This window comes from Bacillus sp. SD088 (assembly GCF_017355205.1).
Classification (GTDB): Bacteria; Bacillota; Bacilli; order Bacillales; family Bacillaceae_C; genus Lederbergia.
The window spans coordinates 1-57,662 of the sequence record NZ_JADIJK010000030.1; the positions used below are offsets into that span (position 1 = coordinate 1).

A 57,662-nucleotide genomic window follows, 5' to 3' on the forward strand; every position below is an offset into this window, starting at 1 on the left:
CAGCACGAGGAGGATCATTAGCCGCCCGCGGAAAGCGAGCATATTCCATTTGCGGTATTCATAAACTATATCTCGTTCCACACTATTTTCCGATTACCGATTTAATTTCACAGAAACCCAAGTTAAGAATACATTTTAAATTTCAGGGCAAGACTGACTTCAGTTTTTCCTTTGTTTAGTCGTTGAGCTATTTCCTCAATAGATAATCCCTCTGCCTGAAGAGATTCAACTTGATCTGCAAATAGACGGGTGTCGGACAGAATATCCAACTCCCCTTCACTCTCTTTCATTCCTGATTGCTCAACAGCATTTACATGATATGCTTTTTCTGCTTGCATTCTCGTATAGTTCTTTGCCTTCACACTAGGTTGATGTTCCTCAAGTTGATGTTCGCTCTTGACATGCCCCTCATTATTCATTTCATGCAAGTCTTCAGCCTTGGTTTGTTGTGATGTGTGGAAATCAGCTACCTTCGACATAAAAAGTTGGTTTTCTTCCTTCATTTCTACTAAAAAGCTCGTCAGAAATTCTTCGGTTTCTGCTTGCATTTTTTTCTGGGCCTTTTCTATTTCCATTAACCGATTTTGTCGCATGTATAATAATACAACAGCAAAAATTAAAATTGCGTTTAAAATGAACAATAGGAAAATTAATGCACTTGTCAATTATATCCCTACCCACTATAATCTATTCTTTTTCCTTTATACGGATGTTGCTCATTTACTAACTTGTTCTCCGCTGTTTTCTCTTTTTTATTTTGATTAGAGTGACGCTCTTTTTGATCCTTAGCAGAAGGATCTTCTTTTTTCAAGCGAACCTCATCATTCTCATCCAATTGATTGACTCGCTGTCGCTCTTGTTCAATCCTGTCCTTTGTTTCTTCCTTAGCTTGTTCAGTCATAGCTTGCCCTCTTTGTTGCAATTGTTCTGCTATTTTCCCTGCTTCCGTTGTTCTCGGGAGTGCCACCTGCAATTCAATTAATTTTAAACTCATGGATTTCCCCCATATCGTTTTTTTAACAGAATTACTTTCAACTTCGCCAAGGTTTTTGAATGAATTTGCGATATTCTCGAGGTTGACAGTTGCATTACCTCGCCAATCTCCGTAAATGTAAGTTCTTCCTTATAAAACAAGCTTAACACTAGCTGTTCTTTTTCCGTTAAATCCTTAATCGCTTCTCCCAGTTCACTAAGCCACTCTTTTTTTATAAGTTGCTCTTCAGGTCCTACTGATTCCTGATCTTTAATTGAATGAACCGATTGATCCCCGTCCTCATTCGTAGCTATTTTTTCATCTATAGAAAGTACACTGGAAAAAACATGCTCATTTAAGACACGGCATACCTCGTCTTCCGTATAGCCACAGTTTTTAGCAATCTCACTTATAGATGGTTTGCGCATCAGATGCTGTTCCAACTCATTTGTAGTCACTTCAATCTTTTTTACTTTTTCCCGTGTGCTTCTTGGAAGCCAATCCTCTTTTCTTAATCCATCAATCACAGCACCTCTGATTCTAAAGGATGCATATGTATCGAATTTTAAATCTCGTGAAATATCAAACTTATGCAGGGCATCTAATAATCCCGTCATCCCTAGACTTCTTAATTCTTCTCTACTCACATTTTTGGGAAGTCCAACGGAAATACGCTGAACATGATATGAAACTAAGGGCATATATTTCTCAATCAACTGATTTCCTGCATCTGCATCCCGAGAATGAATCCATAAATCCCAACATATTTGCTCATCAAGCAGTGGTGAGTGCGACATCCTATCTTCTCCTCACATGTATAAGCTTTTTTTATACTGATATCTATATCTCGAGGGCTTCATGATAAGCCTTTCTAATATATAAAATTGATGATTCTGGAACAAATTCAATCGTTCTTCCACTATTCCCACCTGTATCTTCTCCGACAACAGGGATATTCAAATCTTTCAACTCCCGCTTTACTGCTTCCACATTTCTCGGCCCAATTCTCATCTGCTCCGTTTGTTTTGCGAAATTAAACATTTGAGCGCCACCAGCAATTTTAGCTTTTAATTGATGACGGATTGCTCCTATTGCCAATAAATCCATCACCAATTTTTTAATAGAAGTATCAGCAAACTTGGCCTCATTTAATGGTTGACGTCCTTTAGCAAGTGATGATTCTGGCAGCATAATATGGGCGAGCCCAGCTATTTGTGATTGCTGATCATAGATCACAACACCCACACAAGAACCAAGCCCCGCCGTTCTAATTGTATGTGGTGCCTTCACTATATTCATATCAGCTATTCCGACACGAACTACTGTCTCAATCATCAATTCTAACCCCAAGCTTTTGAAAGATTGTTGCAAAAGAGCTTGGATCTGGCAGTAGAAAAAAATGTCCCTTTACACTCTTTGAATCATCACTTGTCTCCTCGTCATTTAAAGCTGTATCAATTACAATTACATAGTCCTGTGATTGAGATAGCTCGATCAAACCATAACTGATAACAGCACCCGCCATATCGATGCTAATAGAAGGAACAGAGGCGTGTAATCGTAATCCTGTAAAATCAGATAGGGACGTTAAATAGGAGCCTGTGAGAATATTCCCTAACTCTTGCATTGCCGATAAGGCCATTTCTGAATAGGGCGGCTGTGATAAAGAAAAAGTATTGTTTTGTGTTACCTTCTGTACCAACTTTGTTGCTTGTTCGAGAGGTAAAATAAAAAACATACTCCCCGAAGCATCTCCCTCAACTCTTAGAAATACCGCTGTGACAACAGTATCATGGCCGCCAGCTAACTCTAGCATTTGACCAAATGTGATGATTCGTGCTGTCGGTACTTTCATTTCAATATTTTTCCCTGTTAAAACCGATAACGCAGTAGCGGCATTTCCTGCACCAATATTCCCAATTTCTTTCAAAATATCAAGGTGAAATGGCGTGATTTCTGTTTCAAACTCCATTGTTCATTTTCCTTAATTCAGGCGGTTTAATCGTCAATTCTAAATCAAGAAGAATGAATAGACGATGACCTATATTGGCCACTCCGGAAATATATTCTTCCGCAATCGAACCAGCCACATTAGGACATGGTTCAATTGCTTCGATAGGAATATCTAAGACATCATTTGCTTCATCTACGATCATGCCTACCGTAATCTCATCCCATGTGACAATGATAATTCGTGTACTATCTAGATGATCGGAATCCCCTATCCCAAACCGTTGTTTTAAATCAATAATTGGAATAATGATTCCTCGTAAATTTATGACACCTTTTATAAATGCAGGCATATTGGGGACTCTTGTAATATGGAGCATTTTTTCTATTGCTGTTACATATTCTGCCGAAAGACAATATTCTTTCTGATTTAGTTTGAAGACGATCACTTTTTGCTTAGAATCAATCACTGCTTCACTCATCATCGTTCACTCCCTTTTTTCACTTTATCCCGAATTAACTGGCAGTAAGACCACCATCAAGAATTCGAAGAAAACACAAATTATAAGTGGGGATCAACTGCCAGTAAATCCCCAATTCGTTCAGGCTAACAGGATGTCACAAAGGCGTTGCGACGTACAGGATGTACTGGTGCAGACGAAGCGACAGGACGGCGCGGTTTGGGTCTGTCGCCAGAACGGCGTGGCCTTAGCCTTTATTCAGTGAAAAGAAGTTTCACTTTATTAAGGCATTACAATCTATGATTAAGGCTACCTGCCCGTCACCTAAAATCGTTGCACCTGAAACCGCGAAAACTTCTGCTAAATAATTCCCTAAAGATTTCAGAACAATTTCTTGCTGGCCAATGAAAGATTCAACAGCTAAAGCAGCCATTTTTTCACCTTTCCGTACAATGACAATCGATACAAATTCAGATTCACTAGCAGTGCTATTCTCTATATGGAAAACATCCTGTAAGGAAAGTAATGGCACAACACTTCCACGGAAATCAATAACAGGCTGATTATGGGCAGTCATAATCTCAGATTTTTTGATAATTGCTGTTTCAATAATCGATGAAAGTGGAACAGCATATTTTTCTGCTCCTACCTCTACAAGTAAAGCTGAAATAATCGATAATGTTAAAGGTAATTGAATGGAAAATTTTGAGCCCTTCCCTTCGGAAGATTCAATCGAAATAGAACCTCCCAATGACTGGATAGTCGACTTGACGACATCTAAACCAACTCCTCGACCTGATACATCTGAAATCGTCTCAGCTGTAGAAAAGCCTGGAGCCATAATTAATTCAAAAGCCGACTCATCTGATAACAAATCTGCCTCATTTTGCGAAACAATGCCTTTCGATATCGCTTTATCAATCACCTTATGTCTATTAATTCCTGCTCCATCATCAGTAATTTCAATGAAAACATGATTACCACTATGATAGGCTTTTAGATTAATTGTTCCATTTTCTGACTTTCCACTTGCTCTCCGATCATCAGGACTCTCAATACCATGGTCAATAGCATTTCTTAATAAATGGACAATCGGATCGCCGATTTCGTCAATAACAGTACGGTCCAATTCAGTTTCAGCACCAACAATATGTAACTCCAGCTGTTTATTTAAATCTTTTGCCAGTTGTCTAACCATTTTAGGAAAACGATTAAAGACGGTTTCAACAGGTACCATGCGCATGTTCAGAATAATATTCTGTAAATCACTAGAAATTCTTGACATTCTCTCAACCGTTTCATGAAGATCCGGATGGTTAATATCTTGAGAAATTTGTTCTAGTCTACCTTTATCAATCACAAGCTCTTCAAAAAGATTCATCAAAATATCGAGGCGATCAATATTGACTCTAATTGTCTTAGATGGTTTCTTTCCTGTTCTCTCTTTTTCATTCTTTGCTACTGACTTATCGTTTTCACCTGAGTCTACCGTTTTATGCTTTACGTTTGTTGATGGATTCTTTTCCTGCTGAACCTGAGTTAAATCAACAGCCTGGACTTGAACAGATTCAATCTCAGATATTTTCATAATCTTATTGACCAGTTCATCTTCTGACTCTTTCGTGATGATCGTTGTGATGAATTGGGATTCAAATTGTTCTTCCTCTAGTTGCTCAACAGACGGCAATGATTTAATGACATCCCCCGATTTTTCTAAAACCTCAAACACCATGAAAACACGAGCCATTTTTAATAAGCAATCCGGCATTAAATTCACTTTGATTTCGAAACACTCATGCCCTTGTTCGCGTGACTGCTCAATCACCGTTTTTTCGTATTGATCATATTCGAGCTGATAATCAGGAGAAGTTTTCTCATCAGTAACCGTAGTAGCTATCTCTTGAATGGCTTTATCTTGCTCTGGGTTTAAACCATTTTCTAATAATTGTAATTTGGCCATTACTTCCGTGACATCTTTCTTCCCGTCACCGCCAGACTCAATTGAATCGACCATCGTTTCTAAATCATCGACTGCAAGAAAAACAACATCTAATAAAACAGAAGTGACGTCAATTTGTTCATTGCGAATACTATCAAGAACATTTTCCATTATATGAGTAAGATTAGCCAAATCGCTATAGCCCATTGTGGCTGACATTCCCTTTAATGTATGAGCAGATCGGAATATCTCATTTACAACTTCTAAATCTTTCGGATTTTTCTCTAATGTTAAAAGATTTTGGTTTAACACCTGTAAATGTTCTTTACTTTCATCGATAAAAACTTCCAAATAATGATTCACATCCATACGCCCACATCCTTATTCTATTAGTTTCATAATATTCATAGCAATATCATCCAATTTGGTAACGGAATCGACTAATCCCGTTTCAATTGCTGCTCGCGGCATTCCGTATACGATACAACTTTCCGAGGATTCGGCCATTACGATCGTTTGGCCATTCGCCTTTAAATGTATAATCCCTTTTTTTCCATCTGAGCCCATCCCAGTCATAATGACAGCAATCTTTTTGTAAGTTTTTAATTGACTTACCGATTGAAATAGCACATCAACCGATGGGCGATGTCCATTAACAGGCTCAGTCTCAACAATCTTTATTCTTACTTCTCGCCCTTGTGATATAAGCAACATATGTTTCCCGCCTGGCGCAATATAAGCCGTCCCTTTTTGCAAAATCTCTCCATCTTCAGCTTCCTTTACCTCAATTTCAGAAAGGTTATTTAAGCGATTAGCTAAAGACTTTGTAAAATTGGGTGGCATATGTTGAACAATTAAAACAGGAACTTGCAAAGTTCTCGGCATTGCTGATAGAACAGCCTGTAATGCTCTTGGTCCTCCAGTGGATGTTCCTATACAGACGATCGTGTGATATTGGTCTTCTGAAAGCATTCCCTTTGTCTCCTCAATAATTTTGCGCAACATCCTCTTCTAATCTTTTTGAGAAAATAATTTGCGTAATTTCCCAATAAAGGAACTTGGCATATACGGTTGGGTTATCGGCTTGTTTTGGTCGTTCAAGTAACGATCAAGGATTAGATCTAATTTAATGGATATAGACGACCTTGGAAATTTAGTAGAAAAAGCTACCTGACTGATGACTGCTTTTCGAACATGTGAATCTTCTGGTAAGACACCTAGTAGGTTCACTTCTTTATGAAGGAATTTACGAGAAGTTTTCTGTAATCGCTCTAGTGTTTCTCTTCCCTGTCTTTCATTGTCTGCACGGTTACAAATTAAAAAAAATTCACTTTCTGATCCTTCCATGCAAATAAACTTCATCATCGAATAGGCATCTGTCATGGCTGTTGGTTCAGGTGTTGAAATTACAAAGATATCCTCAGCTGCAAGTAGAATTTTCAATGTTGCTGTAGTTGCTCCCGCTGCCATATCAAAAATAATATAGTCATACAGCTGTTGTAAGTCCTTTAATCCTGTCAATAGTTTGTTTATCATAGCTGCAGTTAATTCAATCGTTTCATTTAACCCATTCCCCGCAGAAATATAAGAAATCCCTGCTGGCATTCGATAAATAATATTTTCGATAGCCAAATCTTTATGCAAAAAGTCAAATAAGGTATAAGTGGGAGCATGACCAAGGATGATATTGACGTTTCCCATTCCAAGATCTAGATCAAATAAAAGAACTTTATAGCCCCGCTCATTTAACTGAGTCGCTGCATTAATGGAAATATTTGATTTACCAACACCACCTTTTCCACTCACCACGGCTAGTGTCTTTGCTTGATTCTCCATATTGGTTTCAATCATTCTTCTCAATTCTTGGGCTTGATCATTCATTGTTTTCATTCCCAACCAAGTAATGAGCAATGCTTTCTGGCGTTGCTTTTATGATATCGTCGGGGACATCTTGTCCAGTCGTAATATATGAAACACCAGTCTGATAATGACTGATCATATTGTATATAACTCCATATGAATTGGTTTCATCTGCTTTTGTAAAAATAAATTGGTTAAATTCCATTTCAAGAAAATTATCTGCTATCTTTTGCATATCTTTTTCCTTCATAGAAATGGATAATAAAAGATAAGTAAAGATATTTCTTTCATTCCCAAACATCTTGTTTAATTCTTCTATATAGCGTTTTTCGCGATAATTTCGTCCAGCTGTATCAATAAAAATAAGATCATAATCTGAATACTTATTAATCGCCGCTATAAGATTCTTTTCCTCATAAATTACTTCTAAGGGAACTTGAAGAAGCTCAGCATATGTTTTTAGTTGTTCAATAGCCGCTATCCGGTATGTATCCATTGTCATAAAAGCGACCTTCTTTTTTTCCTTTAGAACCGCATTTGCCGCTAGTTTCGCAATTGTCGTTGTTTTCCCTACTCCTGTTGGACCAACAAAATTAATGATTTTCGCGTGCTCTGGAATCCCCTCAAATGAAATATCCTGCAAGTCCTGCAAAATTGCTTGAACGCACCAACCTTCAATATCAGATTCAGTTGGTTTTTCACGATGAATTCTCCATCTTTCTAGCAACTGATCCCCAAGTTTTTTTATAAGTCTGTGCTCTAAGTCAACAGCCAATAATTTCAATAAACATGACTGGATTTCTTCTGGATAATGATTCAGCGATATAGAATTAGTCCGTTTTAAATGTGAAAGTTCTTTTTTTACATCAGCAAGTTGCTTACTAACATTTTGTTGCTCATTGTTTTGTTTTGGCTGAATAGGGGACGATAGCGACTCTTTCGTTCTTCTCTCTCTATTTATTTTAGTAGAAGCGACCGTGAGCGGCTTATCATCAATAGCAGCCACAACTTCGATCATTTTCTTGCGGAACAGCCCCATAAAGCCACCCTTATAGACAATTTTGGAATTTAAAATCACCGCATGATCGCCTAATTCTAGCTTTACCTTTTTCATAACCTCTGGCATTGTCGCAGCTCTTATTTTTTTCATATTCATCCGATGCTCACCACCCCACTACTTTGCACTTCGACATCTGCCTCTAACTCGTTATAGGATAAGACAGGGACATTGGGAAAATATCGCTCTGTTAATTGTCTGAAATACATTCTAACTGCTGGTGAACAGAGAAGTATCGGTGTTTGCTGTCTTAATGATTGCTGTTCAATTTGATTCGCTGTTGATTCAAGAATAGCTTGAGAATCGTTTGGATCTACGGACAAATAATTGCCATGCTCTGTTTGTTGGACACTGTCTGCAATTATCTTTTCAATCTTCGCTGAAACGGTAATAACATGCAAAGTTTCATTTTCATTAACATATTGCTTTGTAATTTGTCTAGCTAATGCTTGTCGGACGTATTCAGCTAAAAGATCTGGATCAGACGTCATCTTAGCGTAATCAGCTAAAGCCTCAAAGATAATCGTCATATTACGAATCGAAACATTTTCTTTTAAAAGTTTCGCTAATACCTTCTGCACCTCACCAATTGTTAAAGGATTCGGTGTCACTTCTTCAACAAGAATCGGATATGTTTCTTGTAAATGATCAATTAACTGTTTTGTTTCTTGTCTACCTAATAATTCATAAGCATTTGCTTTTAATACTTCGGTAATATGTGTGGATACGACAGATGGTGGATCAACCACAGTATAGCCCAATATTTCAGCTTGCTCCTTTACTTCCTCTGTTATCCATTTCGCTGGCAATCCAAAAGACGGTTCAATCGTATCAATTCCTTCAAGAGTATCCTCACCACCTGGACTCATAGCCAAGTAATGATCTAGCAGTAATTCTCCTTTTGCCATTTCATTCCCTTTGATCTTAATCCTGTAGGCATTTGGTTCTAATTGAATATTATCGCGAATCCGTACAACAGGAATGACAATCCCTAACTCCAAAGCAAGCTGCCTACGAATCATTACTACTCGATCAAGCAGGTCTCCCCCTTGATTCACATCAGCTAGTGGGATTAATCCATAACCAAATTCAAATTCAATGGCATCAACATGAAGTAAATTCACTACACTCTCAGGACTTTTTAAATCCTCTGCTTCTGCCTCTTCAGTCTGCTGATCGAGTAAATCCGATTCAGAAATGGCTGGTGCACGAGAGATCATCATACCGCCAATGGCTAATGTAGCAGCTATAGGGATCGTTAAGAGATTATTAATGGTTGTAAATAATCCTAATAAGAAAATCGTTACAGCGGCTATATATAGCATTTTGGAATCTGAGAAAAGCTGCTTCATAATGTCACTGCCTAAATTTCCTTCAGATGCAGCCCTTGTCACAACAATTCCCGTTGCAGTGGAAATAAGTAACGCTGGAATTTGGCTAACAATCCCGTCACCTACAGTAAGCATGGAATACTTTAGAGCTGCTTCTCCAATAGGTAAGCCTTGTTGAACCATTCCAATGATAATACCAAACAATAAATTAATAAGGACGATGATAATGCCAGCAATGGCATCCCCTTTAACAAATTTACTTGCCCCATCCATTGCCCCATAAAAGTCCGATTCTCTCGAGACTTTCTCTCTGCGATCTCGTGCCTCGTGTTCTGAAATCACTCCAGCATTCAAGTCAGCATCAATACTCATTTGCTTTCCTGGCATCGCATCTAGGGTAAATCTCGCAGCAACTTCCGAAACTCGTTCTGCGCCTTTTGTAATGACAATAAATTGAATAACAATTAAAATGGCGAAAACAACGAGACCAACAAGAATATTGCCTCCAGTTACAAATGTTCCAAATGTCTCAACAACCCCGCCGGCATCCCCTTTTGACAATATCGACCTCGTTGTCGAGACATTAAGACCTAAACGAAACAAAGTAAGTAACAATAATAGCGACGGAAATATAGAAAATTGCAAAGCTTCATTCATATTCATCGAAGTAAGTAATACTAGGAGTGCAAGAGAAATATTGGTGATAATCAATAAACTTAATAACCATGGCGGAAATGGAATAACCAACATGGCCACAATTAAAATCACACTAGATAATACAGCTATATCTTTAAACTTCATAACATTTCTCTCCCTATATTGAAAAGCGCATGCGCCCGTTTAGCGACGTACAGACGAGATAAAGGAAACACGATGAACCAAAGGGTGAATCGATGTTGACTTACGCAAACAGGCACCGAAAGTTTGCTGGGCGCTGGAGCTAGATCCAGCATTAACCGAAATATATACTTATTCTATATTGAAAAGCGCAAGTGCATGATCCACCTCACGTAAACTAAACCTTGTTCTGAATTCGATATACATAAGCTAGAACTTCCGCAACTGCTTTAAAAAATTCATCAGGTATTTTATCCCCAATATCAAGTTGATCATATAATGAGCGAGCTAACGGTCGATTCTCGACCATGATGATCTTGTTTTCTTTAGCGATTAATTTAATTTTTTGCGCTAAAAAATCGGCGCCCTTCGCAATAACTACTGGAGCATCTGCTTCCTTTTCATCATATTTTAATGCAATGGCATAATGGGTTGGGTTTGTAATAATCACATCTGCCTTCGGTACTTCTTGCATCATGCGCGACATCGCCATTTCCCGTTGTTTTTGCTTTATTTTTGATTTAATTAATGGGTCACCTTCAGAATTCTTAAATTCGTCTTTTATGTCCTGTTTAGACATCCGAATATTTTTCTCAAAATCATATTTTTGATATAACCAATCAAAAATAGAAAGAAACAATAAAGAGATCGATGCGGCTATTCCCATTTGAATCGTTAACTTCCCCACTGTTTTTAAAGCAGCCCCAACCGACTGTTGAGAGAGTTGTAAAACATCCTCAATATGAAGATACAAAATAAAAAAAGTTACTCCACCAACAAAACCGATTTTTAAAATTGATTTTAATAACTCAACGATCGCCCTAATGGAAAAAATTCGTTTAAATCCTTTAATAGGATCTAATTTTTCTAGTTTTGGTTGAATGGATTCAGTTGAAAACATAAAACCAACCTGAAGTAAATTAGAAGCGACACCTGCGACTATAGCAAGTAGAAAAACAGGGCCTAATAATAAAGCTACTTCTTTTAATACAGCCAACATAATCGCATGGATATTTTCTTCCGTTAAATCCATCAGCATGAATTCATTAAAGGAGTGGCGGAAGGTCTGGAGTGCAATTTCTCCCATATTCGATGAATAAAATTGCAAAAACATAAAGACAGCTAACAATCCGATCGCTGTATTGACATCCTGGCTTTTAGCTGATTGACCTTTTTTTCGCGTATCTAGCCGTTTTTTCGGTGTTGCTTTTTCCGTTTTTTCACCGGCAAAAAATTGAAGATCCAATTTAAGTTGCATCAGCCAGTGCCTCCCATATAGCTCATCACATCTCTTAATACAACGAGCATTTCCTCAAACAGATTTTGTACAGCGGCGAATAATAAGGCCATCACGATAAAGATCACAATAAAACTTACAGCTATTTTGATCGGAAACCCGACAACAAATATATTTAACTGCGGCACTGTTCTTGCCACAATGCCAAGGGCAACATCAACTAAAAATAATGATGCAACGATAGGAATCGCCACTTGAAAAGCAATCATAAACATCATTCCAAAAGATTTTATAACATATAAAATAAAGCCTTCTTCTCCAAACGCCACCACAAATTGGTCGATAGGAATAAAATGATAGCTATTAAAAATACCATCTATAATTAAATGATGTCCATTTACCGCTAAGAGAAAAAGCAGAGAGAAAGTATATAAATATTGACCCATTAAAGGACTTTGCGCCCCTGTTTGGGGGTCAATCACATTCGCAATTGCAAACCCCATCTGAAAATCGATAAATCCCCCAGCAATTTGAATAGCGGATAGCATCATATAAGCAATAAATCCTAATAGTAGCCCGATAATAGCTTCTTTTAAAATTAATAGTAAGTATGTGCCATCGATTGGAATTGGTGACACATCTAAGGTATAGTAGATCATTACAGCTAAAACAAATGAAAAGCCTATTTTGAAGATTGTTGGAATCGTTCTATATGAAAACAATGGAACAGACACAAAAAAAGCAGATATTCTCATAAAAATAAGCAATACGATTGAAAATTGTGGAATTATTGTATCCATTGTATCATCCTATAAATCTTGTTAAGTTCTGAAATATATCTGCTGTATAAGATAATAATTTACTTATCATCCACGGTCCCAAAACAACTACTCCTACTAAAACAGCAATGATTTTCGGAATAAAAGCTAAAGTTTGTTCTTGAATTTGCGTGGTTGCTTGAAATATACTGACCGCTAGCCCTACAGCTAGTGCAATCAATAACAGCGGGCCTGCTACTATCAAGATCGTATACACGCCATTTTTGGCTAAGGCAATGACGGCTTCTGCACTCACTATGATCACTCCAAATACTTTAAATTTGTTATTTTGTTATAAGGGCATATTCAAAAAGGACCAAGTTGGTGACTACACTGACGCCCTGTCAACCGGACTTTTTGAACACCCTCTAAAAATGGTTTAGCCAAAACTTTGTAATAAAGACTGAACGACTAAATACCATCCATCCACTAACACAAACAATAAAATTTTAAAAGGCAGTGAAATCATAACAGGTGGAAGCATCATCATCCCCATCGACATTAAAATACTCGCTACAACCATATCAATCACTAAAAATGGGATAAAAATCATAAAGCCAATTTGAAAAGCAGTTTTCATTTCGCTAAGTGCAAATGCTGGTACCATAGCAGTCAAAGGAATATCTTCAATTGTTTCCGGCGGCTCTGCTTGAGAGTAGTTTAAAAACAGTTGCAAATCTTTCTGTCTTGTGTGTTTACTCATAAATTCCTTAAATGGTACAGCTGCCCGCTCATAAGCCTCTTCTAAGTTAATTTCATCATTAAATAAAGGTGTTAAGGCTTGGTCATTTACCTCATGTAAAGTAGGAGCCATCACAAAAAATGTCAAAAATAAGGCTAGTCCTACTAAAACTTGGTTGGGCGGCATTTGCTGTGTTGCAAGCGATGTTCTGACAAATGACAAAACGATAATGATTCTCGTAAAAGAGGTCATCAAGATCAGAATCGCAGGCGCTATAGATAACACGGTAAGTAACAAAAATAGCTTAACGGAAGTTGAAACAGCATCAGATGAACTACTATTAAAAAACTCCATGAATTCATTCATCTTGCGAATCCTTCCTTTCAAACTGTTCCATTGCTTTTTGCCGCTGTTTCTTAACCGAATTCAACTCATCTTTGAGTTGTTGCTGGAAAGAAGAGGGTGTTCGCCCATCTCCCTCAGGCTTCTGTTTAACTGGCTTTTTGACGAATAACTTCGAGATTAGATCCGTCGGTTCTAACTTTTGCTCAAGTTGTTTATTATGTTGATGCAGAAACTCATTCATTTCCTTCTCATCTGTAATTTCCTGCAATAATTGGATATCTTCCCCCACACCGAGAATGAGAATTCGCCTTCCCACTTTCACAAGCTGAACAGATCGATTTCCTCCTAGTGTAGTTCCCCCGATACTTTGGATAAGTTTATTTTGTTGATAAGATTGGCTCTTCTTTTGAATAAATTTCAATAGAAAGTATAGGATAGCTAAAACCAAAACAAGAGATGCCAACATTTTTAATACATCCAGAAAATTTATTCCTACTTTTTCTGTTGGTTGATTTTCATCAGTTTTTCTATCAGTTTGATTTGTTGTATTTTCTTCTTGACATTCATCTTTATTTTCGCCAAAACAATCTGCAACACTCCCATCAAACGATGCGGCGTCTGCATGACTATTGACATATATATTTCCTATCAAAATAATCCCAAAAAAGATCAATAGCCATTTTTTATTTCGTTTCATTTTCATTTATCCCAACGTTTTTTGAATGGCTTCAATCACACGATCTGCTTGGAACGGTTTAACAATAAAATCCTTCGCTCCCGCTTGAATCGCGTCAATCACCATGGCCTGTTGCCCCATTGCTGAACACATAATAATTTTCGCTGCAGGATCTGCTGCTTTTATCTGTTTAAGAGCTGTTACTCCATCAACTTCTGGCATCGTAATATCCATGGTCACAAGATCAGGCTTTAGTTCATTGTACTTCTCAATCGCTTGCTGCCCATCAGAAGCCTCTCCCACTACTTCAAATCCATTTTTCACTAGAATATCTTTAATCATCATCCGCATAAAAGCAGCATCATCTACAATTAAAATTCTTTTTCCCATATTATTCCCCTCCAAATGACTAATTCAGTTTCTTTAATCGATCTGATTGACTGACAATATCTGTTACCCGCACACCAAAGTTTTCATCAATGACAACCACTTCTCCTTTGGCAATAAGGCGACTATTTACTAAAATATCAACAGGTTCCCCAGCAAGCTTGTCCAATTCAATCACAGAACCAGCACCTAACTCTAGAATGTCTTTCACCGAGCGATTGGTTCTACCCAGCTCTACAGTAACTTGTAGTGGAATATCTAAGAGCATATCTAAATTTTTCGTTTCATAACTAGGTGTTTCCATTTCATTGAAGTCTGCAAATGTCGCCGGTTGGACATTGGGCTGTGCGTGAGAATGACTTGCATATAAAGTTTCTTTTGTGTCTAGAGCCTGGTTACTATGATCTGACTCCGTATCCGTATGTTTTGAATTATTTTCAACAACCTCTGATTTATTTGTGGTCAATTGTTGCGGGTCGTCATTTTGCAGTTTTTGATCTACTTCTTCGCCTCCTGCTAAAAGATCCCTGACAAGATTACGAGCAAATTCAATCGGTAAAACTTGCATGATTTCCGAATCAATTAATGTCCCTATTTTTAATTGAAAAGCTACCTTTACGAGTAGATTATTCTGCGGAATATTGGACGTTCCTTCTCCTTCAGAAATATTCATTAAATCAACTGTTGGAGGAGAAATATCTACACGCTTATTAAAAACCGATGACATAGAAGTAGCTGCTGAACCCATCATTTGGTTCATCGCTTCCTGAATGGCACTCAAATGAATCTCATCCATTTCTTCAGATGGATTTGTGCCATCTCCCCCAAGCATCAAATCAGCAATAATCGTTGCATCACTTTGCTTTATGACCAAAATGTTGACTCCGGAAAATCCTTCTGTATATTTGACTCGAATAGCAGCACAGGGATGTGGAAATTCCTCTTCTAATTTAGCATGATCAATGATCGATACGGATGGCGTTGTAATCTCTACTTTTTGATTAAGTAATGTAGATAATGCCGTAGCTGAACTCCCAAAAGATATATTTCCTAATTCACCAATGGCATCCCTCTGTACTTCATCTAAATAATCTTCTACAGAATGTACGACATCTTCTGTTTTTGTTGGTTCTTCAGGAGTTGACTGACCACCATTCAATAAGGCATCAATCTCCTCCTGAGAAAGCATATCACCACTCATATTCTTGATCTCCCTCCTTCATTGTATCTAAGATTTGGATGGCAACTTTTTTATTTCTTTTTCCAGGCTGACCGATGAATTTCGGTTTCCCTCCCGTTTTTATTAGAAGAGGGGTATCTATTCTATTATTTAGCTCAATGACATCTCCACGGTCTAATGAAAGAAAATCTTCAATCATAATGGTTGCTGATCCAAGTTCTGCAGAAACGGATATAATTGAATCTTTCACCTTTCTTTCAAGTAATAACGCCTCTTCCGGTTTCGTTACTTTCTTTTCACTCGCCATCCAATAATGAGCTGAGAGCTTCGGAATAATGGGTTCAAGCATGACATGGGGGATACAAATATTAATCATCCCACTTGTTTCACCAACGTTTGCATTCATAGAAATCACCACAACTGTTTCATTCGGTGAAACAACTTGTAAAAATTGTGGATTTACTTCTACGTCTGATAATACAGGGTCTATTTCCACCATACCTGACCAAGCCTCTTGTAATTGATCTAATGAGCGTTCAAATAAATTAGTCATCAGCTTCATTTCAATCTCGGTAAGATTATCAATCTTATTAAAGCCATTCCCTTTTCCGCCCAACACACGATCAATCATGGAATAAGCAATCACCGGGTGAATTTCCATAATCATTCTACCGTCTAATGGAGGAATCTCAATTACATTCATCACCGTCATATTAGGGACTGATCGAATGTATTCTTCGTAAGGTATTTGATCAGCCGATGCAACTGAAATATCAACGAACGTTCGTAGTTGAGCTGAAAAATATGTTGTGAGTAAACGAGCAAAATTTTCATAGATTCTCGTCACGCTTCTAACCTGATCTTTTGAAAAGCGCAATGCCCGTTTAAAATCATAGTTCTTTACCCTTTGTTTCTCTTCTTCTTTTTTAAAATCATCCGCAGTCATTTCTCCAGTGGAAATGGCCGATAATAGGGCATCTATTTCACCTTGGGATAATATTTCATCAGACATAACGACACCTCCGTTTCTGATATAGAAATTGACTTATGTCCAGTTTAGCTCAGTGCCACAAATTGGTTGTTTACGTTTTTCATATGTATCCATAATGACCAATTTGTATAAGGGTCTACAGGAATACGAGTCAGTAGCCATTCACCTGTGACCAATGGCCTTTGCTTTACTTATTAAGAGATGATGTAGGAGGTGATGTACACTTTTACTACTTTCCCTTGCTGCATTAAATCATTAATTTGTTTTCTAAAAGCTTCACTAAATTCTTGCTTTTCTTCCTTACCCTCTAGGTCTGATTCATCCATTTCAGAAAGTTCATCAATTAATAAATTCTGTACTTGGAAATCCCTTTTAACAAATTCTTCTTTCGCTTTCTTACTATCCGTTTGGACCTTCAGTGATAACTTAATATATTTACCGCTAGCTAGATTGGTTGTGATTTCTGGTACATCGACCGAAACCTTTAATATTTCATCAATGGTTGGCTCTTTATTGGAATCTTTATGGTCCATTTTCATGATGATAATGAGAGCCAAAGCAGCAAGCAGTAGAATGGCCATTAATAGTACAATCATTGTTGATGCCAATTTTTTATTCATTTTTTTCATCCTTCCATCCTGGTTGGCCCATTAAATGGATAGATTGATAAAAATCAATCATTTTTTCTTTTACTTGGTCCTCCGATTCGGCAACAATATACTTTTGACCATTTGTTAAAGTAATTGTTGTATCTGGAAATGCCTCAAGCTTCTCAATATAAAGGGCATTTAAGTGAAACTTTTTTCCATTTAGTTTGGTAATCTCAATCACTTGTTGGTTGGGCTAATCATCAAGCCCCTATCCTCCTTGTATTAACGTTTTAGATTGACAAGTTCTTGTAAGATTTCATCAGAGGTTGTGATAATTCTTGTGTTTGCTTGAAAGCCACGCTGTGCGACAATCATTTCCGTAAATTCTTCAGAAAGATCCACATTAGACATTTCTAAAGACCCGGAGACCAATTTTCCAGCACCAACATCAGCAGGAGCCAAATAGGTCGCTTCTCCTGTATTAGCTGAGCTAACGTATAAATTTTCTCCAACTTTTTCCAAGCCACCTGGATTTGCAAAGCGAGCAAGGGCAATAGAAGCGTGAGTTGTGTATAATTCTCCCTCTTTTTCAAGCCCTAATTTGTCTGCTTGAATGTAATCAATTGCATCCATTGTGGCTGTCACACCATCAGATGTAATGCCGGTGAGTGATGACATATTGTTACCGTTTGTCAACGCTGTTTTAGCTGCATTGACAATCGCATCTTCATTTGCCTGACTAGGATCTCCTTTATACGTTTGGTAAGCATTGTATACTTCTTCAGCAGCCTGGCGTAAATCCGCAAAATCATTGATCGCATTTTGAGCACTCTCAACTGCGGCCGCAGCCTTTTGCACAGCGTCATTAGCTGCTGCAATGGCCTTTGGATCTCCAGATTCAATTGCGTCTGTTTGTAAAGATGCTGCTTCAATTTCTAAGAGACTAGCCTCTTTTTCAGCTTGAATCGTTAACTCTTCCAATTCATTGGTCAGCTTATCTAATAGGTCTACATATTTTTGTGATGAAGGATTTTCCACTAAATTTTTAGCTGCAGCGGCCACTTTTCCAGCGATTTCTTGTGCCTTTTCTGCTGTGGTCATACCTGTCTTTTTAATAAAACTAATCCTTCCATCTTCGGAAATACTTAGACTTTCAACCTCATCTACATTGCCGCCGTTCATATGAAGAGGCTCTAAGTTCCCATTTTCTGCATTTAAGGCCATGACATAATGCCCTGCTCCTGTAATGAGATAACCATCTGTATTTAAATATAAGTTACCAGCTCTTGTATAATAAGTGGATGTCGGGAAGAATGTATCACCAGCAGGTGTCCCTTCTGCTACAACAAAATAGCCATCCCCTTGAATACCGAGATCAAGCACTCTCCCGGTCGATTGCATGGAGCCCTGAGTATCGATTGTATCAATCGCAGCAAGCTGGGACCCTAATCCAACCTGTACAGGGTTTTTCCCACCTTTATCCTGGGCTGGTCCACTTGCTCCTGACACAGTTTGGTTCACCATGTCCTTAAAGGTGACACGACCTTTTTTAAACCCATATGTATTCACATTTGCTATATTATTTCCAATCACGTCTAATTTTGTTTGAAAATTCTTCATCCCGCTAATACCTGAATACATTGAACGGATCATAATTCATTTTCCCCTTTCGTATTATGCCACTTCAATCATCAAGCGGCATGTGGCTTTTTTTAAAAGCACTCGGAATTTTATTAATTTTGGATTTTAATTAGTTGATTTAGTTTAACTTGCTGATCGTCTTTCATCTGAAGAAATAGTTGTCCTTCTTTTTGGATAATCGATTGGACTATCTCCTCAAATTCAATCCCCTCTTCTTCCCATGTAATCGTCTTTCCAATCAAGCTACTTGCTTGAACTAATGGGGATTCTTCGGATGGTTGATTGACTTGAGAAATATTTGCTGGAAATAACTCCGTTCCATCCTCCAAAATGAATTTAACAGTTTCTCCCACAAACTGCACCGATGCGACAATTCCTTTCCCTTCTGTTACAGTCGCTTCATCTTCATCTGTCACATTATGCCAACTTACCTCTTTCCCAACAAAATGACTATATTCAATTAAACTTGATTGGATTTCTAATTGCACAAGCTTTTCGATGGAGTTACTCATATTCGTCATTTGTTCTAGAGAAGAAAATGTTGCCATCTGTGATATAAATTCATTATCTTCCATCGGATTCATCGGATCTTGATTCTGTAATTGAGCCATTAACAGCTTTAAAAAATCATCTTTTCCCAATCGATCATTCTCTGTTTTTACTTCTGTATTCTGTGTCGGTGAATAAAATAAAGTAGGATCTAATGAGGTTGTCAATTTCTCATTACACCTCCTTTTCGAATAGAATATGATTCATTGTTTCCTGAAAATTCGACTCACCATCCGCTTGTTTAGTATCCTCTTGAAATGCTTGTCGATTTTCTCGTCCTTGCTCATTTTGACCATGTTGATGATTCGTGTATTTCAATTGACTAGAATCCCCATACGAGACTTCTATGCGTTCAACCTGGATATTCTGTTGTGAAAAGGCCTGCCTTAAACTATGCATCTGAACATCCAACATTTCCTTTGCTGTCGAAGATGAAGCTAGGAACCTCGCCGTCATAATTCCATCCTTTTGAAGCAATTCTACTCTTAATGATCCCAATTCTTCTGGATAAAGCCTGATCGTCAGTCTAGCTGTATGTGCCGTTTGATTAAAGTTTGAACGTCCCATTATATTGCCTAACTCTCTTACAAAATTTCGAAAAGCAGGCTGTTGCTCAAGCGGCTTTTGCAAATTCAATTGATCTGTCACCATGCGTACGAAACGATCCTGACTTCCTGCTAGGTCTTGTGGTAAAGATGAATCCAAATCCTGTTCAACTGTATTTGCCATATTGATTTGATTCTTTGTAAAATGACTGCCTTGTCTAGTTAAAAACGGTGATTGCTCAGTTGGTTCATTCGCTTTAGTAAAAGCTTTAGGGATTGCCTCTTTAAAAAACTCTAACTTTGACAATTGCTCGATTTTTTCTTTTACCGTTTGTGATAAATCATCTAACTCGATCAGCTGTCCCATTTCTTCTGCTGGGACAGGGAATTGTTTTGCTAATGATTGAAGACTTTTTTCCATTTTGAGCAAAGTGAAAATTGGTTCTTGGGGAAACCCGCTCCAATCTGTTGGCTTCAAATCATGTAGAGCTTGAAAAATTTGTTTACTCATTTCCACTATCGTATTTTGCTGATCTTCGGAAAGCTGAAAATCGATATTCTCTTCTAACCAACCTGCTATTTGCGAAAAAGAAGTCTCCCATTCGGGAAATTGCTCCATTATAATAAAGTCTAAATCAAGATCATCGGTTTTTTCATCATCACTCGACACTTTCAAAAGAGTAACTTCTTCCGTCATCCATTCAAGTAGTTTTTCAAGTGGGGATTTTGCTTCTTCCGATTGCTTTAAAGAGTTTTCTTTCAATGCGATTTGATTTTCTTTCAGCAAACTCCCCAACAGTATTGTAAAATCTGTCTCTGATTCAGTTTCTACTAGTGAAGCACCTAACATTGTAGGACTCATTTCAACCATATTAATTTTCATGATTCTCACCTAACTTTCCATTTAAGAGATTTTCAAAAAGTCTCGTAAAAATGTCACTGCAGGATAAAGGATCTTTGACTAAGTGCCAACATGTTCTGTGTCGGATGTTAGCGATTGACTCAGCACCTTTAACCGACTTGGTCCTTTTTATCCTTCTTTTTGAACACATGTCTAGTTAGCATTGATAGATATTTGCTCTGTATATTTGGCCGCTTTATCAGCTGGCATATTTTCTAAAATCTTCGCTAAAGATTCTGTTGGTAAATTTGTAAGGATTTTCACTGCCTCATCATTATTCATTTCTAGCACAATTGGAGCAGCTTTCTTTGGAGACATGGATGCATAGGTTGAAACGACATCCTTGAAGGCTCGTTTATTTTGCTCTTGTTGTTTTTTTAATTCATCTATCGTTTCTTCTAATCTCTTTTGCTCAATTTTATAACGCTCTTGCTCAGCATCTTTATCTTCTATTTTTTTTTGGAGCTGTTCGATTTCCGCATTCTTATTTTGAATTTCAGCATCCAATTGAATCATTTTTTCTTTGTATTCATCTATATTTTCTTTATCTTCTTGAACAGCTACTTGTGAAATAAAAGGGATTTTCTCTCCAAGTTCCTTTGCATGTTGAAAAACATTTATCCCTGCAATAGAAGCGATGATGAGCCCCGAAAATAGTGCAAACAAAAGCAGAATCAATCCCCAATAAATAAAGCGTCGAAAAAAGGGTGTTTTTTTTTCAAGCGGCTGTTTTTTCAAGGCCTTTCCCACTTTCTCACCTAACTTCCTCCTCGAAAAAAGTACTGCCTTGAGGAAAATTCATCGAGATGTAAATTTTCTGTTTGATTAAGTACTTCCCTATAGGCTTGATAACTTTTCTCTTTTAATTTTTCATACTTTTTCACTTCAATATTACTTTCCTTCAATTTTTCTTCATGCCAATTCATCGTGTTCCGTGCATGGATCACAAGCCCTTGGGCGTGTTCAATCGACTTCTCTAAATTGGCAATAAAATATTGGTAATGCCTGATTTTATCAACGGCTAACCCATTTGCTAGTTCTTTTGATTGAAACTGTTCAAGATCTTCCTTTTTCTTTAGCAAATCATAAAGATGCTTTGCTGCTGTAGTAAACTTTTTTACAGATTCTTGATAGATATGTAACGATTCTTCCTTCTCTCGTTCTCTTAAGGTTAAGATTTTTTGGAATTTATATTGAAAACTCAATTTTCATCACCTGTTCCTACTAATTGGATCAGCTCATTCATACTTTGTTCCATCGAAATTTTCTCGTCTGTCCTCTGCTTTAAAAAGGACAAAATACGCGGATAAAATTCAATTGCTTGATCAATTTCTTTTGAAGAACCTCGTTTATAGGCGCCAATATTAATAAGGTCTTCAGAATTTAAATAGGTGCTAAGCATCTCACGCAATTTTTCTGCGCTGCTTTGGTGTTTTTTAGAAACGAGTTCATTCATAAGTCTACTTACGCTTTTAAGGATATTGATAGCAGGGAATTGACCTTTATTCGCAAGCGCCCGATCAAGAACAATATGGCCATCCAGGATTCCCCTTACGGCATCAGCTATCGGTTCATTCATGTCATCACCATCTACCAATACGGTATAAAAAGCAGTGATCGAACCATATTCATTCGTACCTGTCCGTTCAAGCAATTGTGGGAGGATCGAAAAGACAGAGGGCGTATACCCCTTTGTTGCTGGCGGTTCACCAACTGCCAACCCAACTTCTCGTTGCCCCATTGCTACCCGAGTGACAGAGTCCATCATAAACATTACATCTTGCCCCTTATCACGAAAATATTCAGCAATCGCTGTTGCCGTAAAAGCTCCCTTTATTCTCATTAAAGCAGGCATATCAGAAGTAGCCGCTATAATAATTGATTTCCTTAACCCTTCTGGTCCTAAATCCCTTTCGATGAATTCCCTAACTTCTCTCCCCCGCTCACCAATCAACGCTATGACGTTAATATCTGCCTTTGTATTTCGCGCAATCATACCGAGTAAAGTACTTTTCCCAACACCACTACCAGCAAAAATACCAAGTCTTTGTCCTTTTCCCACAGTTAATAAGCTATCGATCGACCGAACCCCTACCTCTAATTGTTCTGAAATGGGGGGTCTGCTTAAAGGATTAGGCGGCGCTTTGTCTGTATTGGTTGACGTCATTCCCTTGGGGATCTGAAATCCATCCATTGGTCTTCCTAGAGAATCTACGACTCTGCCAATTAACTCAGGTCCAACTTTTATTTGTAATGGCTTTGCAGAAGCTTCCACTAAACTACCGGGAGCAATTTCTCGAATATCTGTATAAGGCATTAGAATAATATGCTGTTCTTTAAAACCAACCACTTCAGCCATTATTTTTCTTTTAGTCGTCCCGTTTCCTACATGGATATAACAAACGTCCCCAATGGAGCTTTCTGGACCTTGGGACTCAATCATAAGGCCTACAACTTTGTTCACCTTTCCGTAGCGTTTATACGTATTAATCGTTTTGATCATCGGCAATAACTCTTTCGCCATCATGACTCTTCACCTATCAAGATTTCTAGTAACTTTTCCTTTAATTCAACAAGTTGACTGGAAATGTTTGCATCAACCCTGCCGTGTTCTGATTCGATTTGACATGCGTATTCCTCCAAATCTACATCTGGATAAATAAAGCAATCCACATCTTTTGGAAAAATAGTTTCAAGTTCTTGTTTTTCTGATATGAGTAATTCATATTGTGATGGATGTACATGAATTTGAATTTCTTTACTATTTCGAACCTCTTTCAGAGCCGTTTGCACAAGTGGTATAAAACGTTCGGGTTCCACCTCAAAAGTACTATGCATAATCCTTTCAGCAACAGCAATTGCTAAGTCCAAAATAACGGATTCCGAACTATGAACATACTGCTCATACTCTACTTTGGATTGGTCGGTAATTTGTTTTGCCTGTTCAATTTTTAAAGTATATTCGTCCAATCCTTGTTGCCTACCCTCATTTGCTCCAATTTGGAAGCCTTCTTCATAAGCCTTCTGAACCAAATCTTTTTTCTCCAACTCCCATTGACTCTTTTGTTGCTTTATATCCGCTAATAATAAATTTGCTTGTTCCTTAGCCTGGTGAATCAGAGTTTCGGCTGTAAGTTTGGCTTCAGAAATGATACGTTGCTCTTCATGATCAAGATATTGCCTATCGATTGAGCTAGTCTGGTTCGGCTGATCCAACTTTATTGATTTAATCTGTATCATTTTTGGAGTTTCGTTTTGATCTGTATCCAAATGACTTTTAAAAAGCCTAGACAATAATATCATCTCCTCCACCACGAGCGACGATTATTTCACCAGAATCCTCTAATCTACGAATAATACCAACAATTTTCGATTGTGATTCTTCTACATCACGCAACCGAACAGGTCCCATAAATTCCATTTCTTCTTTAATCGTTTCAACCATTCTAGTAGACATATTGCGATAAATGATTTCTTTCACTTCTTCACTAGAAATCTTCAATGCCAATAATAAATCTTCATTCTCACACTCACGTATAACCCGTTGGATGGAGCGATTATCAAGTGTGACGATATCTTCAAACACAAACATCCGTTTTTTAATTTCTTCCGCCAAATCAGGATCTTCAACAGATAAGGCATCCAGTATTGTTTTTTCAGTGGATCGATCTACCCCATTTAATACATCTACTACAGCTTCTATCCCGCCAGTTTGTGTATAATCCTGCGTAACTGTTGTTGATAATTTTCTTTCGAGAATCGATTCTACCTCACTAATCACTTCAGGTGAGGTTCGATCCATGACAGCAATCCGTTTTGCTATATCCATCTGTACATTTTGTGGAAGTTCAGAAAGTATTTGTCCTGCTTTTTCGGGATCCAAATAAGATAAGATTAGCGCAATTGTTTGTGGATGTTCGTTTTGAATAAAATTTAATATTTGAGCAGCATCGGCTTTGCGAGCAAAATCAAATGGTCGCACCTGCAAGGAAGAAGTCAGCCGATTGATGATAGCAAGAGCCTGTTCCTCGCCTAGCGCTTTCTCTAAAACCGTTTTGGCATACCCAATTCCACCCTGCGAGATATAATCTTGCGCGATGGCAATTTGGTGGAATTCATCTAGAACGCCCTCTTTAGCTTCCGCCTCAACTTTTCTTACATTTGATATTTCCAAGGTAAGTTTCTCAATTTCTTCTTCAGATAAATGTTTATATACCGATGAAGCAACATCTGGTCCCATAGAAATTAGGAGTATTGCTGCTTTTTGTTTGCCTGATAAACTTTTTTTAGACAATCTATAACCCTCCTAATCCTCAGCCAGCCATGTTCGCAAAAGCTTTGCAAATTCATCAGGTTTTTCCTTAGCTAATTTTTCTAATTGTTTTCTTCTCATTGAACCTTCAGACGCTATTTCTTCTGGAATATCTGGTATTTCAACTTGAGATTCTGGCGATTCCTCTAACCATTCCTCTTCTTCCTCTATTTCTTCATCTTTCTTACGAGATCTTAGTAAAAATACAAGTAAAATTGCAATGATGACTAATAACAAACCACCAGCCACATAAACCCACCACGGAATCATATTTCCCGGCTCTTCCATTTCAACTTTTCCATTAAATGGTTGTACAGATACATTGATCTTACTTGCAATTTCGTCATCTGAAAGATCTGTTCCAGCGTCTTTATCAATAGAGGTTTTCACGATTGTTGACAGCAACTCTTGAATATCCTGTCTACGATCTTCAGGAAATGTGTTGACATTTTGCGGATCTGGCGGTTCAACCATGACTTGGATCCCAAGGTCGCGAACCTTATAGGGGCTTTCAACGATTTCTTTACGAATCCGATTAATTTCGTTATTAATGGTTTCTTCTGTTTTTTCATAGTCCCCATTACCGCCTGCATCTTCTAAGTATTCAGTCCCACCTGCATCTTCGGCATCAGCTGTTGGCGGAACTCCACCAGCTTGCTCGCCATTTCCTGTATATGCTTCCGTTATTTTGTGAGCACTAATCGCTATACCTTCCATATTTTCTTCATCAACGGGTGTAACTAAATTTTCTTCGCGATTTTCCTGAGTAAAGTCAATATCAGCAGTGACAGATGTGACAACTTTATCAAAACCCATCAGAGTTCCTAACATATTTTGCACTTGTCTTTGAATATCACGTTCAACCTGTTTTTTTACTTGCATTTGTTGCGTCACACCATTTTCAGCATATTGATCCTGATTTAAGTCAAAATATTCAAGATACTGATTGCGGATTACGACGTTTTCTACAGGTAAATTAGGGATCGTTTTGGATACGAGGTGATAAAGTGATTTAATCTGTTTCTCATTAAATTCATAACCCGGTACTGTTTGTAAAACAATGGATGCAGAAGCTTCTTCAGTAGAATCATTGAGAAATACTCCTTTATTCGGTAAATTAATCATGACCTTTGCTTGATCAATTCCCTCAATAGTTTTCATAAGCTCTGCTAATTCTGTTTGCATCGCACTAAGTTTTAAAACATTAAACTCATTATCTGTCATACCAAAACCAGCATTTTCACCGAAGAACGAATAATCTATTTGTCCAGATTTAGGTATTCCCTCTGAAGCTAGCTCAACCATAAGTGATTCAGCCTGATCTTCTGGCACTTTAATCGTAGAGCCGCCACTGGCAATTTCTGACTTGATTCCTTTTTCGTCAAGACTCTCTTTAATGGATCCAGTTTCATTCGGAGTCAAGTTTGTATACAATGGAACGAATGTAGTTTTTGTTGAAAAATAAATAATAATAAAAATAATAAATAGAAATGCAAAAAGAGATCCACTGATCATAAATCGTTGTGTTTTTGTTCTATTAATCCAATATTCTTTTAAACGATCAAATTGCTTGTTTACTGTCTCTTTCATTTATAAGCCCCTTACTAAATCCTGCAAAATGATTATCTTATTAAGAAAAGCGCAAGCGCCCGTTTAGCGACGTACAAACTTTTTAGGGGCCTGACGAGATAAAGGAAACACAGTGAGCCTGATAAGGCGAGCTGATGTTGACTTATCGTAGGAAGGCACCGAAAGTTTGCTAGTCGCTGGGCGCTGGAGCTAGATCAAAACACTAGCCAAAATTTTATACTTTCTTATCTTTGAACAAAAGCGCTAGCGCCTTGATCTAGGAAGAAAGGCTAAATCCGCGCCGTCCTGGCGCAACGCCTTTCTGACCAACATTCTGTTGCCCTTCGACAAGCAAATATTCTGAGCCAAAGTGAAAGGAGCTTTTTACCTTTCATTGTCTCAGATTATGTATGAAGCATAATATTAACAAAAGCACTCCTTACGAGAATGAGATTTCATTGAGCCTTTAATCAGACCTGCATTCTCATCATCTCTTGGTAAGCTTCAACCGCTTTATTTCTAATTTCCAAAGCTGTTTGCATTGTAATAGATGCTTTCTGTGCCGTAATCATTACATCATGTAATTCTATATTCTGCCCGTATACTAGTTTTTGGGTTGCTTCAGCAGATTGAATTTGGGCATTATTTACCTCGTCCATCGCATTTTTGAGATAAGTTCCAAAATTGTTTTCTGTCCCTTGAGACAATGATTGATTTTGACTATGTTCAGGCAGTGTTAAACCTTTTACTACATTATTGTTAATCAACACTGTAAGATTCCTCCTTACGAATTACTTGCCAATTTGCAAAGCTTTTAGATACATCGATTTACTAGCATCAAACACAGTCACATTCGCTTCATAGGAGCGTGTAGCACTAATCAAATCAACCATTTCCTTCAATGGATCAACATTTGGAAGCTGCACATAACCATCTTGATTGGCATCAGGGTGATCAGGATTATATTCTAGGCGATAAGGAGCATCATCCTCTATAATTCTGGTTGCTTTTACGCCGTTTAGTTGTTGATTCTGTTGTCCTACTGCATTATTCAAATAAGAACTAAATGATGAAGTTTGCGGCTGCATCACAACCATTTTTCGTGTATAAGGTCTCCATTCACCGTTTATGTATTGGCCACGTGTTGTATCGATATTTGCCATATTAGAAGAAATTGTATCCATTCTCAGGCGCTGGGTAGTAAGCGCTGAAGATGTTATGCCCATATTTTGAAACACTGTCATATTACTTCCCTCCCCTTAGAACATTTGTCAGCATGGAAAAGTTCCCATTTAATCTTTCAATAAGAGTTTGGTAGTATAGTTGGTTTTCGGCCATATCGGCCATTTCTTGATCAAGATCAACATTATTTCCATTACTATGATATTGATAATTCCGTTTTGTGTAGATAGATGGCGTCTGCTTCGCTTGATCAAACGGAAGATGACGGGAGTTTGTACGTCTTAGTTCCAGTTTTGTATTTTCTAAAACATCCCCAAAACTCACATTTTTCGACTTATAGTTTGGAACATCTGCGTTGGCAATATTGTTAGCTATTACTTTTTGCTTAAGAGCCGAATGGCCTAAACCTCTTTCTAACGAGGTAATAGTGCTGGAAAATAATTCCATTACTGTCACCACTTTCTAAATTAATCTATATTTCGACATGTTTCTATTTCTTATTGTATTACTATTGTCATACCACGTCCATATCTGTTTAGATAATTATATGTCTTTTTTTAAAATTTAATGACAAAATAGTACTTACGACTCACAAAAAAATAGAATGCTTTGTCGATACACAGAATTCGCATATTAATCAACAATCTTTTAAGGTTAAAAAAGGCCTACTTGGTATGTTAAATATACATGAGTTTAGTAATAAAAATGACAAACAAAACAAGAAGCTGCCATTTCCAGAAATGGCAGCTTCTTGTCAATTCTTATATTAGTTTGTGGCTAATGTTCTAATTTTGCGTTTCATCGTCTCGAGAAGCTCACAGACTTTAGTTGCGACGTACAGGATGTACTAGTGCAGACGAAGCGCTAGGATAGCGTGTTTTAGCCATTCATTCCTTATTAAAAGTTTGTACGTCGCTAAACGGGCGCTTGCGCTTTTGTTCTTGTTAAGGAAACTATAAAATTCTTGGCCTGTGGATAACTGTTTACGTTGCGGCTTGACATCCAGCTCCAGCGCCCAGCGACTAGCAAACTTTCGGTTTCTTCCTACGATAAGTCAACATCCATTCGCTTTCCAAGCTCATGGTGTTTCCTTTATCTCGTCAGAACCCTAAAAAGTTTGTACGTCGCTAAACGGGCGCTTGCGCTTTTGTTCTTAATTGGATTTGAGTTGTTCAAGTTCTTTTAGGAACTTCGAATTCAATACTTTGATATAAGTTCCTTTCATTCCTAAAGATCTTGATTCAATTACTCCGGCACTTTCAAGTTTTCTCAAAGCATTAACGATGACAGAACGAGTAATTCCCACACGATCTGCGATCTTAGAAGCAACTAATAGACCCTCGTTTCCATTCAGTTCTTCAAAGATATGTTCAATTGCTTCTAATTCACTATACGATAATGAACCAATCGCCATTTGGACAACCGCTTTACTTCTTGCCTCTTCTTCAATCTCTTCTGCTTTTTCGCGAAGAATCTCCATTCCTACAACTGTAGCACCATACTCAGCCAATAATAGATCGTCATCATTAAATTCAGTCTCTAAGCGAGCAAGAATTAATGTGCCAAGACGCTCTCCACCACCAATAATTGGGACAATCGTCGTAAGGCCTTCCGCGAACAAATCTTTATTTTCAACAGGAAAGGCTGTGTAATCACTACTCATTCCAAGATTAGAAGACGTTTCGGAAACGCGAAGTAAGTTATTCGTATATTCTTCCGGAAACTGACGATCTGCAAGTATTTTTTTCATTCTATCGTTTTCAATTTGCATATTAATGGCAAAACCGAGCAATTTGCCCCTTCTGCTTAATACAAAAATATTTGCTTGAATCACTTCACTTAAAGTTTCAGACATCTCTTTAAAATTTACTGGTTTCCCTGCAGCCTTTTGGAGCATTGCGTTAATTGTTCTTGTTTTTGATAATAAATCCATTGTTTGTTCCTCCTAATTACGATCCATATTCTAAATTTTTCTTCGTTGTAATATTTTGTTTTATATAAATGTTAAGCTATTTACAAAAAATAAAGAGATGCTCATTTGAAGTAAAACATTACTTAAAGTATAAATTGGCTCAGATCTTTGTTTTGTGAAATAGCAGCTAACTTATCATCTACATAATTTTTCGTGATTTTTACCTTATCTAACGTTACTTCAGGTGCTTCAAAAGAAAGATCTTCTAAAAGTTTTTCTAAGATCGTTTGTAATCTCCTAGCACCGATGTTATCCGTTTCCTGATTTACGTTAAAGGCAATTTCAGCTAGTCGGTATACAGCATCGTCCGTAAATTCAATTTGTATACCTTCTGTTTCCAATAAAGCAATATATTGTTTGACAATGGCATTGTCTGGCTCTGTAAGTATGCTAACAAAGTCTTGTATCGATAATTTCTCTAGTTCAACTCTAATCGGAAATCTCCCTTGTAATTCTGGAATAAGATCCGATGGTTTGGAGATATGAAAAGCTCCAGCTCCAATAAACAGGATATGATCTGTCTTGATAGGACCGTATTTCGTGACAATCGTTGATCCTTCCACAATCGGGAGAATATCCCTTTGCACTCCTTCTCTGGAGACATCTGCAGATGCTGAACCACTGTTTTTACTAGCGACTTTGTCTATTTCATCAATAAAAATGATCCCAGTTTGTTCAGCTCGATAAATGGCCGTCTGTGTGACATCATCCATATCAATTAATTTTTGAGCTTCATCATTTGTTAAAATAATTCTTGCTTCTCTGACTGGTAGCTTTCGCTTTTTCTTTTTCTTAGGCATTAGGTTTCCAAGTGCATCTTGCATAGACATCCCCATTTGTTCCATTCCCGATCCTTGCAGCATGTCAAACATGGATGGTTGTTGTTCTTCCACTTCTACTTGAACAAGATAATCTTCTAATTCACCTAATGCTAATTTTTTAGCAATAGCATCCCGTTTTTCTTTTGTACTCATCTCTTCCTGAGTATCCGTTGTTTCATCTGCTTCATCACTTTGATTGCCAAATATCATTTCAAATGGATTTTTAAAATTCTCTGTCTTCTTTTTACTTGGCACAAGTAACTCGACAAGGCGTTGATTTGCTAATCTTTCCGCTTGGCCCTTTACTTCATTCATTTTTTCTTCTTTCACAACGCGAATGGAGGTTTCCATTAGGTCCCGAACCATAGATTCCACATCACGGCCAACATAACCGACTTCCGTAAATTTTGTTGCCTCTACCTTTATGAAAGGAGCCCCAACTAATTTCGCCAATCTTCGTGCAATTTCCGTCTTCCCAACACCTGTAGGCCCAATCATCAAAATATTTTTAGGGATAATCTCATCTTTCATATCATCATTTAATTTTTCACGACGAAATCGATTACGAAGTGCTACAGCTACAGCCCTTTTTGCCTCTTTTTGTCCAATAATATATTGATCGAGCTTTTCAACAATCTGCCGTGGAGTCATGTTTAAGCCTTTCATTTCTGTTTCCAAACAATCTCCTCCTTCATAGCCACCATCATTATAACTCTTCGACAATAATATTTCGATTTGTATAAACACAAATGTCTGCTGCAATTTCTAGAGACGCTCGTGCAATTTCTTTAGCCGATAAAGCTTCCGAAGCATAGTTCTTAAGGGCGCGACCAGCTGATAAAGCATAATTTCCACCAGAACCTATAGCTAAGATACCATCATCCGGCTCAATCACTTCTCCAGTCCCAGAAACAAGTAATAAATTATGCTTATCCATGACAATCAGCATTGCTTCAAGCTTTCTTAATACTTTATCACTGCGCCATTCTTTAGCTAATTCCACGGCTGCTCTTTGTAGATTTCCGTTATACTCTTGCAGTTTACTTTCGAATTTTTCAAACAATGTAAAAGCGTCTGCAACTGAACCTGCAAAACCAGCTACAACACGATCATTAAAGAGCTTTCGTACTTTTTTCGCTGTATGTTTCATTACAACCGCATTTCCAAAGGTAACCTGCCCATCACCGGCCATAGCACATTCTCCGTTATGTTGAACAGCAAATATAGTTGTTGCATGAAATTCTCCCATTTTCTGGGCCTCCTTCACTCATTATGCTCGAGGATGATGATTCATATATGTTCTTCTTAAATGATCTTTGGTTACATGTGTATAAACTTGAGTCGTAGCCAATTGGGAATGTCCAAGTAATTCTTGAACCGTCCGCATATCTGCGCCATTATTAAGTAAGTGTGTAGCAAAGGTATGGCGAAGCATATGGGGGTGAATTTTCCTAGTCATTGATGCTGTTTCGATTATTTTGGATAAAATATATCTTACACCTCTTGATGTAAGTGGTCCCCCACGGGAATTGATAAATAAAAATGGATGTTCATCTTTGCTATTCATTAATTGATTTCTTACATTATGAATATAATTCTGTAAGGCTTCAGAAGCAAAATGACCAAAAGGAATATATCGTTCCTTTCCTCCTTTTCCTTTTACCAAGACTGTCTCCATATCAAAGTCAATATCTTTCAATCGAATACCTGTACATTCACTAACTCTTATTCCTGTTGCATATAACAATTCAAGAAGGGCTATATTTCTTTTCCCCAGAAGGGTTGTTTGATCGCACGCTTTAAAAAGCAAAGAAATCTCTTCTTCATAGAAAAAGCTAGGAATCCTTTTCTTTGCTTTAGGCTGCACAACATATGTGAAAGGATTCTCTGTTATAACCTTTTCTCGCATCAAAAACTTATAGAAGCTTCTTAAACAAGAGATTTTTCTTGCTGCCGACGATCTAGCTAGTTTCCTTTGATAAAGTTCTGTTACATATAAACGTGCATCCAAATATTCTACTTCTTGAACGGAATCAATCCCTTGTGATTTCATGAACAAAAAGAATTGCTCCAAATCCTTTTTATAAAATTCAATTGTGTAGGAAGAATAATTTTTTTCAATTTGCAAGTATTCAATAAAAGAAAAAAACAACTCGTCTAAAGTTTCTTTCATCCCCTCACCTCATAAGGCTATTAAATAGTATCATAATTTATTTGCCATAGCAATAAATGTTACATATTTTTCACAAAGTTTTGAATTATTGTATTCAAAAGTCATTCCAAAGATTTACTCTTATTTATTTTACCTTATTCACGCTTGTATTAAAAATTTAGCGACTTAAAAAACTATTCCAATTGAATGCATGGAATAGCTTTACATACTTATAATTTGCTTACAATCGAAAATGCAGGGCAGGACGTGTTCATTCTTTTTGTCCAGCTCCAGCGCCTAGCGGCTAGCAAGTTTACTGCTTCCTCCTACGATAAGTCAACATCGGCTCATGCTTCGCCGTGTTTCCTTTATCTCGTCAGAAGCCTTTAAATTTGTACGCCGCTGAGCAGGCGTCTCCGCTTTTCTTTGTCTAGCTCCGGCTCCTAGCTGCGTATAAACTTTCGGTGCCTTCCTACGATAAGTCAACATCGGTTCGTCCTTCGTCCTCACCGTGTTTCCTTTATCTCGTCAGGCCCCTAGAAAGTTTATACGCAGCTGGACAATCGCCTGTGCTTTTCTTTATTGCACGGGTTTTTCTTTGTAGTCACAATCTTTACATTGTACTTGAATGCCTTTTTTGATTTTCTTTTCTACGAGTACGCCATTGCATTTTGGGCAGGGACGCGCTAAAGGTTTATCCCAGGAAACAAAGTCGCATTTTGGATAACGGTCACAACCATAGAACAAACGCTTTTTCTTGCTTTTTCTTTCAATTATATTTCCTTCTTTACATTTAGGGCACTGGACACCGATTTGTTTAACAATTGGTTTCGTGTTTCGACAGTCAGGAAAATTACTACATGCCATAAACTTGCCATAACGGCCCATTTTAATAACCATTGGATTCCCACATTTTTCACAATCTTCTCCTGCAGGTTCATCCTTTACCTCTATTTCCTCCATTTCTTCTTCTGCTTTTTCGAGATCCTTTTCAAAGTCTTGATAAAATTCATCTATAATCGCAACCCATTTTACTTTTCCTTCTTCGATTTCATCCAACTCGGATTCCATTTTCGCTGTAAAAGCAACATTGATGATTTCCGGGAAAAATTCCATCATGAGTTCATGGACCAGTTCACCTAATTCAGTGGGTACAAATCTTTTATTATCTAGTGCTACATATCCACGTCTTTGGATGGTATCTAAAGTTGGCGCATAAGTAGAAGGACGGCCAATCCCTAGTTCTTCCATCGTTTTTACAAGTCTTGCCTCGGTATAGCGGGGAGGTGGTTGTGTAAAATGCTGCTTGGGCAACAATTTCTCCGCCATCACTTTATCTCCCTCTTGAAGATCTGGAAGCATATTTTCTTTTTCTTCTTGCTGATCATCCGTACCTTCCACATATACTTTCATAAATCCTGGAAACTTCACCTTTGAGCCATTTGCGCGAAAAATTACAGAACCGTTCAACATATTAACCGTCATCGTATCCATAATCGCCGATGCCATTTGACTAGCAACAAATCTTTCCCAAATTAACTTATATAGTCGTAATTGATCTCTGGATAAATAAGTCTTCACTGAGCTTGGCTGTCTGTAAACACTTGTTGGACGAACCGCTTCGTGAGCATCTTGGGTATTTCCTTTCTTGGCAGCTTTGGATTGTCCTGCCTTGTTGAATTCTTTACCATATTGAGTCGTAATATACTCAGCTGCTTCCTTCTGCGCAACTTCAGAAATTCTCGTCGAGTCTGTCCTCATATAAGTAATTAATCCAACTGTTCCTTCTTTCCCAATTTCAATTCCTTCATAGAGTTGTTGAGCAAGCATCATTGTCTTTTTCGCTCTAAAGTTTAATTTCCGAGCTGCTTCCTGTTGTAAAGAAGAAGTAGTAAAAGGTAATGCTGGATGCCTTTTCCTTTCTTTTTTCACAACAGAATCGACTAGAAATTCTTTTCCCTTTAACAATTTCATAATGTCGTCTACATCTTCTTTGGAGCTTAATTTCTTTTTCTTACCATTCAGGCCAAAATAATCTGCTTGAAAGGCCTTTTTCCCTTTTTTAAAATCGCCAGTAATCGACCAGTATTCCTCTGGAGTAAATTGCTTTATTTCATTTTCCCGATCAATTATAATTCTTACCGCTACAGATTGTACTCTCCCAGCACTTAATCCCTTTTTGACCTTTTTCCAAAGAAGAGGACTTATATTGTAGCCTACCAATCTGTCTAAAATTCGTCTTGCCTGTTGAGAGTCGACAAGATCCATATTAATGGCCCGTGGATGCTTAAAGGAGTCCTTGATGGCATCCTTAGTAATTTCATTAAAAACAACTCGGCAATCTGATTGAATATCGACCCCTAAACTATTTGCTAAATGCCAAGCAATTGCCTCCCCTTCACGATCCGGGTCAGCCGCTAAATAAACTTTTTTTGCCTTTTTCGCAGCTGTTTTTAATTCTTTTAAGATCGGGCCTTTCCCTCTTATGGTGATATATTTAGGTTGAAATTGATTTTCAACATCGATTCCCGTCTGACTTTTCGGCAAATCGATTACATGTCCCATAGAGGCTTTTACTTTATATTTTTTTCCTAAATATCGTTCAATGGTTTTCGCCTTTGCTGGCGATTCCACTATCACTAGATAATCAGACATAAAAAAATCCTCCCTAAAGCTCTAATAACCATAAACATCTTTTTCTATCCTAGTGCAAGCGTCTGTATGACCATACCTCAAAACGTTGAAGTCTGAGTGAAGGGAAACGGACACTAACATCTCAATAAATCTCACTAATCATCAGTGAAGGGTGAAGCTCCCTCTGATGGTAGTCTCATTTTATTTTGCTTCATCGTTAGGTATATTTGTTAGCACGTTAAATCAGAGTAAATACTATATGGCTCCCTACAATTTGTCAATCATAAGCACGTAAGCACTAACTTACATGGCACTTCTCTTTAATTAGAAAAAAAGAATTCTCTAAATGAGGTTGTTCAAAAAGCCCAACTAAAATGACACATCGAATTTCTGCGTTGGCTTGCTTTTCCTGTACTCACGTATGTAAAAGCATACGCTCCGTTCCTCAAAGCCGCGCCGCCTTGAACTCCTTGGTCCTTTTCATCGGACTTTTTGAACACGTACTAAATGAGAAGTTTTTTTATTTATAACTTGTTTGTGAAGGAAAGTCAATTTTTGAAATATAATTCTTCAAAAATATCTTCACTTGAGCTAACGAGCTTAGCACCCTGTTGAATAAGATGATTGGTGCCTTCGGATAGCTTATGATGAATCGGTCCAGGAAATGCAAAAACCTCTCTTCCTGCATCTAACGCCATGTCAGCGGTAATTAATGAACCACTTCGTTTTTTAGCCTGAATAACAAGTGTTCCGACAGATAAACCAGCAATAATTCGATTTCTCATTGGAAAATGCCATTTTTCAGGTTTTCTTATAGGTGGGTATTCCGAGATGATTAGATGTTCTTTTGTCATGAAATCTGCAAGTTTTCTATTTTCACGAGGATATACATGAAAAAGCCCACCACCTAAGACACCAATCGTCTTGCCTCCATATTCAATTGCTTGTTTATGGGCGATTGTATCCGCCCCCTTAGCCAATCCGCTAACAATCGTCAATTTCTCACGAATTAAATCTGGCATCACGGTTCGAAGCGAATTTTCAGCAAAATGATCTGAATCACGAGCTCCAACAATGGCGAATAATCTCCTCTGCATCAAATTAAGGTTTCCTTGAGAAAATAACACCAATGGTGGATCGTGAATCTCTTTTAATAGGGAAGGATAATCAGCATCCATAATGGTCATAAAATGAATATTTCGAGATTGATAGAGTCGAGATAATTGATCAGGATTAATTGAATGGAACTCTTTTAAAAAAGGTTGTAGCTTTTGATTATTCAAACGGAAAATTTGTTGGAGTCTCGCTGGAGACATTGTATAAAGATGGGTTAAGGATGGGTCTAATTGAAGGAGTTTTCTAATGGAGTGATTACTTAGGAAGTTAGAATGGACTAAGTGAAATAATTTGTCTCTAAATATTTTAACCAACCCTTTCTATTTATTATCATACATAGATAGCCCCTCGTCTCAGCGAAAAGGGGCTATCCACACAAATCTCATTGCTATTAATGTGTTTTACATTTCTCGTATAGACCTTTGTTCTTAAGTTCTTTAATCATGGTTTCACCAATAACAGAAGGTGTTTCTGCTACTTCTATCCCACAATCATTCATCACGCGAATTTTCTCATCAGCTGTTCCTTTTCCGCCAGAAATGATGGCCCCTGCATGTCCCATTCTTTTTCCTGGAGGTGCTGTACGTCCACCAATAAATCCGACGACTGGCTTTTTCATATTTTCTTTGATCCAATGAGCAGCTTCTTCTTCCGCAGTCCCACCAATTTCACCAATCATAATAACCGCTTCTGTTTCAGGATCTTCATTAAAAGCTTTTAAAGTATCGATGAAATTTGTGCCATTCACCGGGTCGCCGCCAATACCAACAGCTGTTGATTGACCGACACCTTCTTGTGATAATTGATGAACCGCTTCATATGTTAGAGTTCCCGATCGGGAAACAACGCCTACATGACCTTTTTTATGAATATATCCAGGCATAATGCCGATTTTACATTCATCTGGAGTAATAACTCCCGGGCAGTTCGGCCCAACTAGTCTTGTTTTCTTTCCTTCCATATAACGGACAACTTTGACCATATCTAATACTGGAATATGTTCAGTAATACAGATGACGAGATCCATTTCGGCGTCAACGGCTTCTAAGATCGCATCCGCTGCAAAAGGAGCTGGAACATAAATTACAGATGCATTGGCCCCAGTCTCATTTACTGCATCTTCTACCGTATTGAAAACAGGAACTCCCTCTACCTCGGTTCCACCTTTGCCTGGGGTAACGCCACCAACAATTTTGGTTCCGTATTCAAGCATTTGTTTTGTATGGAATTGTGCTGTAGAACCAGTGATTCCTTGCACAATGACTTTTGTATTTTTATCAACAAAAACACTCATGATTTTCCCTGCCTTTCCTATTTCGAATGGTGCGCATCAACTTATTTAAATGTTTTCATAAATCGAGATTAACCAACTAGTTCAACGATTTTTTGTGCTCCATCAGCCATTGAATCAGCTGCAACAATTTCAATCCCTGATTCATTCAAAATTTTCTTTCCTAACTCGACATTTGTTCCTTCTAATCGAACAACAAGTGGAACCTCAAGCCCTACTTCCTTAGCAGCTTGTATAACTCCCGTAGCAATGACATCACATTTCATAATTCCACCGAAAATATTAACAAAGATTCCTTTTACATGTTGATCCGAAAGAATAATTTTGAAAGCCTCTGTCACTTTCTCTGCCGTTGCACCGCCCCCAACATCAAGGAAGTTAGCTGGATCGCCGCCATAATGCTTAATAATATCCATTGTAGACATTGCGAGTCCTGCTCCATTGACCATACAGCCAATATTTCCATCAAGCGCTACATAGCTAAGATCATATTTCGATGCTTCGATCTCTTTTGGATCCTCTTCATCCAAATCCCGGTATTCAAGGATATCCTTATGTTTAAATAATGCATTATCATCGAAATTAAGTTTTGCATCCAATGCCATAACATTTCCGTCGCCTGTTACAACAAGGGGATTAATTTCAGCAATCGAGCAATCATTATCAATAAATGCATTGTATAGGCTCACCATGAATTTCGCAGCTTTTCCAATTAATTCTTTTGGTATATTGATATGAAAGGCCAGTCTACGCGCTTGGAATCCTGTCAAACCAACAACTGGATCAATTGTTTCGTAGAAAATCTTATCAGGTGTATTTGCCGCAACCTCTTCGATCTCGGTACCACCTTCTTCAGATGCCATCATCACCACTCGATCTGTGGCACGATCCACTACAACTCCAACATAATATTCTTTTTTGATATCGCACCCTTCTTCAATAAGAAGACGTTTTACTTCTTTTCCTTCAGGGCCTGTCTGATGGGTTACAAGTGTTTTTCCTAATATTTCATTCGCATATGTACGAACTTCTTCTAGTCCTTTTGCTACTTTTACCCCGCCAGCTTTTCCTCTTCCACCAGCGTGAATTTGTGCTTTTACGACACAAACATCAGAGCCAAGTTCTTGTGCTGCTTCTACTGCCTCATCAATATTAAAAGCGACTTTTCCGTTAGGGACAGTCACTCCATATTTTCTGAGGATTTCTTTACCTTGATACTCATGGATATTCATTTTCCATCCTCCTGTCATACAGTAAAAAATTGAGTTGCCGTTTCTATTGTATTAAACTGGCAACTTTATGTCCACTATTTGAACGGTTACTAATGTTTATCTCGGTACGACCATCAACTCACTCTACATAGAACGAGATCGTAATCTCCATACAACTTAACAGCTAGCAACCGTTGATTACCGTTCCAAGCGGGCTTGCGATGAGTCTGTAAAACTCTTTAAGAATCATCAGCCTTTTCCTGATCTAACCGATAGACAAAAGCAAATACCTCGGCAACAGCCTGGTATAATTCTTCAGGTATTGCTTCATTTATGTTCAGTTGTCCTAATAATTCAAGTAAGGCGGGGTCTTGTTGGATAGGAATTTCATTGTCTTTAGCCTTTTCCAAAATATTCTCTGCTATTAATCCTTTTCCTTTCGCCAATACGATCGGTGCTTCATGTTTTTCCCTTTGGTAACCAAGCGCAATTGCTTCTTTTCGATTTTGTTCTTTCTGATTCTTCATACTCTAATATCAACCCCAGTATCAAAGCTTGTATGATTCGAAAATGGGTGCCTACTCATTTGCTTGTTTCGATTATCAGCTGTCTTAAAGTGAACGCCAGACAAACTATAGTTAAGCTCTTCTAAACCTGCTTGCAAAATTGGGATAAATGATTGAGCCTGTGCTTTTATTTCATGCCAATCATTGATGATAAGAACATGGACAATCCGGTTTTGAACTTGCATATTCACAATCGTCGAATTTAGATTTTCTAAATCTAAATAAAACATAATATGACAATAATCAGGATCAAATTGCCCATTATCTGTCTTTCTCCCTGTCCACTGAATTGTAAAATCTTTCAAAAGAGAACCCAGTTGAATAGGAATTTCATAAAGATGTGTCTGGATAGTATGATTGCTATTCGAGAGAAGATGCTGACCGTTCATTCTTAATAATAAATTTTCTGCAGCATCCTGAATGCTTGCATTCATCAGGACTGAATTTTCTTGTACCAGTTTTACGATTAGGGGTTTGAATAGTGTGCCGATTGTCTCTTTATTTACTTGATTATGAAATAGTTCTGCTTCATAATTCAGTCCTAGCATTGATAGAGACTGCTTCATTTTAGCTAAAAATACTTCTCTTCCAAAACTGTCAGCTCCGCCTTTTTCTAGCGATTTCACAGTCATATCCCAATCTTCCAGTAGATTTAACAAGGATTTTGCTGTTTCACTATGAGTTTCTTCAGCTAACAGCAGCTGCCTTAACTGACCAATGGAAGAAGATAATGACGTCGTTTCTTTCGTTATAGCGTACAAAGATTTAAAAATACTATCAATAACAGGTAACTGTTTTTTACTGACCATCTTTAAAACCTGCATGGCTGCCTTAGCATCATCCACAGTAGATAGGAAACGAGCTCCCTTCTGAACTTCCTCCTTCGTAAAACGAAGTTGTTCATCCATTAAAAATTCTGTGAATTTATGGTTTAGCTTTGTATCGCGAAGTCCTAGCCACTGAGGAGAAAGAGGGGATTTCATTGTATTGAAAGATTTATGTTCTTTATCAAGGACTTTTAAGGTCATTTCTCCTGATTGATAAGAAACTTGAAACCAATAACCTTTACCACTTACTAGAGGAGCTTCCAATTTCGCCATTAGCTTGTGGCTTCCCAGACGAATTTCCGCATATTGACCTGAAAAAAGCTTCCCCAATTTCCCATAGAAAATTTGTCCTGATTTAAAGGCTGCACTTTTTCCTTCACTTACATTAACCGTTTGTAAAAAGGAACGAATAATCGATTCAAATTGCATTTTTTGCTAATCCCTTTCTTCATATAGAGATTTAATCGGTGCAAATGAAGTACGATGAATTGGGCATGGTCCCAATTGCCTGATTGCTTCTAAATGTCTTTTCGTTCCGTAACCTTTATGCTCTTGGAATCCATATCCAGGATATTGAGTTTCATAATCGTTCATTAATTGATCCCTTGTTACCTTCGCAATAATCGAAGCTGCTGCAATGCTTACACTATTCATATCTCCTTTCACAATGGAGGATTCAGGATAAATACTATTTAATTGAACGGCATCAATCAATAAAAAGTCTGGTCTCACCTGTAAATTCTGTAAAGCAATAAGCATCGACTTTTTGGTTGCTTGTAAAATATTCAATTCATCTATTTCTTTTGCAGAAATCATACCGATCCCAACAGCATCAGCCTTATCCATAATTTGCTCGTAAAGTTGATTGCGTCTGTTAATCGTTAATTTTTTCGAATCATTTAATCCTAATATGTAATAATCTTTAGGCAAAATGACAGCTGCGGAAACAACCGGCCCTGCAAGTGGGCCGCGTCCTACTTCATCTATTCCTGCAATGAAATGGTACCCCATTTGCCGGGCCTTTCTTTCATGATGAGACATCGCCTCATATTGCATGAAACGGCTTTTCTCTAAATCCTTTTGTTTGTACCAACGCTGTAAAAGCGTTTGTACCCCTTTTCGTGAATCCATTTTTAATTGCATTAAGAATGGATCATCCCCGTCATTTATTTCTAAAAGGATTGCTTCAATTTCACGGATGGATAATGTATTTATACTGGATTCCGTCATATTTCTACGCTTTCTGGATCATCCAATGAGAGGTTACCAAATTTTTGCATCCTAATGTCTTTAACTATTTTTTCAGCTGTTTTATCATAATCTGGTTCATCTTCATCCGCTATGTACCGTAAGGAAACAGCAATCTCTTTAAACAAAGATAAATGATCCTTTGGTAACTCATTAAGTTTATATTGTTCCATAAGCCTGTCAGGATAATGAGAATGAAGAAACTGCAAACCAAATTCAGCAATATCTTGCATATTTAATAATGTATCCTTTATTGCTCCTGTCAAAGCAAGTTTATATCCCGTCACGGGATCTTCGAACTTTGGCCATAATATCCCAGGAGTATCCAAAAGTTCAAGCTCTTTGCCAACCTTGATCCATTGTTGTGATCTAGTCACCCCTGGTGTATTTCCAGTTTTCGCTATATTTCGTTTTGCTAATCGGTTAATCAAGGTGGACTTACCAACATTGGGAATCCCAATAATCATGGCCTTGATGGCCCTTGGACGCAGGCCTTTTGCTTTATCCCTCAGCCTTTTTTCTTTCAGAATCTCTTCGGATGCCTTCATAATTCGATTCATCCCTTTACCGGCCTGAGAGTTAACCGCTACTGCCATTAAGCCTTGCTTTGAATAATGAGCAATCCATTCTTCCGTTACTTGTCGATCCGCCATATCCGCTTTGTTTAATAGAATTAATCTTGGTTTTTGTTGGATGATTTCTTTTAACATTGGATTGGATGATGACACAGGTATACGTGCATCAACAAGTTCAAAAATTATATCGACTAATTTTAATTTCTCTGTTACTTCCCGTCTTGCTTTAGCCATATGGCCTGGAAACCATTGTATCGTCATAGCACTCACTCCACTCGTTACTTCACCATTCGAATATCCTGTAATGGCCAGAATACAACACTGGTGTCACCAATGATTTCATTCATAGAAATAGTTCCAATATGGCGACTGTCTTTACTAGAACGACGATTATCCCCCATGACAAACACTTCTCCCTCTGGGACAGTTTCTGTACCTACAGGTGTTTCTTCTAGGGTAAAATCATCTGTTAACTTTCCATCAAAAAGTTCCTGCTTAGATTTTTCCAAATAAGGCTCCTCATAAGCCTCTCCATTGATATATAGAACATCATCCCGATACTCTACTGTATCCCCTGGCAATCCAATAACGCGCTTGATGTAATCCTTGTGCTCTGGTGCATGAAATACGATGATGTCAAATCGATTTGGCTTACCAAGCTTGTTGACAATCATCTTATCTCCATCATGCAAAGTGGGCGTCATGGAATAACCATCTACCACTATAGGAGTAAAAAGAAAGAAACGAATAATAGCAGCTAATGCTACAGCAATTAATAGCGCTTTTGTCCATTCCCAAAGTTCATTTTTTTCCTTTACTGATTTTTCATCATCCATCCCAATCACTCCAGTACCAACCTGTTTTCCTTTCTATTGTACAGTAAAACAAGATAATAAAAAACTTCCTTTTACTACTCTTTATATAAAAAGAGAGCTTGCATACACAAGCTCCTCCTTTTTGCATGTTACATATAAGGTTAGTACATAATTAGCGAATTTCTTTAATTCGCGCTGCTTTACCGCGTAATTTACGCATGTAGTAAAGTTTTGCTCGACGAACCTTACCACGACGCACGACTTCAAGCTTTGCAATTCTTGGAGTGTGTACAGGGAAAGTACGTTCAACCCCAACACCATAAGAGATTTTGCGAACAGTAAATGTTTCACTGATCCCACCACCACGGCGTCTAATCACAACACCTTCAAAAAGCTGGATTCTCTCACGAGTACCCTCAACAACTTTCACATGAACACGTACCGTATCACCAGCGCGAAACTTTGGTAGGTCTGTTTTAAGTTGCTCTTTTGTAATTTCTTCAATAATTTTGTGCATCGAATTCATCTCCTTCCAACCGAAGTTCATACAAACTTTCATCCTTGCAGCGGAACATCGTTGTTACGGCAAACAAGACTATCACAGCCTCTGCCACTAAACTATATTACCATATGGTACCATTCATTGCAATAACAAAAAACAAAGAAGCACTAGAGCTGAATGGACTGTATCATCAAGCAAATGATCCGTAGATCGAAAATATTTAGCGATTTAAGGAAAAGACTTGATAGAAGCTGATAGAGAGCGTATAAGCTTGTTTGATATCTTAGAGCGCTTCCTAATCCTCCTAAACACTATTCTAATAAATCCGGTCGCCGTTCCTTCGTTCTTTTCAGTGATTGTTCTTTTCTCCATTCGGCAATTTTGGCATGGTTGCCTGATAATAATACGTCAGGGACTTTCATTCCTCTAAAATCGGCAGGTCTTGTGTAATGAGGATGTTCTAGTAATCCTGTCGAGAATGAATCATGAATTGGAGAATCTTCATTTCCTAGAACACCGGGAAGTAAACGAACGACTGAGTCAATCACAACCATCGCCCCTAATTCTCCGCCTGTTAAGACATAGTCTCCGATTGAAATTTCATCTGTCACAAGGTGCTCTCTTATTCTTTCATCATAGCCCTCATAATGACCACAAATAAAAATCAAGTGTTCTTCCTGAGCCAATTCCTCTGCTTTACTCTGATCAAAACGATCTCCTTGGGGACATAGTAAAATGATCCTTGGTTTCGTGTCTGTGTTTTCTGTTAAGTGTGATACAGCATCGAAGATTGGTTGCGGCTTTAACACCATTCCAGCTCCGCCACCATATGGATAATCATCCACCGTATGATGTTTGTTATTGGAAAATCTCCGGAAATTTTCAAGTGAATAAGAGACAGCCTCTTTTTCTTCTGCTTTTTTTAGCATGGAGCTTCCTAATACCCCTGCAAACATTTCGGGAAATAAGGTTAAGATGTCGATTTTCATAGGTCCAACAATCCCTCAATTGGATGAATGAAAATTTCTTTATTGTCGATTGAAATCTCCTCTACCACGTCCTCGATATAAGGGATCAGATATTCCTTTCCTTCATCCGATTTTACAACCCATACATCATTGGCTCCAGGAGTGAGTATTTCTTTGACAATTCCAATTGGCTTGCAATTTTCATCTAGCACCGTGCAACCGATAATTTCATGAAAATAAAATTCACCTTCAGGAAGCGCAGCTAATTGGTCTTCAGAAACTTTGAGTATAGCATTTTTCCAATGTTCCACATCGTTTATATTGTTATACCCTGTAAATGCAAGTAAATCGAAGTTTTTATGTTTGCGATGACTTTTGATTGTGAGCTGCAAAGGAGATGGATTCTTTGGCAAGAAAAGATGAAGTTGTTGACCTATTGCAAATCGTTGCTCGGGAAAATCTGTCGTCGCTATCACCCTTACTTCACCGCGAATGCCATGGGTATTGACGATTTTTCCAACATTAAACCATTTTTCCATCTAATCACCTCTCTCGTATCTCTGTTATGATTCCATCTTTGATTATGATTGTCTTACCACTAACCTTTTCTTCCCAATGATCACCGACACTAATGTCAATCATTGCGGAAACTTCTTGATCTTGTAATTCACTGCCAAGCGGAAGTATTTCAACTTGTTCTATTTGAAACTCAATCATTTTTATTTTTTCTTTACGGAGATCAATTTCCTTATCAAATTGGGTTTTTAATCCGCCTGCGGGATATTTGCGATTCCGTTCAAGCTTTTTCATTTCGAAAAAAAGCTGGTCACACTCTTTCTCTAATTGTTGTTTGTTTCGTTCATATTTTTTTAGTAATTGATCTTTACTTTGTTCTGTCAGTACTTGTTTGACATTTACTTTCTGGAGAATCTTCATCTAATCATCCTCCGAGCATTTTTATGTATAGCATTAATATCTTGATAAAATCAAAATGAAGGGAGGTGTCTTCGCCTCCCTTCATTTAGAACAAGCTTTAGCACTTAGCAAACTTTTAGCTTCATCCTACATGAAGTATAAATCGCTATGGGCGCCTCTGCTTTACTCAGTCGATTTCCAAGTAAACCTTTTTTTGTTGTTTTTGTCCTGCTGCTGCATAAATAATCGCCCTAATGGATTTTGCTACTCGACCATTCTTCCCAATTACTTTTCCGATATCCTCTTCATGAGTAATAAGTTTATAAATGACGTGGTTTTCTTCTTCCTTTGTCTCCACACGAACGTTGTCAGGAAAATCAACAATTGGCTTGACGACCGACAGGATTAAATTTTCCATGCTTATCCCAATTATTTGCCAAGCTTGGCGTTATGGAATTTTTCCATGATCCCTTGTTTTGAAAACAAGTTACGAACCGTATCAGATGGTTTTGCACCATTTTGCATCCATTTAATCGCATTTTCTTCATTAATTGTCACTTGAGCCGGTTGTGCAACCGGATTATATGTGCCAATCTCTTCAATAATTCTTCCATCACGTGGAGAACGAGAATCTGCAACTACGATACGATAGAAAGGAGCCTTTTTTGCCCCAATACGTTTTAAGCGAATTTTAACTGCCATTTTATATAGCACCTCCGAATAGTTTCACACAAGATATTATAATATCAAATAAGTGTTTATGCTGTAAAGTACTTTTTCTTAACATCACTAAATTAAATTTAAAAATTACATAAAAGGAAGATTAAAGCCTTTCTTCTTGCCTTTTTGTTGCATACCAGACATTTGTTTCATCATCTTCTTCATCTCTTCGAATTGCTTTAAAAGCCGGTTAACCTCTTGAATGGTTGTACCACTTCCTTTTGCAATTCGTCGTCTGCGTCCTGAATTGATAATATCAGGTTGTTGCTTTTCTTGCTGTGTCATGGAATGAATGATTGCCTCTATTCGATTGATTTGTTTTTCATCAATCTGCAGATTATTCATTCCCTTAATCTTATTGGCCCCAGGCATCATTTTTAATAATTCGTCAAGTGGCCCCATATTCCGCATTTGTGATAATTGCTCTAAGAAATCATCAAAATCAAGCGAAGCATGCTTTATTTTTTGTTCTAATTCTTTTGCTTTCTCTTCATCTACTGAGTCTTGCGCTTTTTCGATTAATGTAAGCATATCGCCCATGCCTAGAATTCTAGAAGCCATGCGTTCTGGATGAAAAGCTTCCAATGCATCCATTTTTTCACCCATACCAACAAACTTAATTGGTTTATCAGTTACCGCACGAATAGATAGGGCAGCACCACCCCTTGTATCACCGTCTAGCTTCGTTAAAACTACGCCAGTAACTTCCAGTTGATCATTAAATGCTTTTGCGACATTTACGGCATCTTGCCCAGTCATCGCATCCACAACTAGGTAAATTTCATCAGGACGTGCAACTTCCTTTACATCTTGTAATTCTTGCATGAGTTCACCATCAATATGCAAACGCCCTGCTGTATCAATCAAGACATAATCAAAATGTTCTTCCTTCGCCTTTTCGATTGCTTTTTGTGCAATTTCAACTGGACTTACTTGATCCCCCATTGAAAAAACGGGTAAATCTAACTGTTTGCCAATCGTTTCTAATTGTTTAATTGCAGCTGGTCGGTAGATATCAGCAGCCACCAATAATGGCTTCCGATTATATTCCTTACGAAGTAAATTGGCTAACTTCCCGGTTGTCGTTGTCTTACCAGCCCCCTGAAGACCGGACATCATAATAACCGTTGGAGGACGATTTGCTACAGCGATTTTGCTTTGCTCTCCACCCATCAAATCTGTTAGCTCTTCTTTTACTACTTTGATAACTTGTTGTCCTGGTGTTAGACTTTTCATAACCTCTTGTCCAACTGCTCTCTCGCTTACTTTTTTGATAAACTGTTTGACAACTTTAAAGTTGACATCTGCTTCAAGTAAAGCAAGTCGGACTTCACGCATCATCGTTTTTACATCCGCTTCTGAAACCTTCCCTTTACCGCGAATTTTTTGCATTGTTGCCTGTAATCGGTCGGCTAAACCTTCAAACGCCATATGGCCGCCCCCTAATCCAATTCATCAAGCAAACCTATAAAATGTTCCAACATCACTTTATCCAATTTGTCTTGATCCAGACAAAGTTTCATTTGCTTGGTGACTTTTTTTCGTTTTTGGTATTTATGAAATAAATTCAACTTTTCTTCGTAATCCTCCAGCATCGCCTCTGTTCTTTTAATATTATCATAAACAGCTTGACGACTGATCTGGAATTCTTCGGCTATTTCACCCAATGAAAAATCATCCAAGTAATAAAGGGACATATAATTCCTTTGTTTTGGAGTCAACAAAGCTTGATAAAAATCAAATAAGTAATTGATGCGCGTAGTTTTCTCAAGCATTGTCATGTAAAACCCACCTTGTTAAGTTAAACGCCTTTACAGCAAAATAATACCGATAAATAACAGGATTGTCAAGAGGCCTTTATTTTTCTTCCTCTACATCGTCAATCATATCAGAGAAAAGCCCATAAACATATTTTTCAGGATCAAATTCTTGAAGATCATCCATTTTCTCACCAAGCCCGACAAATTTCACAGGCAAATTCAATTCATTACGTATAGCCAAGACGATTCCGCCTTTAGCCGTCCCATCGAGCTTCGATAGGACGATTCCACTAACGTCAACGGCTTCTTTAAAAGTCTTTGCTTGAATCAAAGCATTTTGGCCAGTTGTCGCATCTAAAACGAGCAAGACTTCATGTGGTGCGCCCGGTATTTCTCTTTCAAGTACACGTTTCACTTTTTCCAATTCTTTCATCAAATTCACTTTATTTTGCAAGCGCCCAGCTGTATCGCATAGAAGAATATCCACTTTTCTGGATTTCGCTGCCTGTAAAGCATCATACATCACAGCAGCCGGGTCTGATCCTTCCCCTTGCTTTATAACATCGACATCGACGCGCTGTCCCCATACTTCTAATTGTTCAATCGCACCAGCTCGGAAGGTATCTCCAGCAGCTAGCATTACCTTTTTTCCTTCTTGCTTAAATTTATGAGCTAGTTTTCCAATTGTCGTCGTTTTTCCAACTCCATTGACGCCCACAAATAATATAACCGTTAATTCATGATCTTTTATAGCCAATTCTGAGGATAGATTCTCCCCACCATCATAAATCTCAATCAGTTTTTCTGAGATTACGGGTTGTAGCTCCGCAGGATCTTTTATGTTTCTTCTTTTCACTTCTAACTTTAATTCTTCAACTAAATCCATTACTGTTTCAAAACCAACATCAGCTTGGATGAGAATCTCTTCTAATTCTTCAAAAAAGTCCTCATCAACCTTTCGATACCGAGCAACGAGATCATTTACCTTGCCAGCAAATTGATCTCTTGTTTTCGTTAATCCTGTTTTAAACTTTTCGGATACAGAATCTGATGAAGAAGTAAATTTTTCTTTTAATTTATTAAAAAAACTCATTTTAAGTCCCCCCTTTATTTATTGCACCATCTCTTGTGCATTTTCCAACTTGACAGATACGATTTTAGACACTCCCGATTCCTGCATGGTAACACCGTACAGCACATCTGCTCCTTGCATTGTACCTTGGCGATGCGTAATGACGATAAATTGTGTCTCTTGACTAAATGCTCGTAAATAATGACTAAACCTCTGTACATTAGCTTCATCTAAGGCCGCTTCTACTTCATCTAAGACACAGAAAGGTACGGGTCGAATCTTTAAAATAGAAAAAAGCAAGGCAATTGCGGTTAAAGATCTTTCGCCACCTGATAAAAGACTTAAATTTTGCAATTTTTTTCCAGGTGGTTGAGCAACAATATCCACTCCTGTATTGAGCAAATCTGAAGGATCTGTAAGCTTCAATTCCGCATGACCACCACCGAATAGCGCCCTAAACACACCCATAAATTGGTCTTGGATTTCATGGAAGGTTGTGCCAAATCTTCTTTTCATTTCATCATCCATTTCATCCATTACGCGAAATAGATGGGTTTTTGCCTCTGTTAGATCTGTCTGTTGTTCCAAAAGAAAATGATACCTTTCGTAAACTCGATCATATTCTTCTATAGATCCTAGATTAACAGAACCTAGTTCCTCAATGCCTAGTTTAGTTAATTTAACCTTTTTTCGTGTTTCTTCAACAGATAAGATCAAAGGATATTGATCTTTCGCCCCCTCGTATGATAGGGAATAATCTTCACGCAGCATATGTAGCAGGTTATCCAGCTCAACATCGAGCCGATTCTTTTTAACCTCTTCAGCTCTCAAGGCATTGCTTATGCCAGAATATAATCTTTTCTGTTCTTTTAGATCGGCTTCCCTTTGCTCAATCAATACTTGTAATTGGAATCTGTCTTCTCTTTCCTTATTCAACCGCTCTTCTATTTCATTTTTCTCACTAGAGCCTTGTTGTATCAGCTGAGCTAGGTCTTCTTCACTTGTCTGATGTCCTGTCATCTCTCCTTGAATAAATCCCCATTCATCCATAAGTGAGTTTTTATGCGACTCAGCCTCATCAAATTCAGTTGCAAGATTCTTAAGCTGTTTTTCAGTAGACTGAAGCTGCTCGTTTATGACAGCAGATTTTGATGTGAGCTCATTAATTTCTCTTTCAAGTGATTCTTTGGATTGCCTTTCATCATTTCGTTGCTTGGTTAATTCATCTATTTTTGCATTTAAAGAAACGATTTTTTCGCTGCATTCAACAGTAATTTTCTCTAAGGCGTCCATTCGTTCCTTTATTTTATTTTTCTCTTCTTTTAACTCGGTTGTTTCTAAATCATATATAGCAAGACGATCATCAACATTTTTTTTCGTCATCTCTATCTGGGAGAGACCGGCTTGCGCTTCATTTTTTTGCAGGCGAAGCTGCTCGCCGTTCTGTTTCATTTCCTCTACTTGTTGTTCACTATTTGCTAATTGTTCTTTAAGTTCTTGCCACTCTTCTTCAAGATTCTTGGTTTTGCTTTTCATTTCTATTAATTTATTTTTGAGCTCTTCTAGCTCAGTTTTCCGCCCTAATAAAGAAGTCGTTTTTTGTTTAGTGGCACCACCTGTCATCGAGCCGCCTGGGTTCACGACATCCCCATCAAGGGTAACGATCCGATAACGAAACTGTAATCGTTTTGCCAGTTGATTCGCTCCTGCTAAAGAATCCGCAATCACAATATTGCCAAGCAAATGCTCGATCACTTGTTTATAAGCTTGATTGGCTTCCACTAGGTCTGCTGCTATTCCTACAAAAGAGGGATGAGTAGAGAGATCTATTCGTTGATTTGCAGGTAAACTCCTCCCTTTAATTACATCCATAGGTAAAAATGTAGCTCTTCCTAATTGCTTTTTTTTCAAAAAGGCAATCGCATTTCGTGCATCGGCTTCGGTATTGACGACAATATGTTGCATAGCTCCACCAAGAGCTGTTTCCATTGCCTTTGCAAATTGCTGAGGAACATGGATAAGTTCGGCAATCGCTCCTTCAATCCCTGCTAATTCACTCTTTTTAGCCTTCAGGACTTCCTTTACCCCATAATAAAAACCTGTGTAATCCTCTTCCATTTCTTCTAACGTATCTTTACGGGATTCCGCCTTTTGGATAAACTGATAGGCCTTGTTTAACAATTCATTTTTTGCTTCATATTTTTCTCTTATGTCTTTAGTCAAACTTTGAGCAGCTCGAAATTGTTCAATTTGAGCAGTTAACTCGCTGTCAATTTTTTCTACTTCCTGCATTTTCTCATCTAATTGTGCGATATAATTTGCTCGTTGTTCAAGATATTTTCTATTTTCTTGATCTAATCGATTACTCTTGGCAATCTGTTGTTCTAATTGCTGCTGTAAATAACGAAATTCATTTTTCGCTGTCGCTTGTTGATTCAGCACTTCAATATAATCACTTTTTAATGATTCGATCGTCTCCTCAATCGAATCATTGAGAGCACTGGCCATTTTCTTCTTGTCTACTAATATTTTCTTAAGTTCTCGAGCTTCATTTCTTTTTTTATGAAGTTCTGCTTCCGTATCTTCTTGTTTTTGTTTAATTAAGGTTATTTTTTGTTCTGCATCCGTAATGTTTTTCTGCAATTGCCCAGAGTTTAACGCTGCGTTATTTTTTCTTTCTTTTAAAATCCCCAGTCTACCTTGAAGCTTTTCCAAATCTTTTGAAGAGGTCAATAAGGCAGATTGCCATTCAGCAATTTTTTCATCAAAAGCACTTAATTGGCTTCTTTCAGTCTCTAGTGATGACTCAATCTGTTGAATATAGGAGGATCGATCTTTTTCTTGGTTTGTTAGTTTTTCCAACACTTTTTTAGCAGTTTCCCATTGGGTATGCTTTTCACCTATTTCATAGACAGTTAAAGCAATTTCATGTGTCTCTAAATCCTGCTTCTTCTGTAAATAATCTTTTGCCATTGACGCTTGCATTTCGAGGGGTTCCAACTGGCCTTCCAATTCATACAAAATATCATTTACTCGATTTAAGTTCTCAGATGTTTCTTGAAGTTTAAGTGAAGCTTTTTTCTTTCGATTTTTGTATTTTAAAACGCCTGCTGCCTCTTCAAATATTGTCCTTCGTTCCTCAGGTTTACTATTTAATATCTCTTCAATTTTTCCTTGACTGATAATAGAGAAAGCTTCTTTTCCTAGTCCTGAATCCATAAATAAGTCCACAATATCTTTCAGTCGACAACTATGCCCATTCAATAAATATTCACTGTCACCATTTCGAAAAACTCTACGTGTGACACACACCTCATTATATTCAACAGGTAAGGTTCCATCTTCGTTATTTAATGTAAGAGAAACTTCCGCGAAATTGAGCGACTTTCTAGAATCACTACCCGCAAAAATGACGTCCTCCATTTTTCCTCCACGCAATGATCGTGCAGACTGCTCCCCTAAAACCCAGCGTATCGCATCCGTAATATTACTTTTTCCACTTCCATTCGGACCAACAACTGCTGTAACACCAGGCACAAATTCAAGTGTCGTTTTCTCTGCAAATGATTTAAATCCGATAATATCTAGTTGCTTGAGGAACATCATCATCCTCCTCTTTTTTACAGGATTATTGTTTATCTGAACGCAAATGATCTAAGGCCATCTGCGCTGCATGTTGTTCCGCCTCTTTCTTCGAGCGCCCTTTTCCTTCTCCAAGGATCTTACCCTCGAGAGAAACTTGGGATATAAATATGCGATTATGGGCTGGTCCCACTTCTTGTAAAATTTGATATGATAATGTCCTTGTCCCATCTTTTTGAACGACTTCCTGAAGTTGGCTTTTAAAATCCATCGCATGCGAAAAAGCACCTGCATCTACTTTAGGATAGACAACTTTTTCTAACAATGCTACCACCTTGTCTAACCCTTGATCAAGGTATAAGGCGCCTATAACGGCTTCAAATGCGTCTGCTAGCAATGCTGGCCGCGCACGCCCCCCTGTCATTTCTTCCCCTTTTCCCAGAAGCACTGCATCGCCAAATTCTAATTCATTTGCAAACTCAACTAGAGCTGGTTCACAAACAATAGAAGCGCGAAGTTTTGTTAGTTCTCCTTCACTAATAGTCGGAAACTTTTTATATAAGTATTGGGAAATTGTTAATTCTAAAACCGCGTCGCCTAAAAATTCTAAGCGTTCATTATCTTCATAGTTTTTTTTGCGATGCTCATTCACATAAGATGAATGGGTAAGAGCCTGTTTTAATAAGCGTTCATTTTGAAATTGAATGCCGATTCTCTCTTGAAAATCCTTTATTTTTTGATTTTCAAAATGATTTCTTGTTTTGCTTCGATTCGTTTTGCGCATAGATCCTCACCTAAGTTGATTTTTTGTAAAGATGCCCTTATTTACTATACTAAGCGCCTATACTAGATTAAACCATTTTCTCTCCACAGTGTATACACTAAAAAAATTTCTATACAACGTAGAAAAGCCCCGTCAGCAATCGACGGGACATATCCTTACATTAGACTAGGCATTACTTTCTATGTAATTGACTGCATCGCCTACTGTTGCAATTTTTTCAGCATCATCATCAGAGATTTCCATATCAAACTCATCTTCTAATTCCATGACAAGTTCAACAACATCTAGTGAATCTGCACCTAGATCGTCTTTAAATGAAGCTTCAAGCGTTACTTTTGATTCCTCAACACCTAAACGATCCACAATAATTTTTGTTACACGCTCTACTGTGTTTGCCATTTTGTCACCTCCCCTCAAGTATTATAGTCGAATCTGTCCAAAAGATAAAGTGAAACTCTATCAGCGAGGATCATGCTGAATATACAAGCCATAACACAAAAGTCAATTTTTTACATGTACATTCCGCCATTCACGTGAATGGTCTGGCCTGTAATATATTTCGCATCATCGGAAGCCAGAAAAACGGTTAACGCTGCAATATCTTTTGGCTCACCTAGCGAACCTAATGGAATTTGCTTCAACATTGCTTCTTTTGTATCTTCCGGTAATTTTTCTGTCATATCGGTCGTAATAAAACCAGGTGCAATCACATTTACAGTAATCCCTCTCGCCGCTAGCTCCAAAGCAGATGTTTTAGTTAATCCAATAACACCAGCCTTTGCCGCAGAATAATTCGCTTGTCCAGGGTTACCGCTCGACCCTACCACAGAGGAAATATTAATAATTCTTCCTTGGCGTTGCTTCATCATTGGTCTTGATACACTTTTCGTGCAATGAAAGACACCTTTTAAATTTGTATCTAAGACATCGTCCCATTCGGATTCTTTCATCCTCATTAATAGATTATCTCGGGTAATGCCGGCATTATTCACCAAAATGTCTATTTTTCCAAACTCTTGAACAGTTTCCTTGATCATCGATTGAACGGAAGAAGAGTCAGCTACATTACATTGATAAATCATTGATTTTCTTCCTAAAGCGACAATCTCATCCATTGTTTCCTTTGCTTTTTCTTCGTTGCCAGAGTAATTCACAATTACATTTGCCCCTTCTTTTGCAAGCATAAGGGCAATTTCCTTACCGATCCCTCTAGAGGCACCTGTGACAATCGCTACTTTATTCTCGAGTTTCATCGATCATTCCCCCCTTAAGGCTGTAATAGCGGCCTGACAGCTTTCCGGATCTTGAACAGAGAAAGTTGTTACCTCTCTATTAATTTTTCTAATAAGGCCTGTTAATACTTTTCCTGGTCCAATTTCCACAAAAGTATCGACACCAAGTTCAATCATTTTTCGTACAGAATCCTCCCATAGAACAGGAGAATACAATTGCTCCAGCAAAAGTGCGCGAATCTCGTTTTGCTCATTTGTTGGCTCCGCTGTTACGTTGGCAATTATTGGAATTTGCGCTTCCTGAACTTGTATATCATCCAAAACAGCCGCAAATCTTTCTGCTGCTGGTTTCATTAAAGCGGAATGAAAAGGTCCACTCACTTGCAAGGGCAGCACCCGTTTTGCCCCATTTTTTTTCGCTTCATCTCCTGCTTCAGTGACCCCATCAACCGAACCAGAAATCACAATTTGGCCGGGGCAATTCATATTTGCTAACTGCACTGATTTTCCCTTATCCGTTACCTTCTGACAAATATCGGCTAGCAGATTCCGGTCCATTCCTAGGACAGCCGCCATTGTGCCCTCGCCATTCGGCACGGCTTCTTCCATTAATTCCCCTCGTTTTGCGACAGCATAAACAGCTTCGGAAAAAGCGATGGCGTCACTTGCCACTAATGCGGTATATTCCCCAAGGCTGTGACCAGCCGTATAATCTGGTTGAATACCTGCCTCCTTCAAAGCTTGTAAAAGCGCAATACTTGTTGTCAGAAGAGCTGGTTGCGCATTTGCTGTCTTTGTTAATTCTTCTTGAGGACCATCTAGTATAATGGATGTCAAATCACGGCCCAGGCTTTTATCTGCTAAATCAAATATTTTTCTTGCATTTTCTTCCTTTTCCCTTACAGAAGCTCCCATTCCAACGGTTTGAGACCCTTGTCCAGGAAATACGAAGGCTATTTTCCCCATACCTATCTCTCCCTCTTTTTGAACTCACATTATTCGTTGTCTATTTTTAATGAGGTGGCAATTGTTTCGGAAATTTGGTGTTGTACCATTTCCCTGGTTTGTCTGATTGCATGATAAATGGCATTGGCATTGGAAGAACCATGCGCTTTCACAACCGGCGCATTTAATCCAAACAGACAAGCACCACCATATTCTGTATAATCCATTTTATTTTTAATTTGCATCAAGTCTGATTTAATGAGACCAGCTGCTAATTTATTTTTGAAACTATTCATAAAGGTATCTTTTAACATAGAAAAAAGGCTTGCTGCTGTCCCTTCAATTGTTTTTAGTACAACGTTGCCCGTAAACCCATCTGTCACGATCACATCAGCGGAGCCGTCTAATACATCACGTGATTCAATATTGCCAACAAAGTTCAAGTTGGACTCTTGAAGTAATGTGAACGCTTTTTTCGTTAACTCATTCCCTTTATTTTCTTCTGTTCCGATATTCAATAACGCCACTCTAGGTTGAGCAATCTTTCTTACATTCTGTGCATAAATACTGCCCATAATTGCGTATTGCAATAAATGTTCCGGCTTCGAATCTGCATTAGCCCCTACATCTAAAAAAACAAATCCTTTACCATCTAATGTTGGTAATGTTGGAGCAAGAGCAGGACGATCAATCCCTTTAATTCTTCCCACAATAAATAGGCCAGCAGCCATTAAAGCCCCAGTGTTTCCTGCAGAAATACAGGCATCAGCAGTTTTATCCTTGACAGCTTGTGCCATCATTACCATTGAAGCTGTCTTTTTTCTTCTAACAGCTTTAACAGGTTCATCCGTCGATTCAATCCTTTCATCTGTATGAACGATCGTTATCCGCTCATTTTTTTTAACATACTGATTAATTTCTTCTTTATTTCCAAATAACGTACATTCAATATCGGGAAATTCCTCCAGTGCACGATTTACACCAAGGATAATTTCTTTAGGAGCATGATCCCCTCCCATAGCATCAATCGCAATTTTCATACTTTCTCACCTTCTGACGTTTGACTAGAACGAAACATCTCAAATTCCCCCTTAAACACTAATTCTTTATCGACAAAGCTTTTTACATCCACAATCGTACGATCTCCTTGCCATTGCTGTTTTCGAACTTTTGCCTTTGCAATCACTCTTTCCCCTGCTTTTACTGGTCGTGTAAAGTGAATATTTACCTTAACCGTTAAGGCAAGCGCGTCATTTATTACAGCCACAGCAAGTGAATTGGCTTGCGCGAATAAATGATGCCCTCTTGCAATTGCGTTTCGTTTAAATGTATGCTCCTTTTGGACATCAAAGATCGAGATTGCAGCTTCATCTAATTCAATATCGATAATGTCACCAATGACTTCTTCAATCGGCAAAGCTTTCACTTCATCTTCTACATGTTTTTCTGCCACAGTTTTAATTCTCTCTCTTAATTCAGGGATCGCCAACTCCATCCGATCAAGGCGAATGGTTTGCACACTTACAGAAAATTTCCCTGCTAATTCCTCATCCGTAATAAATGGATTTTCAAGGATTGTCTCTTGTAATAAATTTTGACGTTCTTTTTTTGGAGGTCTCATATTTCATCAGCACCAATCAAGATATTAAGACTAGGTATTAACAGTAGTATATAAAAAGAAGGAGCAATGCGCAACCTTTACGCTGGCTACTGGATGTGGGTCAAAACACGTGAAGATTCATCGTGTTATGCCCCTAAAGGAGCGCCCTGGACTTTTGTGTGGATAACTGGCGTGGTGTTGCGGTCAATTAGGAGGCCATCCGTCAATAGGCCCACAGGAGCGAGTCTATTGACACAGGGTGTATTCGAGCAGGCGAGCGACAGGGTAAGCCTTTCTTCCTAGATCAGGGCGCTTGCACTTTTGTTCTTGTTAAGGAAATT

Annotated in this window: 62 protein-coding genes; all 62 read right to left on the minus strand. The window is 38.0% G+C overall.

Annotated features, from left to right (window positions below):
• Positions 1-122: 122 nt before the first annotated feature.
• Complete coding sequence (locus tag IPU53_RS20725; RefSeq protein ID WP_207452911.1) at positions 123-665, minus strand: hypothetical protein; 543 nt, start codon at positions 663-665, stop codon at positions 123-125.
• Between the two features lie 8 nt (positions 666-673).
• Complete coding sequence (locus tag IPU53_RS20730) at positions 674-994, minus strand: hypothetical protein (RefSeq protein ID WP_207452912.1); 321 nt, start codon at positions 992-994, stop codon at positions 674-676.
• The gene (locus IPU53_RS20735) at positions 991-1,770 is read right to left on the minus strand and encodes a FliA/WhiG family RNA polymerase sigma factor (protein ID WP_207452913.1); all 780 of its coding nucleotides are present in this window, start codon (positions 1,768-1,770) and stop codon (positions 991-993) included. Before IPU53_RS20735 ends, IPU53_RS20730 begins: the two co-directional genes overlap by 4 nt.
• Before the next feature lie 43 nt (positions 1,771-1,813).
• On the minus strand, positions 1,814-2,308 hold the full coding sequence (locus IPU53_RS20740; RefSeq protein WP_207452914.1) for a chemotaxis protein CheD: 495 nt from the start codon (positions 2,306-2,308) through the stop codon (positions 1,814-1,816).
• Entirely contained in the window at positions 2,301-2,945 is a 645-nt protein-coding gene (locus IPU53_RS20745) for a chemotaxis protein CheC (protein WP_207452915.1), read from the minus strand. The genes IPU53_RS20740 and IPU53_RS20745 overlap by 8 nt, the downstream gene beginning before the upstream one ends.
• A complete protein-coding gene (locus IPU53_RS20750) occupies positions 2,935-3,405 on the minus strand; it encodes a chemotaxis protein CheW (RefSeq protein ID WP_207452962.1) in 471 nt (156 codons plus the stop codon). Before IPU53_RS20750 ends, IPU53_RS20745 begins: the two co-directional genes overlap by 11 nt.
• A gap of 253 nt (positions 3,406-3,658) precedes the next feature.
• Positions 3,659-5,692 (minus strand): chemotaxis protein CheA, encoded by a 2,034-nt coding sequence (locus IPU53_RS20755; RefSeq protein WP_207452916.1) that lies wholly within the window; start codon positions 5,690-5,692, stop codon positions 3,659-3,661.
• Between the two features lie 12 nt (positions 5,693-5,704).
• A complete protein-coding gene (locus IPU53_RS20760; RefSeq protein ID WP_242698475.1) occupies positions 5,705-6,295 on the minus strand; it encodes a CheB methylesterase domain-containing protein in 591 nt (196 codons plus the stop codon).
• Between the two features lie 39 nt (positions 6,296-6,334).
• On the minus strand, positions 6,335-7,204 hold the full coding sequence (locus IPU53_RS20765) for a MinD/ParA family protein (RefSeq protein WP_207452918.1): 870 nt from the start codon (positions 7,202-7,204) through the stop codon (positions 6,335-6,337).
• The gene (flhF, locus tag IPU53_RS20770; protein ID WP_207452919.1) at positions 7,197-8,339 is read right to left on the minus strand and encodes a flagellar biosynthesis protein FlhF; all 1,143 of its coding nucleotides are present in this window, start codon (positions 8,337-8,339) and stop codon (positions 7,197-7,199) included. Before flhF ends, IPU53_RS20765 begins: the two co-directional genes overlap by 8 nt.
• Positions 8,336-10,372, minus strand: coding sequence for a flagellar biosynthesis protein FlhA (gene flhA, locus IPU53_RS20775; protein ID WP_207452920.1), 2,037 nt, complete (start codon positions 10,370-10,372; stop codon positions 8,336-8,338). The genes flhF and flhA overlap by 4 nt, the downstream gene beginning before the upstream one ends.
• A 214-nt stretch (positions 10,373-10,586) precedes the next feature.
• Positions 10,587-11,669, minus strand: coding sequence for a flagellar biosynthesis protein FlhB (gene flhB, locus IPU53_RS20780; RefSeq protein ID WP_207452963.1), 1,083 nt, complete (start codon positions 11,667-11,669; stop codon positions 10,587-10,589).
• Positions 11,666-12,445: a flagellar biosynthetic protein FliR gene (fliR, locus tag IPU53_RS20785; RefSeq protein WP_207452921.1), complete on the minus strand. Its 780-nt coding sequence runs from the start codon at positions 12,443-12,445 to the stop codon at positions 11,666-11,668. The genes flhB and fliR overlap by 4 nt, the downstream gene beginning before the upstream one ends.
• Before the next feature lie 4 nt (positions 12,446-12,449).
• Positions 12,450-12,719, minus strand: a complete 270-nt coding sequence (gene fliQ, locus IPU53_RS20790) for a flagellar biosynthesis protein FliQ (protein ID WP_158323418.1) — start codon at positions 12,717-12,719, stop codon at positions 12,450-12,452.
• A 123-nt stretch (positions 12,720-12,842) separates the two neighbouring features.
• The gene (fliP, locus tag IPU53_RS20795; protein WP_207452922.1) at positions 12,843-13,511 is read right to left on the minus strand and encodes a flagellar type III secretion system pore protein FliP; all 669 of its coding nucleotides are present in this window, start codon (positions 13,509-13,511) and stop codon (positions 12,843-12,845) included.
• On the minus strand, positions 13,504-14,187 hold the full coding sequence (locus IPU53_RS20800) for a flagellar biosynthetic protein FliO (RefSeq protein WP_207452923.1): 684 nt from the start codon (positions 14,185-14,187) through the stop codon (positions 13,504-13,506). The genes fliP and IPU53_RS20800 overlap by 8 nt, the downstream gene beginning before the upstream one ends.
• Before the next feature lie 6 nt (positions 14,188-14,193).
• Complete coding sequence (locus IPU53_RS20805; protein WP_207452924.1) at positions 14,194-14,556, minus strand: response regulator; 363 nt, start codon at positions 14,554-14,556, stop codon at positions 14,194-14,196.
• Positions 14,557-14,575: 19 nt separating this feature from the next.
• Positions 14,576-15,754, minus strand: coding sequence for a flagellar motor switch phosphatase FliY (gene fliY, locus IPU53_RS20810; RefSeq protein WP_207452925.1), 1,179 nt, complete (start codon positions 15,752-15,754; stop codon positions 14,576-14,578).
• Entirely contained in the window at positions 15,744-16,745 is a 1,002-nt protein-coding gene (gene fliM / locus IPU53_RS20815; protein WP_207452926.1) for a flagellar motor switch protein FliM, read from the minus strand. The genes fliY and fliM overlap by 11 nt, the downstream gene beginning before the upstream one ends.
• Positions 16,746-16,918: 173 nt before the next feature.
• Positions 16,919-17,344 (minus strand): flagellar basal body-associated protein FliL, encoded by a 426-nt coding sequence (fliL, locus tag IPU53_RS20820; RefSeq protein WP_207452927.1) that lies wholly within the window; start codon positions 17,342-17,344, stop codon positions 16,919-16,921.
• Positions 17,337-17,555, minus strand: coding sequence for a flagellar FlbD family protein (locus IPU53_RS20825; protein ID WP_207452928.1), 219 nt, complete (start codon positions 17,553-17,555; stop codon positions 17,337-17,339). The genes fliL and IPU53_RS20825 overlap by 8 nt, the downstream gene beginning before the upstream one ends.
• 41 nt (positions 17,556-17,596) lie before the next feature.
• Positions 17,597-18,967, minus strand: a complete 1,371-nt coding sequence (locus IPU53_RS20830; protein WP_207452929.1) for a flagellar hook-basal body complex protein — start codon at positions 18,965-18,967, stop codon at positions 17,597-17,599.
• 80 nt (positions 18,968-19,047) lie between these two features.
• Positions 19,048-19,671 (minus strand): flagellar hook assembly protein FlgD, encoded by a 624-nt coding sequence (gene flgD / locus IPU53_RS20835; RefSeq protein ID WP_207452930.1) that lies wholly within the window; start codon positions 19,669-19,671, stop codon positions 19,048-19,050.
• A 7-nt stretch (positions 19,672-19,678) separates the two neighbouring features.
• Entirely contained in the window at positions 19,679-20,932 is a 1,254-nt protein-coding gene (locus IPU53_RS20840; protein WP_207452931.1) for a flagellar hook-length control protein FliK, read from the minus strand.
• Positions 20,933-21,103: 171 nt separating this feature from the next.
• Positions 21,104-21,688 carry a MotE family protein gene (locus IPU53_RS20845; protein WP_207452932.1) on the minus strand — a complete coding sequence of 195 codons (585 nt, stop codon included), beginning with the start codon at positions 21,686-21,688 and terminating at the stop codon, positions 21,104-21,106.
• Between the two features lie 20 nt (positions 21,689-21,708).
• Positions 21,709-22,155 carry a flagellar export protein FliJ gene (gene fliJ, locus IPU53_RS20850; RefSeq protein ID WP_207452933.1) on the minus strand — a complete coding sequence of 149 codons (447 nt, stop codon included), beginning with the start codon at positions 22,153-22,155 and terminating at the stop codon, positions 21,709-21,711.
• Entirely contained in the window at positions 22,152-23,477 is a 1,326-nt protein-coding gene (fliI, locus tag IPU53_RS20855) for a flagellar protein export ATPase FliI (RefSeq protein WP_207452934.1), read from the minus strand. The genes fliJ and fliI overlap by 4 nt, the downstream gene beginning before the upstream one ends.
• Positions 23,474-24,244, minus strand: a complete 771-nt coding sequence (fliH, locus tag IPU53_RS20860) for a flagellar assembly protein FliH (RefSeq protein ID WP_207452935.1) — start codon at positions 24,242-24,244, stop codon at positions 23,474-23,476. Before fliH ends, fliI begins: the two co-directional genes overlap by 4 nt.
• Positions 24,237-25,244 (minus strand): flagellar motor switch protein FliG, encoded by a 1,008-nt coding sequence (gene fliG, locus IPU53_RS20865; protein WP_207452936.1) that lies wholly within the window; start codon positions 25,242-25,244, stop codon positions 24,237-24,239. Before fliG ends, fliH begins: the two co-directional genes overlap by 8 nt.
• A 12-nt stretch (positions 25,245-25,256) precedes the next feature.
• Positions 25,257-26,852, minus strand: coding sequence for a flagellar basal-body MS-ring/collar protein FliF (gene fliF / locus IPU53_RS20870; RefSeq protein WP_207452937.1), 1,596 nt, complete (start codon positions 26,850-26,852; stop codon positions 25,257-25,259).
• Positions 26,853-27,301: 449 nt separating this feature from the next.
• Positions 27,302-27,595 carry a flagellar hook-basal body complex protein FliE gene (gene fliE, locus IPU53_RS20875; protein WP_207452964.1) on the minus strand — a complete coding sequence of 98 codons (294 nt, stop codon included), beginning with the start codon at positions 27,593-27,595 and terminating at the stop codon, positions 27,302-27,304.
• A gap of 27 nt (positions 27,596-27,622) precedes the next feature.
• A complete protein-coding gene (gene flgC / locus IPU53_RS20880; protein WP_207452938.1) occupies positions 27,623-28,075 on the minus strand; it encodes a flagellar basal body rod protein FlgC in 453 nt (150 codons plus the stop codon).
• A gap of 1 nt (position 28,076) precedes the next feature.
• Positions 28,077-28,460 (minus strand): flagellar basal body rod protein FlgB, encoded by a 384-nt coding sequence (gene flgB / locus IPU53_RS20885; RefSeq protein WP_207452939.1) that lies wholly within the window; start codon positions 28,458-28,460, stop codon positions 28,077-28,079.
• Between the two features lie 706 nt (positions 28,461-29,166).
• Positions 29,167-29,946: a GTP-sensing pleiotropic transcriptional regulator CodY gene (codY, locus tag IPU53_RS20890; RefSeq protein ID WP_207452940.1), complete on the minus strand. Its 780-nt coding sequence runs from the start codon at positions 29,944-29,946 to the stop codon at positions 29,167-29,169.
• A 122-nt stretch (positions 29,947-30,068) separates the two neighbouring features.
• On the minus strand, positions 30,069-31,472 hold the full coding sequence (gene hslU, locus IPU53_RS20895; protein WP_207452965.1) for an HslU--HslV peptidase ATPase subunit: 1,404 nt from the start codon (positions 31,470-31,472) through the stop codon (positions 30,069-30,071).
• Between the two features lie 40 nt (positions 31,473-31,512).
• Complete coding sequence (gene hslV, locus IPU53_RS20900; protein WP_207452941.1) at positions 31,513-32,055, minus strand: ATP-dependent protease subunit HslV; 543 nt, start codon at positions 32,053-32,055, stop codon at positions 31,513-31,515.
• Between the two features lie 21 nt (positions 32,056-32,076).
• Positions 32,077-32,979, minus strand: coding sequence for a tyrosine recombinase XerC (gene xerC / locus IPU53_RS20905; RefSeq protein ID WP_207452942.1), 903 nt, complete (start codon positions 32,977-32,979; stop codon positions 32,077-32,079).
• Between the two features lie 558 nt (positions 32,980-33,537).
• Positions 33,538-35,613, minus strand: coding sequence for a type I DNA topoisomerase (gene topA, locus IPU53_RS20910; protein WP_207452943.1), 2,076 nt, complete (start codon positions 35,611-35,613; stop codon positions 33,538-33,540).
• A gap of 527 nt (positions 35,614-36,140) precedes the next feature.
• On the minus strand, positions 36,141-36,875 hold the full coding sequence (gene dprA, locus IPU53_RS20915; RefSeq protein ID WP_242698476.1) for a DNA-processing protein DprA: 735 nt from the start codon (positions 36,873-36,875) through the stop codon (positions 36,141-36,143).
• Between the two features lie 224 nt (positions 36,876-37,099).
• Positions 37,100-38,002 (minus strand): succinate--CoA ligase subunit alpha, encoded by a 903-nt coding sequence (gene sucD, locus IPU53_RS20920; RefSeq protein WP_207452945.1) that lies wholly within the window; start codon positions 38,000-38,002, stop codon positions 37,100-37,102.
• 68 nt (positions 38,003-38,070) lie between these two features.
• Positions 38,071-39,231, minus strand: a complete 1,161-nt coding sequence (gene sucC / locus IPU53_RS20925; RefSeq protein WP_207452946.1) for an ADP-forming succinate--CoA ligase subunit beta — start codon at positions 39,229-39,231, stop codon at positions 38,071-38,073.
• Positions 39,232-39,449: 218 nt separating this feature from the next.
• Positions 39,450-39,737, minus strand: a complete 288-nt coding sequence (locus tag IPU53_RS20930) for an EscU/YscU/HrcU family type III secretion system export apparatus switch protein (RefSeq protein WP_207452947.1) — start codon at positions 39,735-39,737, stop codon at positions 39,450-39,452.
• Positions 39,734-41,032, minus strand: a complete 1,299-nt coding sequence (locus IPU53_RS20935; protein ID WP_207452948.1) for a hypothetical protein — start codon at positions 41,030-41,032, stop codon at positions 39,734-39,736. Before IPU53_RS20935 ends, IPU53_RS20930 begins: the two co-directional genes overlap by 4 nt.
• Positions 41,033-41,038: 6 nt before the next feature.
• Positions 41,039-41,818, minus strand: coding sequence for a ribonuclease HII (locus IPU53_RS20940; RefSeq protein ID WP_207452966.1), 780 nt, complete (start codon positions 41,816-41,818; stop codon positions 41,039-41,041).
• Between the two features lie 11 nt (positions 41,819-41,829).
• A complete protein-coding gene (gene ylqF, locus IPU53_RS20945; RefSeq protein WP_207452949.1) occupies positions 41,830-42,687 on the minus strand; it encodes a ribosome biogenesis GTPase YlqF in 858 nt (285 codons plus the stop codon).
• Between the two features lie 17 nt (positions 42,688-42,704).
• Positions 42,705-43,262: a signal peptidase I gene (gene lepB / locus IPU53_RS20950; protein ID WP_207452950.1), complete on the minus strand. Its 558-nt coding sequence runs from the start codon at positions 43,260-43,262 to the stop codon at positions 42,705-42,707.
• Between the two features lie 151 nt (positions 43,263-43,413).
• Positions 43,414-43,758, minus strand: coding sequence for a 50S ribosomal protein L19 (gene rplS / locus IPU53_RS20955; RefSeq protein ID WP_057986797.1), 345 nt, complete (start codon positions 43,756-43,758; stop codon positions 43,414-43,416).
• Positions 43,759-44,054: 296 nt separating this feature from the next.
• Positions 44,055-44,732: a tRNA (guanosine(37)-N1)-methyltransferase TrmD gene (trmD, locus tag IPU53_RS20960; protein WP_207452951.1), complete on the minus strand. Its 678-nt coding sequence runs from the start codon at positions 44,730-44,732 to the stop codon at positions 44,055-44,057.
• Positions 44,729-45,250: a ribosome maturation factor RimM gene (rimM, locus tag IPU53_RS20965; RefSeq protein ID WP_207452952.1), complete on the minus strand. Its 522-nt coding sequence runs from the start codon at positions 45,248-45,250 to the stop codon at positions 44,729-44,731. The genes trmD and rimM overlap by 4 nt, the downstream gene beginning before the upstream one ends.
• A 4-nt stretch (positions 45,251-45,254) precedes the next feature.
• Positions 45,255-45,647, minus strand: coding sequence for a YlqD family protein (locus IPU53_RS20970; protein WP_207452953.1), 393 nt, complete (start codon positions 45,645-45,647; stop codon positions 45,255-45,257).
• Between the two features lie 166 nt (positions 45,648-45,813).
• Positions 45,814-46,044: a KH domain-containing protein gene (locus IPU53_RS20975; protein ID WP_207452954.1), complete on the minus strand. Its 231-nt coding sequence runs from the start codon at positions 46,042-46,044 to the stop codon at positions 45,814-45,816.
• Between the two features lie 11 nt (positions 46,045-46,055).
• Positions 46,056-46,328 carry a 30S ribosomal protein S16 gene (gene rpsP, locus IPU53_RS20980; protein ID WP_057986695.1) on the minus strand — a complete coding sequence of 91 codons (273 nt, stop codon included), beginning with the start codon at positions 46,326-46,328 and terminating at the stop codon, positions 46,056-46,058.
• Between the two features lie 105 nt (positions 46,329-46,433).
• On the minus strand, positions 46,434-47,777 hold the full coding sequence (ffh, locus tag IPU53_RS20985) for a signal recognition particle protein (RefSeq protein ID WP_207452955.1): 1,344 nt from the start codon (positions 47,775-47,777) through the stop codon (positions 46,434-46,436).
• 11 nt (positions 47,778-47,788) lie between these two features.
• Entirely contained in the window at positions 47,789-48,121 is a 333-nt protein-coding gene (locus IPU53_RS20990; protein ID WP_207452967.1) for a putative DNA-binding protein, read from the minus strand.
• An 82-nt stretch (positions 48,122-48,203) separates the two neighbouring features.
• Positions 48,204-49,199: a signal recognition particle-docking protein FtsY gene (gene ftsY, locus IPU53_RS20995; RefSeq protein WP_207452956.1), complete on the minus strand. Its 996-nt coding sequence runs from the start codon at positions 49,197-49,199 to the stop codon at positions 48,204-48,206.
• A gap of 18 nt (positions 49,200-49,217) precedes the next feature.
• Positions 49,218-52,781, minus strand: coding sequence for a chromosome segregation protein SMC (gene smc, locus IPU53_RS21000; protein WP_207452968.1), 3,564 nt, complete (start codon positions 52,779-52,781; stop codon positions 49,218-49,220).
• A gap of 25 nt (positions 52,782-52,806) precedes the next feature.
• Positions 52,807-53,544 carry a ribonuclease III gene (gene rnc / locus IPU53_RS21005; protein ID WP_207452957.1) on the minus strand — a complete coding sequence of 246 codons (738 nt, stop codon included), beginning with the start codon at positions 53,542-53,544 and terminating at the stop codon, positions 52,807-52,809.
• Positions 53,545-53,709: 165 nt separating this feature from the next.
• Positions 53,710-53,943 carry an acyl carrier protein gene (locus IPU53_RS21010; protein WP_057986708.1) on the minus strand — a complete coding sequence of 78 codons (234 nt, stop codon included), beginning with the start codon at positions 53,941-53,943 and terminating at the stop codon, positions 53,710-53,712.
• A 110-nt stretch (positions 53,944-54,053) separates the two neighbouring features.
• Positions 54,054-54,797 (minus strand): 3-oxoacyl-[acyl-carrier-protein] reductase, encoded by a 744-nt coding sequence (gene fabG, locus IPU53_RS21015; protein ID WP_207452958.1) that lies wholly within the window; start codon positions 54,795-54,797, stop codon positions 54,054-54,056.
• A 3-nt stretch (positions 54,798-54,800) separates the two neighbouring features.
• Complete coding sequence (gene fabD / locus IPU53_RS21020) at positions 54,801-55,742, minus strand: ACP S-malonyltransferase (RefSeq protein WP_207452959.1); 942 nt, start codon at positions 55,740-55,742, stop codon at positions 54,801-54,803.
• A gap of 29 nt (positions 55,743-55,771) precedes the next feature.
• Entirely contained in the window at positions 55,772-56,761 is a 990-nt protein-coding gene (gene plsX, locus IPU53_RS21025; protein WP_207452960.1) for a phosphate acyltransferase PlsX, read from the minus strand.
• Positions 56,758-57,342 carry a transcription factor FapR gene (gene fapR / locus IPU53_RS21030; protein ID WP_207452961.1) on the minus strand — a complete coding sequence of 195 codons (585 nt, stop codon included), beginning with the start codon at positions 57,340-57,342 and terminating at the stop codon, positions 56,758-56,760. The genes plsX and fapR overlap by 4 nt, the downstream gene beginning before the upstream one ends.
• Positions 57,343-57,662: the final 320 nt, after the last annotated feature.

What these genes read in the sequence shown, in the direction of transcription:
- IPU53_RS20765 (WP_207452918.1), bottom strand. Translation starts at nt 7,204, where the DNA reads ATGAATGATCAAGCCCAAGAATTGAGAAGAATGATTGAAACCAATATG.
- fapR (WP_207452961.1), bottom strand. Translation starts at nt 57,342, where the DNA reads ATGAGACCTCCAAAAAAAGAACGTCAAAATTTATTACAAGAGACAATC.
- IPU53_RS20745 (WP_207452915.1), bottom strand. Translation starts at nt 2,945, where the DNA reads ATGGAGTTTGAAACAGAAATCACGCCATTTCACCTTGATATTTTGAAA.
- rplS (WP_057986797.1), bottom strand. Translation starts at nt 43,758, where the DNA reads ATGCACAAAATTATTGAAGAAATTACAAAAGAGCAACTTAAAACAGAC.
- sucC (WP_207452946.1), bottom strand. Translation starts at nt 39,231, where the DNA reads ATGAATATCCATGAGTATCAAGGTAAAGAAATCCTCAGAAAATATGGA.
- codY (WP_207452940.1), bottom strand. Translation starts at nt 29,946, where the DNA reads ATGGATTTATTATCAAAAACAAGAACAATTAACGCAATGCTCCAAAAG.
- ffh (WP_207452955.1), bottom strand. Translation starts at nt 47,777, where the DNA reads ATGGCGTTTGAAGGTTTAGCCGACCGATTACAGGCAACAATGCAAAAA.
- IPU53_RS20840 (WP_207452931.1), bottom strand. Translation starts at nt 20,932, where the DNA reads ATGAAAATTAATATGGTTGAAATGAGTCCTACAATGTTAGGTGCTTCA.
- fabG (WP_207452958.1), bottom strand. Translation starts at nt 54,797, where the DNA reads ATGAAACTCGAGAATAAAGTAGCGATTGTCACAGGTGCCTCTAGAGGG.
- trmD (WP_207452951.1), bottom strand. Translation starts at nt 44,732, where the DNA reads ATGAAAATCGACATCTTAACCTTATTTCCCGAAATGTTTGCAGGGGTA.
- IPU53_RS20740 (WP_207452914.1), bottom strand. Translation starts at nt 2,308, where the DNA reads ATGATTGAGACAGTAGTTCGTGTCGGAATAGCTGATATGAATATAGTG.
- IPU53_RS20735 (WP_207452913.1), bottom strand. Translation starts at nt 1,770, where the DNA reads ATGTCGCACTCACCACTGCTTGATGAGCAAATATGTTGGGATTTATGG.
- hslV (WP_207452941.1), bottom strand. Translation starts at nt 32,055, where the DNA reads ATGGGAGAATTTCATGCAACAACTATATTTGCTGTTCAACATAACGGA.
- rnc (WP_207452957.1), bottom strand. Translation starts at nt 53,544, where the DNA reads ATGCGCAAAACGAATCGAAGCAAAACAAGAAATCATTTTGAAAATCAA.
- IPU53_RS20805 (WP_207452924.1), bottom strand. Translation starts at nt 14,556, where the DNA reads ATGGGAAAAAGAATTTTAATTGTAGATGATGCTGCTTTTATGCGGATG.
- rimM (WP_207452952.1), bottom strand. Translation starts at nt 45,250, where the DNA reads ATGGAAAAATGGTTTAATGTTGGAAAAATCGTCAATACCCATGGCATT.
- xerC (WP_207452942.1), bottom strand. Translation starts at nt 32,979, where the DNA reads ATGAAAGAAACTTTAGACGAGTTGTTTTTTTCTTTTATTGAATACTTG.
- fliL (WP_207452927.1), bottom strand. Translation starts at nt 17,344, where the DNA reads ATGAATAAAAAATTGGCATCAACAATGATTGTACTATTAATGGCCATT.
- fliY (WP_207452925.1), bottom strand. Translation starts at nt 15,754, where the DNA reads ATGAGTGGTGATATGCTTTCTCAGGAGGAGATTGATGCCTTATTGAAT.
- fliI (WP_207452934.1), bottom strand. Translation starts at nt 23,477, where the DNA reads ATGATGGCGAAAGAGTTATTGCCGATGATCAAAACGATTAATACGTAT.
- sucD (WP_207452945.1), bottom strand. Translation starts at nt 38,002, where the DNA reads ATGAGTGTTTTTGTTGATAAAAATACAAAAGTCATTGTGCAAGGAATC.
- IPU53_RS20730 (WP_207452912.1), bottom strand. Translation starts at nt 994, where the DNA reads ATGAGTTTAAAATTAATTGAATTGCAGGTGGCACTCCCGAGAACAACG.
- IPU53_RS20755 (WP_207452916.1), bottom strand. Translation starts at nt 5,692, where the DNA reads ATGGATGTGAATCATTATTTGGAAGTTTTTATCGATGAAAGTAAAGAA.
- hslU (WP_207452965.1), bottom strand. Translation starts at nt 31,472, where the DNA reads ATGAAAGGCTTAAACATGACTCCACGGCAGATTGTTGAAAAGCTCGAT.
- plsX (WP_207452960.1), bottom strand. Translation starts at nt 56,761, where the DNA reads ATGAAAATTGCGATTGATGCTATGGGAGGGGATCATGCTCCTAAAGAA.
- fliR (WP_207452921.1), bottom strand. Translation starts at nt 12,445, where the DNA reads ATGGATACAATAATTCCACAATTTTCAATCGTATTGCTTATTTTTATG.
- flgC (WP_207452938.1), bottom strand. Translation starts at nt 28,075, where the DNA reads ATGACAGTGTTTCAAAATATGGGCATAACATCTTCAGCGCTTACTACC.
- lepB (WP_207452950.1), bottom strand. Translation starts at nt 43,262, where the DNA reads ATGGATGATGAAAAATCAGTAAAGGAAAAAAATGAACTTTGGGAATGG.
- ylqF (WP_207452949.1), bottom strand. Translation starts at nt 42,687, where the DNA reads ATGACGATACAATGGTTTCCAGGCCATATGGCTAAAGCAAGACGGGAA.
- fabD (WP_207452959.1), bottom strand. Translation starts at nt 55,742, where the DNA reads ATGGGGAAAATAGCCTTCGTATTTCCTGGACAAGGGTCTCAAACCGTT.
- IPU53_RS20935 (WP_207452948.1), bottom strand. Translation starts at nt 41,032, where the DNA reads ATGCAATTTGAATCGATTATTCGTTCCTTTTTACAAACGGTTAATGTA.
- rpsP (WP_057986695.1), bottom strand. Translation starts at nt 46,328, where the DNA reads ATGGCAGTTAAAATTCGCTTAAAACGTATTGGGGCAAAAAAGGCTCCT.
- flgB (WP_207452939.1), bottom strand. Translation starts at nt 28,460, where the DNA reads ATGGAATTATTTTCCAGCACTATTACCTCGTTAGAAAGAGGTTTAGGC.
- IPU53_RS20970 (WP_207452953.1), bottom strand. Translation starts at nt 45,647, where the DNA reads ATGAAGATTCTCCAGAAAGTAAATGTCAAACAAGTACTGACAGAACAA.
- IPU53_RS20760 (WP_242698475.1), bottom strand. Translation starts at nt 6,295, where the DNA reads ATGCTTTCAGAAGACCAATATCACACGATCGTCTGTATAGGAACATCC.
- flhF (WP_207452919.1), bottom strand. Translation starts at nt 8,339, where the DNA reads ATGAATATGAAAAAAATAAGAGCTGCGACAATGCCAGAGGTTATGAAA.
- IPU53_RS21010 (WP_057986708.1), bottom strand. Translation starts at nt 53,943, where the DNA reads ATGGCAAACACAGTAGAGCGTGTAACAAAAATTATTGTGGATCGTTTA.
- IPU53_RS20930 (WP_207452947.1), bottom strand. Translation starts at nt 39,737, where the DNA reads ATGAAGAATCAGAAAGAACAAAATCGAAAAGAAGCAATTGCGCTTGGT.
- smc (WP_207452968.1), bottom strand. Translation starts at nt 52,781, where the DNA reads ATGTTCCTCAAGCAACTAGATATTATCGGATTTAAATCATTTGCAGAG.
- fliP (WP_207452922.1), bottom strand. Translation starts at nt 13,511, where the DNA reads ATGAATGAATTCATGGAGTTTTTTAATAGTAGTTCATCTGATGCTGTT.
- topA (WP_207452943.1), bottom strand. Translation starts at nt 35,613, where the DNA reads ATGTCTGATTATCTAGTGATAGTGGAATCGCCAGCAAAGGCGAAAACC.
- IPU53_RS20990 (WP_207452967.1), bottom strand. Translation starts at nt 48,121, where the DNA reads ATGCTTGAGAAAACTACGCGCATCAATTACTTATTTGATTTTTATCAA.
- IPU53_RS20975 (WP_207452954.1), bottom strand. Translation starts at nt 46,044, where the DNA reads ATGGAAAATTTAATCCTGTCGGTCGTCAAGCCAATTGTTGATTTTCCT.
- fliF (WP_207452937.1), bottom strand. Translation starts at nt 26,852, where the DNA reads ATGAAAGAGACAGTAAACAAGCAATTTGATCGTTTAAAAGAATATTGG.
- IPU53_RS20750 (WP_207452962.1), bottom strand. Translation starts at nt 3,405, where the DNA reads ATGAGTGAAGCAGTGATTGATTCTAAGCAAAAAGTGATCGTCTTCAAA.
- fliM (WP_207452926.1), bottom strand. Translation starts at nt 16,745, where the DNA reads ATGTCTGATGAAATATTATCCCAAGGTGAAATAGATGCCCTATTATCG.
- ftsY (WP_207452956.1), bottom strand. Translation starts at nt 49,199, where the DNA reads ATGAGTTTTTTTAATAAATTAAAAGAAAAATTTACTTCTTCATCAGAT.
- IPU53_RS20800 (WP_207452923.1), bottom strand. Translation starts at nt 14,187, where the DNA reads ATGAAACGAAATAAAAAATGGCTATTGATCTTTTTTGGGATTATTTTG.
- flhA (WP_207452920.1), bottom strand. Translation starts at nt 10,372, where the DNA reads ATGAAGTTTAAAGATATAGCTGTATTATCTAGTGTGATTTTAATTGTG.
- IPU53_RS20830 (WP_207452929.1), bottom strand. Translation starts at nt 18,967, where the DNA reads ATGATCCGTTCAATGTATTCAGGTATTAGCGGGATGAAGAATTTTCAA.